The sequence below is a fragment of the Dictyoglomus sp. SSW genome (assembly GCF_055181335.1).
On record NZ_CM143705.1, the window covers coordinates 749,541 to 807,211 of the forward strand.

Here is a 57,671-nt window from a genome sequence, read left to right on the forward strand (position 1 = left end):
TATAGATAATATAAGCATGGTTCTTTCTAATAGTGTGATACAGTTTTTTTCCAGTATTACGACTTTAATTGGCATTATATTTATGATGCTAAGAATAAGTATTCCTATGACAATTGTTAGTTTGATTACCATTCCTTTAACTATTTGGTTAACAAACTTCATATCCCATAGAACTCGTAATTATTTTTATGCTAACCAAACTCTTTTAGGAAAACTTAATGGTTTGATAGAAGAGGATATTTCTGGTTTAAAAGTAATAAAAATATTTAATAGAGAAGAAAAGGAAATTAAAAGGTTTGAGGCTTTAAATGAAGAACTAACTCAAGTGGGAATAAGGGCTCAGGTTTTTTCTGGTTCAATTGGACCACTTATGAATCTTCTTAATAATTTAAGTTTTGCAATAATTGCAGGATTTGGAGGTTATTTTGCTTTTAAAAGGATGATATCTATAGGAGATATTACTATATTTATCAATTATTCAAGACAATTTACAAGACCTATTAATGAACTTGCAAATCAATATAATATGATTCAATCAGCCATAGCCAGTGCAGAAAGAATTTTTGAGGTTCTTGAAGAAGAGGAAGAAAAAGAAGATCCCAATATAATGGAGATAAAAGATATCAAAGGAGAAGTTGAATTTAAAAACGTTTGGTTTTCTTATGTAAAAGGTAATCCTGTTATTAAAAATGTAAGCTTTTATGTTAAAGAAGGGAAAGTGATAGCTCTTGTGGGGCCTACAGGTGCTGGAAAAACTACAATTGCAAGTTTAGTAGCAAGATTTTATGATGTAGATGAAGGACAAATTCTGATAGATGGTATTGATATAAGAAGAATGAAAAGAAAGGATATAAGATCATATCTTGGAATTGTTTTACAAGATACGCTTCTTTTTTCTACATCTATAAAAGAGAATATCAGATATGGAAGATTGGATGCTACTGATGAAGAGGTTATAGAAGCAGCTAAACTTGCCCATGCTCATGATTTTATCATTAAATTACCTCAAGGTTATGATACAATTCTCTCGGAAGATGGGGGAGGCCTAAGCCAAGGACAAAGACAGCTTATAGCTATTGCAAGAGCTATTCTTGCTAATCCTAAGATATTGATCTTGGATGAAGCAACTAGTAATGTAGATACAATGACAGAGAAGTATATTCAGAATGCAATGTTAAACTTAATGAAAGGGAGGACAAGTTTTGTTATAGCCCATAGATTGTCCACTATTAGAAATGCTGATATGATCTTGGTTGTGTATAATGGGGAGATAATTGAAAGAGGTACTCATGAGCAACTTATAAGAAAGAAAGGATTTTATTACAATCTATATATGAGCCAATTTGCGGAAGAGTTAGAGTAAGGGAATATTAAAAGAACGGTTGACAGAATTATTTAATTAACTTTATAATTCTTATTAAAATTTTATTAAAGGGGGAGTTGGTATGAAAAAGTTAAGTTTTATTCTGATTTTATCCTTATTTGTTCTTTTTATTTTAGCATCTTTGACTCTCGGACAACAAACACAAACTGCAGTAGCTAAATATGGCAAACCTAAAATTGATGCCCAAATGGATGAGGTTTGGAAGTCTGCCAATGAGTATGTAACAGATAGATATGTATCAGGTACAAAGGGTAAAGTAGCTTATGCTAAATTTAGAGTATTGTGGGATGAAGATAGTATATATGTTTTGGCAGAAGTTTATGATTCTCTTTTAAATAAAGATAATACTAATCCTTGGGAACAAGATTCTGTAGAGATATTTGTGGACGAAGGAAATGAGAAAGCTTCTTCGTATGATAACAATGATGCTCAGTATAGAGTAAACTTCGATAATTATCAAAGTTTTGGAACTAATGCCTCTAAAGACTATTTTGTAACAGCTACAAGAAAGACTGATTTTGGGTATGTTGTAGAAGCTCAGGTAAAGATGAGAACAAGGAAATTAAGTGAAGGAATGGTAATTGGGTTTGATTTACAAGTAAATGATGCAAATATGTTTGCAAATAGAGTTGGAATAGTTGCATGGAATGAGTGGGATAATGAGGCTTGGAGAAATGCTTCCTATTTTGGAAATTTAAAGCTTGAAAAATAAAATCTTTGGTTAGAGATTTTTAGAAAAGAGCCTACCCGAGTAAAGGGTAGGCTCTTATTATTTTTTAGATGATAGACTAACGCCTGAGATAATGAATATTCCGCCTATAATTTTTAAAAAACTTAAGGTCTCTTTTAAATAAATTACACCCCAAATAGCTCCGAAAAGTGGAATTAAATTTAAGAGATTTACAACTTGACTTACAGAAAGATGTTTTAAACCATAGTTGTAAAGTAGGTAGCCTAATACGGAACAAAAGAATGATAAATAAAAAAGTGATAAGAAAATAGGAAAATTAATTTTTATATGCATTCTTGTAAAGGTTAAAAAAGGAATAAATAAAAGGGTTCCCATAGCATTTGGAAGGTAGTTATTACTTCGTGGGAGTAAAGATGATTAACCTTTTTTATTTCCCAATTGTATATTACCCACATCACCCCTGATAGAAGTACAAGAATATCACCAAATAAATTGTTAAATTTTAAGTTAATTCCAGAATCTCCTATGATCAGTAATACTCCAATTATGGAAAGTACTACACCCCATAATCTATTCATTGGTATTTTTTCTTTTGAGGTGAGAAATTCTACAATTAATCCCAAGGCAGGAAAGGAGCCCACAATAAGGGCTCCTTCTGAAGCGTCGGTATATTTTAAACCAGAGTTTTCAAAGACAAAATATAATGTGACCCCTAACATTCCCGCTATAAATAGAGGTTTTTGATATTTCCAATGCAAAGGAGTTTTTCTAATCTTTGGATAAAAAAGAATAGCAGAAAATATAAAGGCAAGAAAAAATCTTATAAAGGATAGTTCAAAAGGAGAATATTCATTTAGAAGTATTTTGGAAACAGAAAAAGAGATGCTCCAGAAGAGGCAAGATATTATTACAGATACTAAAGCTAACAATTTGTTCATATCTTTTTACCTTTTTATATCTCAAAATTTTTAAATTGAGGAAGATAATCTTTATTAATTTCAAACATCTCTTTTACCATCTGTTTTATTTCAGCTAAGGATAAAACTGCTGATGTAAGGGGATCATAAGCTATTGCATAGAATATCTTTTTAGGATCACCTTCAAGAGATCCTTCTACAGCTAATTCTTCACAAGATGAGTTTATGTAGTTTAAGATAGCAACCTGAGGTGGAAGATTACCTACCTTTATAGAATCGAAACCTCTTTTTGACGCAATAATAGGTACTTCTACACAAGCCCCATAAGGTAAATTATCAATAAGACCAAAATTCCTAATATTACCATTAAATTCGAATATGGTCCCATCGCCTAAAATAGCATTTAATATATATGCAGCATATTCATGCCCTCTTTCAAGGTTGATTGGTTCTTTCTCAATCCACTCTTTAACCTCTTTTCTCCAAGTGTTCTCTCTCTTAAGATATTCTTTTAATATATAACCCCATTCTCCTGGATTCCATCCTGTACCTGGAAGACAATATTTTTCAATAAGGTCTTGTCTTTTTCTAAACCAAGGGTTGTATTCCGAATTGTGCCCTGAAGATTCTGTGACATAATATCCTAATTGTAAAAACATTTCGTTTCTTACAATTTCTTCTTTATAAATTTCAGGTCTTGTTAAAATTGCTTCTCTAATAAGAGGATAGGCATCTTTTCCCTTCCATTCATATTTCAAAAACCAGGCCTGATGATTTATTCCAGCGCAAAAATAAGTAATTTCATTCATAGGTGCTCCTATCCAGCGGGCAAGCATTTCAGCCGTTCCTTGTACGCTATGGCATAGTCCTACGATTTTAATTTTAGAAACTGTTTGTACTGCTCTTATGAGCATTGCCATAGGGTTTGTATAGTTTAAAACTATTGCTTCTGGGCAATGTTTCTCAATGTCTTTAGCAATATCTATCATTACAGGAATAGTTCTTAGAGCCCTAAAAATTCCTGCGGGGCCTCTTGTATCTCCTACATTTATATCTACACCATATTTTTTAGGTATTTCTATATCATGTCTCCAAATTTGTACTCCACCAACGAGAATAGTTATTATGACTGCATCAGCTCCATCTAATGCTTCTTGTCTATTTAATGTGGCAAATACTTTTGCAGGATAATTTCCAGCTTTTACTATTTTTTCTACCATCAATTTTGAATAATTCAATCTTTCCTCGTCTATATCCATTAAAAAAATATGAGCATCTTGAAAAGAAGGAAAGGTAAGGAGATCACGTACTAAATTTCTTGTAAATCCAAGACTTCCAGCCCCAATAAAAGTTATCTTTTTACACATCTTTTTTTATATACCTCCTAAAGAAATTAAAATTAATTTTGTAAGTGTATTTTATTATATCAACAATTAGTTTTTAGGAATTGAAAATTTTTTAATACACCCTTTAAGATATATTGCTATAATAATAATGTATAAAATTTTGGGGAAGGAGGATTAATTGTTCATGAAAAAATGTTTGATATTAATCTTAATAGCCATCCTTGCGATTTTTCTTTCAGGTTGTGTAAAACAGGAGCCACAACCAGATAAAGATTTAACCCAAGATCAACTAAACAATATTTATGCTACTGTAATTAATACTGATTCGGATTACGCCAAGAACATAGATATTTATATGGACATACCAAGTGTTGTTTTTAATCAAGGAAGTTCACTGGTATCACCAATTAGTAGAAGCTTTAATAATCTAATGATTAGCAAATCCATGTCATTAAAAGAAGCTATAAAGACTCCACTCGAGAAAATAACAATTGAGCCTACAAATGAATGGCAAGGGCCAGATGCTAATGGTTGGTATATGTTACAAATTGATACTGGAAGTTACCTAAAAGTAAGATATTATTCTTCAGTAAAGAGACTTGAATATGTATTAGATGGGTATTCTCAATTAAATAATCAAGTGTTGGGAGCGCGTATAGAAGGGTATTTTATTTTTAATAAGGACATAAAAAATGGTATTGATGGTGCTTATCCTGTAAGTTTGAGATCTTCTTATTATTTATATGGTTATACAGATCCAAATAAAGTAAATAAAATTGGACTGACAATGTCTTTAGAAAACGTAGGTGTGGTTAAATTAAGTAATTTTAACAATTTCCCAGTTTTAACCGGAAAGTTTTCTATTTATGCTATATATGTTGACTTTGAAAATAATATAAATATAGATAATAAACTTATGATTTCTGCATCTTCTTCTGTTGTTGGGGATAATACCAATGATCCTATCTTGAAGATTTCAGGAAGTAAAGATAGTGACGGGGATCCTACAACTTACGGATATGATGATCTATATTTAGAACTTCATTTGTCTAATTATTTGCAATAAATATTTTATAATAAACAAAAAATTCATTATTAGGGGATTCCTTTATAGGGGGAATCCCTTAATTTTTTAATATTGATTTAATAAACGCTTGCTGTATTTTTACTCTTGACAAAAAAAGTTAATCATTATATCATTCAATAATGCCTCTATTATTTTTTAGTGATAAAAAAGGAGGAGTAAATATGTTTAGAAAGGTTATTCTTGAGAAAGGCTTAAACTCCCTTGTGAAACCAGGTGAAATGGAATACATAGAATTAGATATATTTAAAGGAGAGAAAGGAGATTCCTATTCTTTTAATTCAAAAGATTATGAAATTGGCCTTATTATATTGACAGGTAAACTTAATGTAACTATAGATGATATAAAATATGATAATTTAGGGGCAAGAAGAAATGTTTTCGATGGAAATGCTTATGCACTTTATATACCTAATAATAAAGAGGTGAAAATTGAAGCTTTGGAAAATATAGAGGTTGCTATCTGCAAAACAAGGGTAAAAACAGATGAAGAGGTAAAATTAATCAAACCTGGGGACGTGATAATTAGAGATGTGGGAGTACATAATTGGAGGAGAGATGTAAAGGATATTATTGATAGGAGAATAAAGGCAAAAAGGTTATTAATTGGAGAGACTATAAATCCTCCAGGTAATTGGTCCAGCTATCCACCTCATAAGCACGATACCAATAATTATCCTGAAGAGGTGAAGATGGAGGAGGTATATTTTTATAAATTAAATCCTCCTAATGGATTTGGGTTGCAAAGGGTTTATACACCTGAAAGGGATATAGATAATGTTTATTTGATAGAAGATAATTCCTTACTCCTAATAAACAGAGGGTATCATCCTGTAGTTTCTGCTCCTGGATACCAACTCTACTATCTCTGGATACTTGCAGGAGACATAAGGGAGTCAATTATTAATGATGATCCTAATCATAAGTGGATTAAAGCGGTAGAGAAAATTATAAGGGAATCTAAAAGGTAAGGGGAGGAATTATTATGGGGCGATATGATATTTTAGAAAGAATGATAGAATGTGGAATAGTGGCGGTAATAAGAACAGATTCTCCCGAAGATTTATTGGATGTGACTAAAGCTTTATATGACGGAGGAGTTATTTCTTTAGAGATTACAATGACAGTCCCTTTAGCTATAGAATATTTGCCAAAAGTGAAGAAGGCTCTTGGCAAAGAAGCCATAGTTGGTATGGGTACAGTATTAGATCCTGAAACTGCAAGAATGGCTATTCTCGCTGGTGCAGATTTCATTGTTTCTCCAGTTTTAAAGAAAGAAATTATAAATTTATGTCATAGGTATGATAAAATAGCTGTTTCTGGAGCTTATACACCTACAGAGATATTAACTGCTTGGGAAGAAGGAGCGGATGTGGTAAAGCTTTTTCCCGCAGATACATTAGGACCTAAATATATAAAAGCTATACATGGACCTATGCCATATATTAGAATATCTCCTACAGGAGGAGTAAGTTTAGAAAATGTGGGAGAATTCATTAAGGCTGGTGCCTGTTTTGTAGGAGTTGGGGGAAATTTGGTAGATAAAAAGGTTATTGCAGAGAAAAAATTCGAAATATTAACAGAGAGAGCAAAAAATTATATAGAGGAAATTAAAAAGGCAAGATCGTAATAAAATTTTAATTTTATAAAAGGTATTTTTTAAGGGCTGGAAGGATATTAAATTATCTTTCCAGCCTTTTTTATAATTAGTTTAATACCCTTATTGACATATGCTATCTAAGTCTGTACTATACATATTAAGTAAAAGTTTCTTGATGAAATTATAACTGGTTTCTTAATAAAGTTTATGAAAAATTAAATAGATAAGGGGGTTTATTCATGAGATTTGGCTATTTTGATAGTGAGAGAAAAGAATATGTTATTACCAGGCCTGATACTCCGAGGGAATGGACTAATTATCTTGGATCTTTAGAATATGGAGCTATTATTACTAATAACGCTCAAGGTTATAGTTTCGTCAAATCAGGGGCAAGCGGAAGAATATTAAGAGGAAGATTCAATGTTCCACCTACCACAGCTCCTGGAAGATATATATATCTTAGGGATATGGAGAATGGAGATTATTGGTCCGCATCTTGGCTTCCTGTAAAAAAAGATTTATCAAAGTATGAATCTATATGTAGACATGGTATTCTTTATACGATTATAACTTCAAAATACGATGGTATAGAAACTGAGACCTTATATTATGTCCCCTTAAATGAACTATATGAAGTATGGGCAATAAAAGTTAGAAATAATAGTGGAAGAAGAAGAAAGATTTCCCTTTTTAGTTATGCAGAATTTACAAATGAACCCAATGAAACGCAAGATTTAGTAAATATGCAATATACCCTTTATATATCTAAAACCTATTATAAAGATAATCTTATAATACAGACAATAAATGAAAATTATTCAGAGATTGGTAGAGTTATACCTCAAGAAGAAGGAATAAGTGGTAGAAGATTTAACAGATTTTTTGGAGTGATTGGAGAGAAAGTTGTTTCTTATGATGGTGACAGAGACATATTTATAGGAAGTTATAGAGATTACTCAAATCCTATTGCAGTGGAAAGAGGAATGTGTAGTAATAGTCTAAATTATGGTAAAAATAGTTGTGCTGGTACTCAAGTTGTTTTGGATTTAGAATCAGGAGAAGAAAGAGAAGTAATATATGTACTTGGTCAAGGAGCAGAAGCTACAGGTAGACAGGTCATGGCAAAATATAAAGAAAAAGGTATAGTTGAAAAGGAGTGGAATGAACTTAAGAATTATTGGCAATCAAAACTTGAAGGCTTTAAAGTTAAGACTCCAGACGAGAACTTCGATACTATGGTTAATATATGGAATGCATATCAATGTTTTATTACTTTCTTCTGGTCAAGAGCTGCCTCTATGATTTATGTGGGGCAAAGGGATGGATACGGATATAGAGATACTGTACAAGATATACAAGGAATAATTCATCTTGAACCACAAGAGGCAAAGAAAAGGTTAAGACTTATGTTAGCGGGACAAACATCTAAAGGGGTAGCTTTGCCTTTAGTATTTTTTGATTATGAGATTAAACCTAATCAAGGCTTATCATTGGATAATCCGTATTATGTAAAGAGAACTGGATACACTGAATATAGATGTGATGACCATTTGTGGCTGTATATTACCATAAGGCAATACATTAAAGAAACTGGAGATTTGGCATTTTTGGATGAAGTAATACCTTATTCTGATTATGGGGAAGATACAGTATATGAACATTTAAGAAAAGGTATTTTATTCTCTCTTAGTAAATTAGGTAAGCACGGATTGACTTTTGGATTAGATGCTGATTGGAATGATACTTTAAGACTTGGGGAAGAAGGAGAGACAGTTTTTGCATCCATGCAATTGTATCTTGCACTAAAGATATTTGCTGAGTTTGCTGAAAGAAAAGGTAAAAAAGAAGATGTAGAATGGGCTGAAAAGGAAGCCCTTAAATTATATGAAAACATACAGAAATATGCTTGGGAAGGAGACAGGTTTGTAAGAGGATTTATAGGAGATGAAGTTATAGGGTCTAAGAATAACAATGAGGCGAGTTTCTGGCTTAATCCACAGGTTTGGGCTGTATTAAGTGGGGTGGCTACAGAAGAACAAGCAAAGATTTCAATGGATAATGTGGAAAAAATACTTAATACTGACTATGGAGCTATGATTATGTATCCACCTGTAAGGACTTGGGGATTTCCTGTATTTAGAATGATTCTCTTCAATCCAGGTATGAAGGAAAATGCAGGAATTTTCTGCCATCCCCAAGGATGGCTTATAAAAGCAGAGACCATTCTTGGTAATGGAGATAGAGCCTTCAAATATTATCAAGAAGTAAATCCAGCCAATATGAATGATAAAGCAGAGATAAGGGAAGCAGAGCCTTATGTCCATTGTCAGTTTGTGGAAGGAAAGGATAGTCCTTATCATGGGAGAGCACATGTTCATTGGTTAACTGGTACTGCCTCCAGCATGATGGTAGCTGCTGTAGAAGGAATACTTGGAATTAAGCCTGATTATGACGGTATAGTGATCGATCCTTGTGTACCATCTCATTGGAAAGAATTTTATATAGAGAAAGTCTTTAGGGGTAAAAAATTGAGGATTAAAGTGGAAAATCCAAATGGGGTACAGAAGGGTGTGAAAGCTATTAACCTCAATGGAAGAGAGGTTGAGGGTAATTTTATTTTAGAAGAAGATTTGAAAGATGATAATGAGATAATAGTAATTATGGGATAAAGGAGGAGAATTAAAAATGAGATTTGGATATTTTGATGATAAAAATAGGGAGTATGTTATAACAACCCCTCAAACTCCGTTTCCTTGGATTAACTATTTGGGGGTTGAGGATTTCTTTTCCATAATTTCAAATACAGCAGGAGGTTATTGTTTCTACAAGGATGCAAGGCTTAGAAGAATATTAAGATTTAGGTACAATAATGTACCTTTGGATAATGGTGGAAGATATTTCTATATTTGGGAAGATGGAGATTTTTGGAATCCATCATGGAAGCCCACGAAGAAGGATTTAGATAAATATGAGTGTAGGCATGGACTATCATATACAAAGATATTGGGGGAGAAGAACGGAATTTCGGCTGAAATACTTTTTTTTGTACCTTTGAGGTTTAATGGTGAGATACATAAATTGACATTAAAAAATAATTCTAATACTAAGAGATATTTAAAGCTATTTTCTTTTGTGGAATGGTGTCTATGGAATGCTTGGGACGATCAAACTAATTTTCAGAGAAATCTTTCTACCGGTGAAGTAGAAGTAGAAGGATCAGTCATATATCACAAGACGGAATATAGGGAGAGAAGAAATCATTTTGCTTTTTATTCTGTAAATGTTCCAATTCAGGGTTTTGATACAGACAGAGATACATTTATAGGTATGTATAATGGTTTTGATGAACCAAGAGCTGTTGTTGAAGGAAGGGCATTTAACTCAGTGGCAGAAGGATGGGCACCTATTGCATCTCATTATATTGAGGTTAATTTAGAACCTGGGGAATCTAAGGATTTTGTATTTATATTAGGTTATGTTGAAAATCCTGATGAGGAAAAATGGGAAAGGCCAGGGGTAATTAACAAGAAAAGAGCTTATGAAATGATAGAAAGATTTAAAGATGTAAAATCTGTTGATAATGCCTTTTTAGAATTAAAAGAGTATTGGGACGAGATATTATCAAAATATCAAATTAATCATGATGATGAAATTCTTTCAAGGATGGTTAATATATGGAATCAGTATCAATGTATGATTACCTTTAATGTGGCAAGAAGCGCATCATATTTTGAATCAGGAATAAGTAGAGGAATAGGTTTTAGAGATTCAAATCAAGATATCTTAGGTTCTGTTCATATGATTCCAAATAGAGTAAGGGAGAGAATTTTGGATCTTGCTTCAACTATGTTTGAAGATGGGAGTTGTTATCATCAATATCAACCATTGACAAAGAGAGGGAACAATGATATAGGAAGTGGTTTTAATGATGATCCTTTGTGGATTATTCTTTCCACAGGAGCTTATATAAAAGAGACTGGGGATTTTAATATATTAAAAGAAATAATTCCTTATAATAATGATGAGAATAGGAAAGGTACACTATTTGAACATATTAAGAAAGCTTATCATCATGTAACAAATAATTTAGGACCACATGGTTTGCCTCTTATAGGAAGAGCAGACTGGAATGATTGTCTTAATCTTAATTGTTTCTCAAAAACCCCTGATGAATCTTTCCAGACTACCTCTAATGTAGAAGGTGGTACTGCAGAGTCAGTATTTATAGCAGGGCTTTTTGTATATGCTACACCAGATTATATAAGAATGTGTAAAGCAATGGGAGAGGAAGAAGAGGCTAAGTGGGCTGAAGAAGCAAGAAAGCAAATGATTGAAGCGATTAACAAGTATGGATGGGATGGAGAATGGTTTTTAAGGGCCTATGATTACTTTGGTAGAAAAGTAGGAAGCAAAGAATGTGAAGAAGGAAAGATATTTATTGAACCTCAAGGTATATGTACTATGGCAGGAATTGGAGTAGAAGATGGGAGAGCTATATCTGCTTTAGATTCTTGTATTAAGTATTTAGATACCCAATATGGTATGGTTTTACAACAGCCAGCTTATTCCAGATATTATATAGAATTGGGCGAGATCTCTTCTTATCCACCAGGATACAAGGAAAATGCAGGAATATTTTGCCATAATAATCCTTGGGTAGGTATAGGAGAGACGGTAATAGGTAGAGGAAAAAGAGCCTTTGAGGTATATAGGAAGATTACACCCGCATATTTTGAGGATGAAAGTGAGATCCATAAAATGGAGCCTTATGTGTATTGTCAAATGGTAGCTGGAAAAGATGCTAAAAGACATGGGGAAGGTAAAAATTCATGGCTTACTGGTACTGCATCTTGGGCTTTTGTGTTAATATCCCAATTTGTATTGGGTATAAGACCGGATTATGATGGTCTCAGAATAGATCCCTGTATCCCTCCTGATTGGAAAGAATTTAGAGTGGTTAGAAAATTCAGGGGTGCTGTGTATGATATAAAGATAGAAAATAGTAAAGGAGTCTCGAAAGGTATTAAAAGAATATTATTGGATGGAAAAGAGATAGAAGGGAATTTATTACCTGTTTTTAATGATGGAAAAATTCATCAGGTAACAGTAGAAATGGGTTAATTGGTCAATAAATAAGATTATTGAATGAAAGGGGAGAAAGTATAATTTTCTCCCCTTTTTATTTTTTATAAAATATATTAAACTAAACTACAAAGAATATCCTTAGGGGGTATTTAACGAATATGGAGATTGTTGAATATAATAATGAACTTCTCAAGATTGAATTTATAACCTCCAAAATAGTGAGATTTCATTTCTCAAAAGATAGAATTTGGAAGAAGAATTATTCTTTTTGCGTTAACCTGGAAAAATTTAAAGAAGTCGACTGTGAACATAGGGAGGACAATAGGGCTCATTATTTTTTAACTTCAGATTTGGATATTAGGATATATAAAAATCCAAGTAAAATACAAATATATGATAGGAAAGGTAATTTAATAATCTCTGATTATATGGATTTGGGTTATGTTAAGAAAGGGAATGGTATATATTCATATAAAGAGATGGGAAGAGAGAAAGCTTTTCTTGGATTTGGAGAAAGGTTGGGGTCGCTTAATAAAAAGGGTAAAAAGATTATAAACTGGAATACAGATGAGCCAAATCATGAATTTGAGAGAGATCCATTGTATCAATCCCATCCCTTTTTTCTTGCATACTCAGATTTGAGTTATGGGCTTTTTTATGATAGTACAGCTTTTAGTTATTTTGATATGGGATTTGAAAGTAAAAATTACTATTATTTTTTTACCGAAGATGATGAATTAGATTATTATTTTATATTCGGCCCTTCACCTAAGGAAGTTATAGAGAATTATACTTATCTTACAGGTAGGTGCTATATGCCCCCTTTATGGTCTTTAGGTTTACACCAATCCAGATGGAGTTATGATTCAGAGGATAAGGTTTATAAAATTGCTGAATTGTTTAGAAAAAAGAATATTCCATGTGATGCTTTATATTTAGATATTGATTATATGGAAGGTTATAGGGTATTTACGGTTAATAGAAAAAGGTTTCCTAATTTTGAAAAGATGATTGAGGATTTAAAAAAATTAGGCTTTAAGGTTGTTATTATTATAGATCCTGGGATAAAGGTAGATAAAAAGTATAAGATTTATATTGAAGGGTTAAAGGATGGACTTTTTTGCAAGAAAAGAACGGGAGAAATTTTTGTAGGGTATGTATGGCCTGGGAAAACAGTATTCCCAGATTTTTTCAAGGAGAAGGTTAGAAAATGGTGGGGCGAAAAACATAAATGGTTTATAGACAACGGTATATATGGTTTTTGGAATGACATGAATGAACCCTCCAATTTTTCTAAATTTGGCTATTACATGATGAAATTATTGTTTCATGTTTTTCATTTTAAAGAACCTCCAGATCCATTTAAGGCTAAAAATTTTGAAGAAAGAATTAAGCAAATAAAAGAAAAGACATTACCTCAAGATGTAGTACATGGTGATGATGAAATTTTTATACATAATAAAGTACATAATGTTTATGGGCTTTTGATGACAAAGTCAACTTTTGAGGGGTTTAGAAAGATTAATAAAGAGGTAAGACCTTTTATATTGAGTAGAGCTGGCTTTTCAGGTATACAGAAATATTCAGCAGTGTGGTGTGGTGACAACAAAAGTACATGGGAGAATCTTTATTCCAGTATAGTAACTCTTCAAAATTTATCGATCTCTGGAGTTCCTTTTGTTGGTGAAGATGTGGGGGGTTTTTGGAGAGATTGTGAGAAAGAGCTTTTTATACGATGGATTCAGCTGGGTGTTTTCTATCCTTTTTTTAGGATACATACTGCTAAGAATACAAGAGATCAAGAACCATGGAGTTTTGGAGAAGAAATAGAAAAAATTACTAAAGAATATATTAATCTTAGGTACCAATTGATTCCCTATATTTATTCTTTGTTTTATGAGGCAAAGGAAAAGGGTATTCCATTAATTAGGAGTTTTATTTTAGAATTCCAAGATGAAGAAGTTTTATCTCATGAGGATGAATTTATGTTTGGTCCATTTATCCTTGTAGCTCCAGTATACCTAAGGGGCAAAAGAGAAAGAGAGGTATATCTTCCTAAGGGTTTTTGGTTTGATTTTTATACTGGAAAAAGGTATAGAGGGGGAAGTATTATAAAAGTTTTTGCTCCTTTAAATAGGATTCCTTTATTCTTAAAAGAGGGAAGTATTATTCCTATGTGGAATGTGCAAAATTATGTGGGAGAAAAGAAACAAGAAAATCTTTATTTAAAAATTACTCAAGGAGAAGGAAAGTTTTTGTATTATGAAGATGATGGAGTCTCATGGAATTATGAAAAGGGAGAGTTCAATTTGATTGAATTTTATACATTTATGAAAGATGGTAATCAATATTTAGGTATAAAATTTTTAAAGAAGGGATATGAGAGTTCTATAAAGAAGATTATTGTTAAAACTTTTAAAAAAGAGTTTAGTTTTGAACTTAAAGAAGGAGAGTTTTTAATCACTTAATTTAGGTGTTTCTTTTCTAATATTTCATAAATATAGGATCTCAATGAGATGAGACGATGAGTATACAAGATGCAAGATGCGAAACATAAGACACTACTTAAATGGATTGTGTACACTGGGCCTACGAACTTGGATAGGTATCCTCCTAAATAACTACCGATAGGCATAGCTCCCATGAAGAACATTACATAGATACTCATAACTCTCCCTCTTATGTGGTTATCAATAATAGATTGGATTAATGTATTACTACAAACACTAATAAGCATAAAACTTAATCCAGTTATGAATAATGATAAAAGGGATAAATATAAATTTCTTGATAAGGAAAAAGCTAAAAGGCCTAAACCTGCTGTACCAAAAGATTGGGCTATAATTTTTTCAATACCCTTTATTTTTTGCCTTCCTGCAAGGAATATAGCGCCAAAAAGCGCTCCTGCACCTATTGAGCTAGTTAGTATTCCAAGAGTTTCAGGGCCTCCATGCAGTATATCTTTTGCAAAGATAGGTAATAATACACTATAGACTGCTGAAAGTAAACTTGATAATGCAATAAATATTAAAATGTGTCTTACTACTAATGTTTTAAAGACATAGTAAAATCCCTCTTTTAGTTCAGAAACGAGATGGGAAGTTCTTGTTGAGGTTATTGGTTTTACTCTCATGAAAAGTAGAGCAATAACAACTGCTAAATAACTAATTGCATTTATCGTAAAGCATATTCCTTCCCCAAGAAATGAAATAAGAAAACCTCCAATGCTTGGCCCTATTAAGCGAGCACTATTAAATAAAAAGGAGTTTAATGCAATAGCATTACTTAGATCCTCTTCTCTTTCCACCATCTCCATAACGAAGGATTGCCTTGTAGGAGCATCAATAGAATTAAAAATACCTAAAATAAGGCTTAATAGAAGAATATGCCAAATTTGAATTTGATTTGTAAGAGTGAGAATAGATAAAATAAAAGCTTGTAACATAAGTAAAAATTGGGTTATTATGAGAATTCTATGTTTACTAAATCTATCTAAAAATACACCTATAATCGGTGATAAAAAGGTATTAGGTATTTGGGATAAAAAAGCAATAGTGCCTAATAAAACTGATGAATTTGTTAATCTATAAACTAACCAACTCAAGGCTGTAGATTGGATCCATGTGCCAATAAGAGAGATTGCTTGACCAGTAAAATATAACTTGTAATTTCTGCTCTTTAATGCTCTAAAAAGATTAGTCTCCATCTATTCTTTTTATTACTTCTATACACATTCTTCCATTATGATAAGGACATTTCCAGGGTTCTGCTATAGGCATAGGAGCTGGAATATAATTTTCATCAAGCTTCCAGAACCATTCACTTTCTGTTCTTTGATCTACCATATAATTTTTAATAAATTCCCAAAGTACTATTACTGCATTTAAAAATTTTTCTTCCCTTGATTTTTGATATGCATTTAAAAAACCAACTAAGGCTTCTGCTTCAACCCACCAAATTCTACTTTTATCTAAGATATTTCTTACTTTCTCATTAATTAAACTACCATTTTCAAAGGCTTCTTCTAACACTTTTTCAGCAATCTCTAAGGTTATTCTACTAATCTCTTCTTTAAGGTTAGTATCATCAATATATTTTAAAGCTTCATCTAATAACCAGGTTGCTTCAATATCATGTCCGTATGAAATGGCATCAATTATAGGAATCAATTTTCTATCAAAAAAAACACCTAAATGTTTTGTCTCTGGGTTAATAATCTTATCTTTATAAATTATTACAAGATTTTCTATATTTTTCTTAAGATTCTCATTAGGCCATGTTGTATAAAGATTAGTATAAGCTTCCAATATATGAAGTAGGGAATTCATGCTTTTTTCAGCTATTACTCCATATTCACTGATAGCTTTATTTTCCTTTGGATTCCAATATTCATCAAACTCTTCTATATAAGCATATTCATCTTTACACTTTTCCTCTATGAGGTTATAAGTTTCCAATGCAATATTAAGAGCTTCATCCTTTTTTGTGGATTTATAAAATTCTGATAATGCGTAGATGCTAAAAGCTTGCCCATATATATGTTTTCTTTTGTCAACAGGATCTCCTTTGTAGTCTACCATCCAATAAAAACCTTTGTTTTTATGGTCCCAAAACTTTTGTATTAAGAAGTTGTAAGCGTGATTCATATAAGGAATAATATCTTCTTCTTTTGTAAGATTGTATACAGCAGAAAAAAACCATAATATTCTTGTAGTTAAAACTAAGCTTTTGTGAGCGTAAGGGTCTTTCTTTAAATCAAAAGAAACATATCCTATGTATCCTCCATTTTCTTTATCCATGAGTTTTGTCCAAAAAGGTATAATTTTCTCTGTAAGGTGTTTCTTTACCTCATTTTTTACTTTTTTTAAATCCATTTTTTTCCTCCTCAGTGAAAGTAAGTTATCTATATAAATTTTATTCACTATTATATATTGTGGGTAATTATTTTCAATAATATAATAACGAAATAATAAATTTTAAATTTTATTTATGAATTTGTGGGAGGTTAAGTATGTATAAGAATTTTTCTCTGGCCATATATTGTACTGCCCCATTTTTAAATAAAGTTTCTTTAAGAGAATTGGAGGAAGATTTTGCTTTTTTTGAAAGATACTTAAAAATAAATAAAGTATATCTGGAAACTCATAGAGGAAAGGATGATGTTCCTATGGAGAAAATTCTTGAAATAAAAGAGTTTTTTGATAAAAAGGGAATTAAAACATCGGGAGGAATCACAACTACGATAGATCTTCCTGGTGATCTGGTTCATGATTTGAGAATTTTTCATACATTTTGTTATTCCAACGAAATATTGAAAAATAGGTTAAGAGAAATTGTAGAGTATACTGCTTCAATTTTTGATGAGGTTATTCTTGATGATTTTTATTTTACAAGTTGTTCTTGTCCTGAATGTATAGAAAGAAAAGGAAAATTATCATGGAAAGAATATAGACTTAACTTAATGGCGGAGATATCTCAAAATTATGTGGTAGGACCAGCTAAGAAAGTAAATCCAAGGGTTAATATGATTATAAAATATCCTAATTGGATAGATTCATATCATCAAAATGGTTATAATCCTGAATCTCAAAAAGATATTTTTGATGAGTTATATACCGGGACAGAGACAAGAGATCCTAAATATACACAACAACATCTTCCTCGTTACTTAAGTTATTATTTAATGAGATGGTTCGAAAATGTGAAGCCTGGGAAAAATAAAGGAGGATGGTTTGATTCTTTTGAATGTAACTTAAATCAGTATATAGAACAAGCGCATCTTACTCTTTTCTCTAAAGCTAAAGAAATTACTCTTTTTGATTTTAGTTCTTTAAGGAGATCAACTTTTATTCCTTCCCTTTCCTTAGAGCTTGAGAAATTGGATGAATATCTTTCAGAGTTAGGAAACCCAATTGGTGTTAAGGTTTATCATCCATTTCATTCTGATGGTGAAAATCATCTCTCTTCTTATTTAGGAATGATTGGGATACCCTTTGATCCTACACCTTATTTTCCAAATGATGCAAATATTTTATTTTTACCTGAAAATTCTGCTGAAGATAAGGAAATTTTAAATAAAATAAAAAGTTTTCTTCTTAGTGGTGGAGATGTGATCATTACATCTGGTTTTTTGAGAAGATTGGGTAGAAATATGGAGGATTTTACATCAATAAAATATACAGATAAAAAAGTATTATTAAGTTTATTTGCTATAGATCCTGCTATGACTGGTTTTAGTAAATATGTATATTCTCGTAAGGAAATTATTTTCCCGATTATTGAGTATCACACTAATTCTTCTTGGCCAATAATTGTAGGAATTAATGGAGAAAATAATTTTCCTATTCTTCTCAGAGATTTTTATGGAAAGGGAAGGATCTATGTTTTAAATATTCCCGATAATTATTCAGATATTTATCTGTTACCCATAGAGGTACTTAATGAAATAAGAAAAATATTTTTGAATAAATTAGGTATTTATTTCAAAGGAGATGAAAAAATAGGAATGTTTTTGTATGATAATGGTTATTGTATTTTAGAGTCCTTTTTATCCTATAGAACTGAGGTAACATTAGTAAATAAGGATAAAGAAATGAAAATCAGATTGGAACCAAATTCTTATAAGGTTATTAGAATTTAATTATGAAAGGAATATATCTTTTGGTTGTTGAGGTAGAAAAAGATATAGAGTGTAGGGTAGGGCGACTTGGAGTTATAAAATTTAATAGGGGCCTTTATATCTATGTAGGATCAGCACAAAATAGTATGGAGAAAAGAATAAAAAGGCATCTTAGTAAAAATAAAAAATTATATTGGCATATTGACTATCTATTGGAATCTCCTTTTGTTAGAGTAAGAGAAGCCTTATATAATGATCATCTTTGTAAAGAATGGGAATGTAAGATTGCATCTTTGATAGATGGAGAGAAAGTTCCTCGCTTTGGATCATCAGACTGTAAATGTGATTCTCATCTTATAAAAGTGGAAGAGAATTTTTTAGATAATATGAAGAAGTATTTTAGAAGATTAAATATAGAATGGAGTGTGAAGAATGGTTGTATTTAATTTATTCATCACTAGTTTTGTAGTAGGATTTTCAGGGGCGTCAGCTCCTGGTCCTATGATGACAATGGTAATTACACAGTGTAGCCTTAAAGGTTGGAAGGACTCTATCAAAATAGTTTTTGGGCATGCTATGTTGGAAGCTGTTCTTATTATACTTCTGCTCTTAGGTTTACAACCTTTTCTTCAAGATCCGACTTTTTTAAAAATTTTTACTTTTTTAGGAAGTATATTTTTGAGTTATATGGGTATATCTCTATTTATATCACTTATTAAAAAAAGTAGTTTAGAGCTAAAGAATTCTGATCCTATAAAAATTCCCCTTCCTTTAGCCGGAGCTCTTGTTTCTTTATCAAATCCTTATTGGCTGATATGGTGGGTTACAGTAGGGGTAACTTTTCTCGGACAAGCAAGGAGTTTTTTTATGTTGGGAATTTTAAGTTTTTATGTGGGCCATATCTTTTCTGATTTTGTATGGTATATTTTTATTGGCTTTGTAGGACAAGGTTTAGCCCTTCCTCTTTGGAATAAATTATACAAGATTATATTGTATTTAGCATCTTTTTCTCTTATTTTCTTTAGTGTCTACTTTTTGAAATATGTAATATTAGGATAAACTGATTATTTTATAGAACGAAAAAGTAGTAAAGCTCCAATAATTATAAGAAGTATGGGGAATAAATATCTTATATATTCTGGAGATTTTGATATTAAGCCTAGTATGATACCAAAAGAGATAAGGATGATTCCTGGATATATAGACCAGTACTTTTCTGCATAGGAGTACTCTTTTTTAGATGAATGAATAAAGAAAATCATTAGAAATCCAAATCCTATAAATGAAATGATATATACAGGGTTGATAGTGTATAGGGATTGTAAAATATTAAATAAAGCTATACTTAATAAGATACATCCTGGAATGAGAAATCCTATATTTCTGTTAAATCTATAATATGAAAACAAAAATATGGCACTAATAATTAAAAGGAAGAGATTTCCTGAAAGAATCCCAAAATTACTTAGGAGCAAAAGGAGACCTATAAATATTAAAAGGATAGCCATAGCTTTTTCTCTCATAAATTTATTCCCCTTTCGATATATAATTAAGGACTTTTTTTAGGTATATTTTAGAATCAGATTCTACATATGTCAAATTAGTTATTTTCTCTGCTTTTATAACCTTATATCTATGAGGATTATTTTTATCCTTTGTGGTCTTTGAAATGAATATAGGTATTATCTCTTTTCTAATGATAAAGGTTTTATTTTTATACTTGTTCAATGTTATATTTAATATTAATCCAAATTTTACTTGAGGTATATTTAGTCCATATTGGTCTGTGAAAAAATTCCCCAATGAATAAAAACACCATTTTCCATTTATCTTCTCGTAAGGTCTTACTGAATGGGGGTGACTTCCTACTATCAAGTCTCCACCCCATGATATTATTTTTTTAGCAAGCGATTTTTGATAGGATTCAAGTTTTTCAGAGTATTCTATGTATCCCCAATGTAGATAAATGATTGTAAAGTCAACTAAATTCTTTATCTTTCTTATATCTTCTTTGATTTTGTCCTCATTTATGAGATTAACCATATATTCTTTGTTTTTAGGTAAACTAAAACCGTTGATGCTAAATGTATATGCAAGAATTCCTACTTTTATGCCGTTTTTAGATAAAACAAGGAAATTTTTACTGTCCTCTTCTGAGGTATATGCACCCACATAATATAATCCTCTCTTTTTTATATTCTCTATTGTAGCTGTTAGTCCTATTTCACCCTTATCAAATATGTGATTTGTTGACAGAATCATAATATTAAATCCACTTTTTTTAAGAAGATCTAAAATTTCTACTGGAGCGTTAAATAGGGGGTAACCTGATACTTGAAATATATTTGAGGCAATAGGAGTATCAATCACAATGGAAGAAAAATCTTTTCTAATATATTCCTCTATTTCTTCAAATATATCAGGAGGAAAATAATATTTCTTGCTTGATGGATCATAATAAGAATTTGATAAATGTTTTTGGAGAAAAAGATCCCCTGCAAAAGCTAAGGATAGATTTTTAAATTCCTCTTCGTAGGTATTGGAAAGGGTAAAGTAAACAATGACAAATAAAAAAAGAAGGATTTTTATTAATCTTTTGTAAATAATTTCTAACCACATGCTTAATATTATACATGATTTTTTTGTAACTTTTTTGGCTTGATTTTTTTATAGATTCTATTAATATAATCCTTTGGAATGAATTAGAGAAAGACTTGATGGAGGAGTTGAAGGTATTATGATGGCAGGATTAAGAAAGGGAGATAAAATAACATTATTAGGGTTTCATGATTTTTTAACTCCAGTAGTTGATTATTGGAAAGAAGAAGGATTTAATGTAGAAATTGAATATAACTATAAAATTAGGGATATAAATTCTAAGATATATCTAATTGTTGATAGTCCTAAGGATCATATTCCATGGCGAATGTTATTAGAAGAGATTAGAAATGTTAAAGGAAAAACTCTTTTTTTAAATTATCCTAAAACAATTAAAAATTCTGATCATCCTATATGGAGACATAAGTGGGATGGAATTATTTCCTTTTTTTGGGAAGAATATTTGCCTAAAAATATATATTTGGTAAAATTTCCTTCTTATCCTGTTTTTAAAAAGAATTTGGAGATCTCAAGAGAAAAGTTGGGATTTCCTCAAGATAAAAGGATAATTCTTGTAATGGGCGATTATTCTTTTGAGAATGTCCTATTTTATCTTTCTTATGTAAAAAGTTTATTAAATCTTTATATTGTTGTTTTAGTTTCTACTTATGAAAGGAAGTTGAAGGTTGAAAAATTTGTTGCTAAAAATAAGCTTAATGTGGATTCTGTTATATTAGGTGGAATATGGGATGATGATTTGCAAATCGTGGGAGCTTCCGAAATGGTTATTATGGATGGAGGAGATGAAGTGGAACCTTTTGAGGTTTATAAACTTATAGGTTGGGGGACACCTCTCGTTATAAAATATAAGATATTTAATAATTTTTTATACAATGAAGCCATAAAATTTGATGGTAAAGAAAGGACAGAAATAAAGGGAATATCAAAAACCGAGCTTTATACAGGTGTTTTGAGGTTTAAAAATAAAGATGATCTTTTTTACAAAATAAAACTATTATTTGAAAATAAAAACCTAAGAGATATAATTCTCGGTACATCAAGAGCATTTGCCTATGCTCATTCTCCTGAACTTGTTGGTAGTCAATTTTTATTTATCTTTAGAGAACTATTAGAACCACCCCAATATAGAGCATCTAAAAAGGCTATTAGATTTCAGAATAATCCATTATTTAGAGCAAGACCAAATGTTTACTTAAACATAAACAGAAAGAAGATAAAATGGGAAAGGTTAGTTTATAATGCTGGAGCTATTAGAATTAATGGAACTATTTATGTGCTTTATAGAGCTTTGGGAGAAGATGGGGTTTCTCGCATTGGATTGTGGTGGTCAAAGGATGGTTATAAAGAAGAAGGAAGACTTGACTATCCTATATTTGGTCCTAAGGAAGAATATGAAATGCCAAAGAAGCCAGAACAGCGTAGAAAATGGCAGAAGAGAACATTTGGAATGATTAGAGAGGTAGGAGGTACTGAAGATCCAAGAATTACTCTCATTGATGATTGGTTATATATGACCTATACAGCTTATGGAGATGTGGTACAGCTTGCTATGGCAAAGATACCTTTAAATACTTTTTTGGATGGGGTAAAGAAATTTAAAAGTTTTGAAGAATGGAATAATGCTTGGGTGAGAAATGGCCCGATATTTAAGTACTTAGAAGATAAAGATGCAGTACTTTATGTTGTAAATGAAAGAAATAGGGAATTTTCAAATGGTAAAAGAGAAGAGGATGATTTTGTAACAATTTTCCCAGAACTTTTGGATAAGAAAGTAGCTCTTATTCATAGAATACCTCCTGATATGCAGATACTTTATACAGATGAGCTTAAAGCTAAAAGTATAAAAGTTGGTAAAACCTTTTTGATGCCTTCTCCTAATACTTGGGATAGTATAAAGATTGGGGCAGGAGCCCCACCTCTAAAGACACGTTTTGGGTGGATTCATATTTATCATGGGGTTGGTAATTGGATGGGAAGAAGAGCCTATGGTTTGGGAGTTGTACTAACATCTCTTGAAGATCCAGAAAAAATTTTATATAGATCATCAGAGCCTATTCTTCAACCTGAAGAACTATATGAAACTACTGGTTGGGTCCCTAATGTGGTATTTACCTGTGGTGTTGTACCAAAGAGCAAAGATTCCAATGAAATTTTAGAATTAGACGATGAACTTTTGATATATTATGGTAGTGCAGATGAAGTTATGGCTCTTGCTGAAATAAAAGTATCTGATCTTATACCCGAAGAAATATTGGCGAAGTTAACTATTTGATTTTATGTGAGTTTTTAATTTGTTCCATATTGTTAGTGCTATGATACCTTTTAATAAGTCATAGGGTATAAAAGGTAATACTCCTGTTAAGATTGCTTTTGTATATGGTATTTTTATAGCAATAGAAAGCCACATGCTTCCTAATAAATAAATTACAAAAATACCAAAGATAAGGGCTAAGATCTCAGAATATCTTTTTAATAAAGAAATGGTTATACCTCCCAATAAGAACCCAAAAAGATATCCTCCTGTAGCTCCAAAAAGGATATTTAGGCCTCCTCTTCCTCCAGCGAATACAGGAATCCCTAAACCTCCTAATATTAGGTAAGAGAAAACAATATAGAAAGTTTCCATAGGTGAAAAGAAAAGACTTATTAAAAACAAAAATAATACTTGTAGAGTAAATGGGACTGAAGTAAAGGGTAGATAAAAACTTAAATAACTTCCCAAGATAAGTAATGCTAAACCTAAGCTCAAAACTGGTATCTTTTTATAATTCAACACCCATCACCTTACCTTTCTTATTTTTGCTACATATTTTAAAAAGAGAAATTTGAGTTATTGTTAAAATTTTCTTAAAACTTAATTAAAAGGCAACCTTTTTTAATATTTCTTCGTATTATATGTAGAGGAGGTGATAAATTTATGGAAAAAAGATTATATAGAAGTAAGAAAAACAGAGTTATACTTGGTGTATGTGGTGGTATAGGAGAATATTTGAATATTGATCCAACAATAATAAGGCTTATTTTTATTTTCTTTTTGATAGCCTTCAATTTTTCCCTTGTTGTAGTATATTTTCTTTCTGCTCTTATAATACCGGAAGAACCTGATATTTCTGAGAAGAATGAACATGATGATATAACACCTTCTGGGCCAATTCAACATCTATAAGAAAGGGGGATTTTAAAAATGAAGAGACTTTATAGAAGCAAAAAAAATAGGGTTTTTCTTGGTGTAAGTGGTGGTATAGGTGAGTATTTGGGTATAGATCCAGTTATTATTAGACTAATTTTTATATTTTCCATCTTAATATTGGGTCCTTTTAGTTTTCTTTTATACCTTCTTTGTGCAATAGTTATACCAGAAGCTCCATGGTATGAAGAAGGATCACAGGAAGATGGAGAATTAGAAAGAAAGGATATATATGCTCATAAAAATGAACTTTTAGGTTGGATTCTTCTTGCTATAGGAGTTTATTTTTTGGGAAAAACTTTTAACTTTTTTACCATATCTTTTAATATTGTTTTGGCTTTAACTCTTATAATCATAGGATTTTTATTGATGTTCAAAAAATAAAAGGAGGAAAAGATTATGAGAAGAGTATCCATATTTGGAATTTTTTTGATATTAATAGGAGTGTTATTGTTATTATCAGAGATAGAAATAATCAGGTTCTATTTAAAAGATTTTCTTAGATTTTGGCCGTTAATATTTATTTTTTGGGGACTTGATTTAATATTAGGAGAAAAGAGATGGTTTGGTTGGGTTTTAGTTTTGATAATTATCGGCTTAGTTATACTAATAATCTTTTTCTCTCCTTATAGTAGTCAATATTTTAGGAACAGAGGCCATAATTTTTATAGAGAATGGAGGTATCCTTTTAGAGAGAATTTAAAATCTATTAGTTTAAGTATTTCTGTTGGTAACAGAAATGTATTGTTAAGAGGTTTTGAGAAAGATAATAAAGGAGATCTGATATATATAAATTCTAATACAGGTTTTAAGATTAATAAAGTAAAAGATGAAGAAATAAATGGTAGTTTGAGTTTATGTCTTAATTTTGAAGATTTTGATAGAGAGATTCCTTTTTTTGGAAGAATAGGTAAATTAGATGAAGTAGACATAGAAATCAATTCTAATACTAATATAGATCTTGTATTTAATTCAGGCGTTGGAAATAGCACCTTAGATATGAGAAATTTTAAGTTAAATAATTTGGAAGTGAAAGGTGGAGTAGGCAATATAAAAATTTTTTTACCCAAGAGATCCTGTTATGTAGAAGTAGAAGGTGGAGTAGGTAATATAAGTGTATATATTCCAAAAGGTAGTGTTTTAGATCTTACAACAGAAGCTGGAATTGGAAAGGTAACAGTGGATAAGAATATAGAACAAGGAAAAGAAAGCAGTAAAGAAATAATACATTTAAGGGTTAAAGCTGGTGTAGGTAATGTAAAGATTATTTCAGAGGAAAAAGATATTATCTGACATTATCCGGCGGATTTTCTCCATATAAAAGTAGCTGGTATAATTTTGGGTTCGTAATCGTTAGGATTATCAAGAATATGTAAGAAGAGTCTTGCTGATTCTTGACCCATCTCTTCAATTTCCTGTCTTACAGAAGCAAGAGGTGGATCTATTCTTGCATCTATATATAGATCGTCAAAACCAATTACGGATATATCATCTGGTACTTCCCAATTTTCTTCTATAGCAGCATTTATAGCTCCTATTGCCATGTAGTCGCTACAAGCTAACACAGCACTGGGTGGATTTTCAAGTTTTAAAAGTTTCTTCATAGCTTTGTAGCCACCGTCAATAGTTAAGCTTTCTTCAACTATTAATTTTGGATCAGGTTTAACTCCATATCTTTTTAATGCTAAAATATAGCCTTCATATCTTTCTTGTATAAAGCTATGAGTGTTATTTCCTTTAAGAAGGGCTATACGTTTATGACCTTTTTCTAAGAAATAAATAGTGGCATCATATGCTCCTTTTACGTTATCAGTATCTACATATGGATATTTTTTAAGTTTTGATGAAACTTTGCCAACACTTACAAAAGGTATATTGTCATTATATAACATTTCAGGAAAAGGATCGTCTTTTTTCACGTTTGCTAATATATAGCCATCTACTACACCCTGTTTATATAAAGATATATATTTTTCTGGAATATAGGGTGTTTCAAGCATTGATAACATAATATTATATTCATTTCTATCTAATATTTCTGTTATTCCTTTAATCAAAGGAGGAAAGAAGGCGTCTGAAAGAATAAACCCTCTTTCATATGGGATAATGAGAGAAACAATTTGAGTTCTCGCTTTTGATAATTTTTGAGCAAAAGCACTGGGATGGTAGTCATATTCTTGAATAATTTTTAATACTTTTTTTCTTGTTTTTTCACTAACATTAGGACTTCCATTAATAACCCTTGAAACAGTTGCTACTGATACGTTTGCAAGTTTTGCTATGTCTCTTATGTTTATCTTTACTTTTTTCAATTATTTTTCACCCCTTTTTATTTTTTTGTATGATATTATACAAACTTTACAATAATTATAGCAAATTGAAAATAATAAGTTTTTTTCAGATAGAAATCTTTAAAGTAATGTAATTTTCTTAATTTTTTCTTAAAATTCTATTGACAAAAAAAATTAGTTTAAGATAAAATTATTTTGAAAATATTCACAGCGAGCTAAGGAGGTGATATTTAAGCAAAAACAAATTCTCAAAACGTTTTTCTTTAATGAACCTTTAATCTTTTTGGGGGAGGAGTGATTAGATGCGTAACAAAAAAGGTTTAATTATCTTGTTAGTTTTGATTTCTGTTCTTCTTCTTTCTGGAGTGGTAAGTGGACAAAAAGAAAAAGTCGTTAGCTTGCCTTATTGGGATACACCAGGATTAATTCCTTACTATTGGCAAGCCCAACATATATTAGCTCAAGGTACAATATTTGAAGGTCTATTTGGATATGCACCAGATCCTAAGGGACTTGGTGGAGTAAAGGTAGTACCTGTTATTGCTCAAAGCTATAAGGTTTCAAAAGATTATAAAGTATGGACTTTTAAATTAAGAAAAGATAAGAGATGGTCTAACGGAGATCCAGTAACAGCAAAAGATTTTGAGTGGTCTTTCAGATATTATGCAAGTCCAAAGATTCAAGATTTACCTGCGTGGGCAGGACCACTTCAGTTTTTTGAGAATTTCTGGGCAGTAAAAAGTGGTGCGGAAGATCCAAGTAAACTTGGAGTAAAAGCTCTTGATGATTACACCTTAGAAATTAGACTTGATGTACCAAGATACGATATGAAAGAATGGCTCTGCGTAGCACAGGGAGTACCAATTCACAGGAAGTCTGTAGAGGCAGATCCACAGAATTGGTGGAGACCCGGGAAAATAGTAGTAAATGGACCATATATACCAGTATCATGGACACCTGGTAAAGATATGGTATTAGTCAAAAATCCAAAATATGTAGGTGAAACTGGTAATGTAGATAAGATTGTGCTTAAGTTCGGAGGACTTGGACTTCAACAATACATGGCAGGAGAGCTTGATGCAGCAATGATAGGAAACGTTGCAGAATATAGGTTTGTCATGGCAGATCCAAAACTTTCCAAGGAATTTCATGAGGATGTAATGGATTGTTTCTGGAATGGTTATCAATGGTCTCGTGGATTTGATCCTGTAATGGACAATCTTAAATTAAGACAAGCTCTCGCAATGGCAATAGATAGAGAAAAACTCTGTAAAGATGTACTTGGTGGTAGGGCATTGCCTCTTGCCAAGTATTGGCCAGATGGTAACCCAATAGGAGACAAAATGAAGGCAATTCCATTTGATGTAAAGAAGGCACAACAACTACTTGCTGAAGCAGGATATCCAGGAGGAAAAGGACTTAAGACTCTTGTATTCTACATAACTGGTGGCGGAGATCCTGTTGTAGAATTTATAGTAGATCAATGGAAAAAGAATCTTGGTATAAATGTTATAATAGAAAACGTAGAGTCTGGACTTTATTGGAACTCTTATGTATGGCCATCATTCTCACCAGATGCTAAGGCAGGATTTACTGTAATAGGTGCCCCAATGAACAACTTGGAAATTGGAGCTCTCTTTAAGAACTCTGATCATACAATATGGTTCTATGACTTCCCAACTTCTGCAAGGAAGAGATATCATGAGCTTAACCAAGAAAATGATGCTTGGTTAAGAAAAGATGGGGGTTTAACACAGGCAGATTGGGCACCACTTCTTGAGAAGAGGAAGACATTATATGAAACTTGGAAGAAGATCGTAGATAGTGAACCTGAAAAACTTTGGAAAGAAGATATTGCAAGAAAACCAACCTGGTTTGAGCGTTTTGATGAATTATATGAAAAATGGAAGGCAGCAAAGACAAAGGAAGAGAAGACAAATTATTGGAGACTTGCTGGAAGAGAAATTACAGGGCAAGAAATATTCCAAAACTGGTATCTTAACCTTTCCAAGGAAAGTAAGCAAGCATATAGATGGAGATTTAGAGCTATAAATAGACCATTTAGTGAAGCAGTTAAGATTGCCCATTATGCATTACAGGGTATGCAAGATAGATACTACATGGTGCCAGTTTATCTTGCAAAGGCTCAATGGGTAAAGAATCCAAAACTTGAAGGTTTGATGCTCTATAAGTTCTCTTGGGGTCCTGGATTCTTCAATTTCAAATATCTAAATCTCAAGGATTAAAAATAGATTAAGTTTTTGATAGAATAGGGGGAGGGATAATTGCCCTCCCCTTTTTTAAATTGTTATTAAAAGGAGGTAAAGTATGGGGCTTATAAAGTATATAATACGTAGGCTTTTTACTATTTTTGTCTCAATTGTTGTGGTAATTATTATCACATATATTCTTATGTGGCTTGCACCTGGTGATTTTTTCAATATTGCTCAGTTCCAGGCAAGCGCAGGTAAAGTTGCAACATTAACTCCTGAGCAATTGCAAGTTTTAATAAAAGGGTTTGAAGAAAAATATGGTTTAAATGTACCTTTGTGGAAACAGATTTGGAATTATTTGAAAGATGCATTTAGATTTAAGTTTGGTCCTTCTTTTTCAAATCCTAATGAGCCTATTGAGGTTCAGATTGCACGAAGATTCCCAGTTACTTTTACTCTTGCTATCTTATCTATGGCTCTTGCAGTACTTGTTGGAATACCTCTTGGAATTATTGCTGCTCTTAAAAGAAATACATGGATAGATTATGTTTCTATGTTCTTCTCTATGCTTGGAAGTATCATTCCAGCTTATTTGATTGGAGTTATTATGGTACTTGTTTTTAGTGTTTGGTTAAGATGGCTTCCTTCATCGGGATGGGAATCTCCAAAACAAATGATTATGCCCGTTATAGCTGTCGGTTTAGGTCCTATGGCAGTAATTGCAAGATTTATGAGATCAAGTCTTTTAGATGTTCTTAATCAGGATTATATAAGAACTGCTTATGCAAAAGGCGGACCTGATAGAGCAGTTATTATGAGACATGCTTTAAGAAACTCTTTGATTCCAATTGTTACTATTATTGGACCTCAACTTGCTTTTTTGTTTACAGGTACTGTATGGATTGAAAACCTATTTAGGGTGCCTGGACTTGGTCAGCTCTTTGTTAATGCTGCATCTATGAGAGATTATCCATTATTGGTAACATCTACTTTTATCCTTTCTCTTTCTGTAATGTCAATGAACTTGTTGGTTGATATTATATATGCATTTCTTGATCCAAGAATTAAATATGAATAAAAGGCTCAAAGGAAAAAGGAGGTTTTTACTAAATGGAAGTTGCAATAAATAGAAAGGTTAAAAGATCAAGCTATTGGAGTTCTGCTTGGAGAAGATTTAAAAGAAATAAAATGGCAGTTGCTGGATTAATCTATATTATCATAATAATAATTGTCTCCATATTTACCCCATGGATTGCTCCCTATCCTTATGATGAACCCCACTATGCTCATACTTTTGAAAAGCCGAGTGCCAAATTTTGGTGGGGTACTGATGACCTTGGAAGAGATATGTTTAGTAGAAATTTATATGCTATGAGAAATGCTCTGTTAGTGGGTTTTGGTTCCCAAATAGTGGTACTTATTATTGGAGTAATAATAGGCTCTATCGCAGGATATAGAGGTGGAATGATAGATACACTCCTTATGAGAATAACAGATATAATGTATGCGTTTCCTACTTTCCTTTTTAACGTTATTTTAGTTACTGTTATGGGTAGAGGTCTTTTTACAATTCTTGTTGCTGTTGGACTTACAGGATGGGCAGGAATGGCTCGTTTAATAAGAGGTATGGTTATGTATCTAAAACATGCAGAATTTGTTGAAGCGGCAAGAGCTTTAGGAGCTAAAGAATCGTATATTATTAGAAAATATATACTTCCCAATATGTTAGGACCAATTATTGTAAGTTTAGCCTTTGGTATACCAAATGGAATATGGATTGAAGCAGGTCTTGCTTTAATTGGAATGGGAGTAAGACCACCAATGCCTTCTTGGGGTAATATGATTGGAGCTGGAATTGGTTATATAATGGGATTTCCTCATATGGTGATCTTCCCAGTACTTACTTTTGCTCTTACTCTTCTTGCCTTTACATATGTAGGTGATGGTTTAAGAGATGCATTAAATCCAAGGAGTGAGGTATAAAGCCATGGCAGAACTATTAAGAGTTAATAATTTAAAGACCTATTTTGATAGATATGATGGTGTTGTAAAAGCGGTTGATGGTATAAGTTATAAGGTAAATTATGGGGAGACTCTTGCGATTGTGGGCGAAAGTGGATCTGGAAAAACTGTTTCGGTTCTTTCTCTTTTAAGGCTTATTAAAAGAAATGGAAGAATAGTAGATGGAGAAGCTATTTTTGATGGTAAGGATTTATTGAAACTAAATAAAGAAGAACTGAGACAAGTAAGGGGTAAAGATATTTCTATTGTTTTCCAAGATCCAATGACCAGTTTGAACCCCATAATGAGAGTAGGTATCCAGATAATGGAACCTATTTTGTGGCATAAAGTAATGTCTGATAAGGAAGCAAGGGATAGAGCTATCGAACTTTTAAGGCTTGTAGGAATTCCTGAATATAAGACGAGAGTTTGGGATTATCCATTCCAATTTTCAGGTGGGATGAGACAAAGGGTTATGATTGCAATAGCTCTTGCATGTAATCCTAAGCTTGTTATAGCTGATGAGCCTACTACAGCTTTGGATGTTACAGTAAGAGCCCAAATATTGAATCTTCTTTCTGACATGAAGGAAGAATTTAAAACTAGTGTAATATTTATTACTCACGATATTACACTGGCTATGAATTTTGCTGATACAATAATGGTTATGTATGCAGGAAAGATATCAGAGTATGCATCTACTGAGAAGTTTATTAGAAATCCATTACATCCATATTCTCAAGGTTTAATTTCATCTACTCTTGATATAAATGCAAAAGAGGGTTCATTAAGACCTATTCCTGGAAACCCACCAAGCCTTGTGAATCCCCCATCTGGCTGTAGGTTCCATCCAAGGTGTCCATATGCTCAAGATATATGTGGAGAAGTAGAGCCAGAATATAAGGAAGTAGAAGATGGACATTATGTGGCATGTCATTTAGTGAAGGGAGGAAAATTCAATGCCTGAACTTTTAGTTGTTAAAAATTTAAAAAAGTATTTTCCTGTTAAAAAGAAGTTTTTGAGAGCAGTAGATAATGTATCTTTTTCTTTAGAACAAGGAGAAACGTTAGGTCTCGTGGGAGAAAGTGGTTCTGGAAAATCTACCTTAGGTAGATCTATACTTAGACTGATTGAACCAGATGCTGGAGAGATAATTTTTGATGGGGCTGATTTGAGGAAGCTTAAGGGGGAAGAGTTAAGGCAAAAGAGGAGATTTATGCAGATAATTTTTCAGGACCCATTAGCTTCATTAAATCCTATGATGACAGTCGGACAAAACATAGAAGATCCTTTAATAATTCACAATATAGGAACAAGAGAAGAAAGAAGAAGAGCGGTAGAAGAGCTTCTTGAAATAGTAGGTTTAGGTAGAGAGGTAATAGATGCTTTTCCTTATGAATTTTCTGGGGGTCAACAGCAAAGAGTAGGAATAGCAAGAGCTCTTGCTTTAAATCCTAAATTTATTGTTGCAGACGAGCCTGTTTCTTCATTGGATGTATCTATACAAGCTCAAATTGTTTCCCTACTTTATGAACTAAAAAGAAGATTTAAGATATCTTACCTTTTCATATCCCACGACTTGGCAGTGGTAAGATACCTATCTGATAAAGTTGCTGTTATGTACCTTGGTACTATAGTAGAAATGGCTCCAAAGGAAGAATTATATACAAATCCATTGCATCCATATACAAGAGCTCTTCTTGCTTCTGTACCTAAGATGCCGAGAGATGGGGAAAGGCAAAGAAGATTTTCAGCATTAAAGGGAGAAGTACCTTCTCCTATAGACTTGCCTCAAGGTTGTAGATTCCAAAGCAGATGTGAGTATGTGATGGAAACATGTAGAAAACAAGAACCTGCCTTAAGGGAGGTTTCTCCAGGACATTTTGTGGCATGTCATTTAGTATAGGTGTTTAAGGGGTGAGAGGGGTTCAATTGTGAGAGATTTCATATTGTTTTTGATTTTGTCAATAATATTAATTATTTGTGGGTGTATGAAAGAAAGTAGTGTAAGGAATAGTATAGGATCTTATGAGTCAAGATATAAAGACAATAGACCTTTGAATATATTAGGGATAGATATCTCTAAAATGGAATTAGGAAGGTATAATTTATTTGAAGTGTCTATTTTTCTACAGGGTTCATACTTGAATCCTTTTGACCCCCAAGAAATAGATGTAGAAGGAATTTTTGAAGATCAGTATGGTAATCAATATAGGGTTCCAGGATTTTTCTATCAAGAATATAAAAGAGAACTAAAAAATGATTACGAATATTTGGTTCCTGTGGGGGATCCATATTTCAAAATAAGATTTTCTCCAATAAATATAGGCTCATATAAATTTTTTATAAAAGTTAAAGATAAAACAGGAAGAGAAGTCTCATCAGATAAATATACTATATATGTAAAGGAATCTGAAAAACCCGGGTATATAAGGGTTAGCGAAAAGAATTGGCGATATTTTAAGTTTGATAATGGGAGACAATTTTTACCTATTGGGGCGAACATTTGTTGGGCAACATCTAAGGGTACTTATGATTACGATGTATGGCTTCCTAAATGTGCTGAAAATGGTGGAAATTATTTTAGAGTTTGGCTTGGACCTTCATGGGCTACTTTTGCTTTGGAAAGGGAATCTGTTAAAGAATATGATCTTGAAAATGCGTGGAAACTTGATTATGTATTAAATTTAGCGGAAAAATTAAATATGTACATAATGTTTTGTTTTGACAGTTACAATGAACTTAGATATCAGAAGGAAGGAGCATATCCATATTGGGAACATACACCCCATTATGAAAAAAATGGAGGACCCTTGAAAGAACCCAAAGATTTTTGGACTAATAATGAGATGATTAAATATTATAAAAATAAGTTAAGATATATTGTGGCAAGATATGGTTATAGCACTAATGTTTTTGCTTGGGAATTTTGGAATGAGGTAGATATTATTTCTCCAACTGCTTTTGTTATAGGAGAGGTTAAAAAGTGGCATGAAGATATGGCTAAATATCTTAATAGTATTGATCCCTGGAAACATCTAATAACTACAAGTTTTGCTTTCTCTCCTGGAAAACCTGAGATTGACAGTATCTCTGGATTAAACTTTGTACAAACTCATATTTATAAAAGCAATAGATATATTGATGCCCTATTATCTCTTATAGCTTATAAAGAAAAATATAGAAAACCTCATCTTGTGGGAGAATTTGGGTTGGATGCTGGTGGAAATGATCTTTGGGTAGATCCTAATGGGTATGTTATACATAATGCTATTTGGACTACCATTTTGTCTGGTGCTTCTGGTACTGCAATGTCTTGGTGGTGGGATAATCACATTCATCCTAATAATCTTTATTTTCATTATAGGGCTTTAGCGGATTTTGTTAAGGATATAAATTTTTTAGAGGAAAAATTTGAAAGGTTAACAAATTATAAATTTAACGTCTATAATAGAGAGATTAAGGTTATAGGACTTCAAGGTAAGAAATATATACTTTTATGGCTTTATAATGCTAAAGAGGCCTATCAATATAAAAAAGATATTCCTAATATGGATAGTTCGAAATTCTTAGGCAGTATTGAATTATTAATAAAACCCCCAATTAAAGTAATCTACTATGACACATATAGAGGTGAAAAGATTAAGGAATTAGATTTAGATAAAAATGTAATTCCTATTATTGAGTTTGAAAGAGATTTGGCAATAAAAATAGAATTATTAGGGGAAGGAGAGTGATTATTGATGAAGAAGATATTACTTTTTTCCTTAATCTTCCTATTTGTTCTCTCTTTTTCTTTTAAGGAAGTCCATTCTCAAGCCAAATTACCCATTAGAAGAGGAGTTAATCTTACTGGTCTTGAGGCCCCTTTTGAAGGTTCATGGGGGGTATATGTAAAGGATGAGTATTTTGATTTAGTAAAAAAAGCGGGTTTTGACCATGTGAGAATTCCAGTTAGATGGAATGGTCATGCATTATATGAACCCCCATATACTATAAGGGATTACATATTTAATAGAGTGGATCAAGTGATTGATCTTGCTTTTAAGAATAGCTTGTATGTAATAATAAATATCCATAATTATGATGAAATAATGCAAAATCCTGAAAAACACAAAGATAGGTTTCTTGCGTTATGGGATCAGATAGCAGAGCATTATAAAAATTATCCAGATACATTATGGTTTGAGCTTTTAAACGAGCCAAATACAAATCTTACACCTCAGATTTGGAACGAATATTTGGCTGAAGCAATAAAGATAATTAGAAAGACAAATCCAACGAGGAAGATTGTAGTAGATACAGCAAATTGGGCAAATTATAGCACTATCTCTTTTTTAAAACTTCCTGAAGACAAAAATCTTGTAGTAAGTTTTCATTACTATAATCCTTTCAATTTTACCCATCAAGGAGCAGATTGGGTACAGCCTCAGCTTCCAATAGGTGTTAGATGGACTGGTTCAGATCAAGAAAAGAAAATGATAGAGAGGGAACTTGATTTTACTGTTGACTGGGCAAAAAGAAATGGGAATGTACCATTGTGGATGGGAGAGTTTGGGGCATATTTTAGGGCGGATATGGAATCAAGGGTGAGATGGACGGATTTTGTAGCAAGATCTGCAGAAAAGAGAGGAATAGCTTGGGCATATTGGGATTTTGCATCGGCAGGTTTTGGAGTATATGATGGGTTAAATAAAATGTGGAGAATACATCTTTTAAAAGTGTTAATCCCAGAAACAAAAATAAGATGATCGATGTTTTTAAAAAATAAAATGTGTTTGTTAAGGAGGTAAATTTATAATGAATATTCCGATTAGGCGTGGTATAAATTTTGGAGATGCCTTAGAAGCGCCTTTTGAAGGTGCATGGGGTGGGCATGTTATTAAAGACGAATATTTTAAGTTAGTAAAAGAAGTAGGTTTTGACCATGTGAGGATTCCAATAAAATGGAGTATATATTCAAAAAGGGAATCTCCCTATGATATAGAAAAAAAGATTTTTGATAGAGTGGATCATCTTATAGAGCAAGCTTTTAATAATGGGCTTTATATAGTTATAAATATCCATCATTATGATGAAATAATGCAAGATCCACTGAAAGAAAAGGATAGATTTCTAGCTATATGGAGGCAAATATCAGAGCACTATAAAGATTATCCTCATAATTTATATTTTGAATTATTGAATGAACCTACTTATAATTTGCTTAGTAATTTATGGAATCAATTTTTAAAGGAAGCTATAGAAATTATTAGGAAGACTAATCCTGATAGAAAAATTGTAGTAGGACCTGATAATTGGAATAGCCTTTATAATCTTGATAAGTTGATTATTCCTGAAAATGATAAAAATATTATAGTAACTTTTCATTATTATAATCCTTTTAATTTTACACATCAAGGAGCAGGATGGGTAAAAATAGATTTACCGGTGGGAGTTAGATGGTTAGGTACAGATGAAGAAAAGCAGATGATAGAAAAGGAACTTGATATAGCGGTTAATTGGGCTAAAGAACATGGAAATATACCTCTTTATATGGGAGAATTTGGAGCATACTCAAAAGCAGATATGGAATCAAGGGTTAGATGGACGGATTTTGTGGCAAGATCTGCAGAAAAGAGAGGAATAGCTTGGGCATATTGGGAATTTTTCTCTGGATTCGGAGTTTATGATCCTGAAAAAGATGAATGGAGAGTTCCTTTATTAAGAGCTTTAATACCAGAATTAAATTTTTAGGAGGTAAATATGGCTAAAAACGTAATTCCAAGATGGAGGGGTTTTAATTTACCCAATTTGTTTTCATATTATCATTATAAAGATTTTGAAGAAGAAGATTTTAAATGGATATCTGACTGGGGATTTGATTTTGTAAGAATTCCTCTAAATTATAGATTCTGGATAAAAGATGATGATATTTATTATATAAGGGAAGAGTTCTTCGAAAAAATAGATAAGGTAATTTCATGGGGCCAAAAATATCATGTACATATATGTTTAAATTTTCATCGTGGTCCAGGTTACAGTGTTAATCAGGAATTAAAAGAGAAATTTAATTTATGGAAAGATGAGGAGGCTTTAAGTGCTTTTTGTTACCATTGGGGATATTTTGCAAGAAGATACAAAGGTATATCCTCAAAAGATTTGAGTTTTAACTTGATTAATGAACCACCCTATGTATCAGATGATATTATGACAAGAACTGATCATGAGAGGGTAATAAGGAAAACGGTAGATTTTATAAGGAAGATTGATAATGAAAGGCTGATTATTATAGATGGCATCTCTTATGGAAATGAGCCTTTACCTGAGTTAATTGATCTTAATGTTGTACAAAGTTGTAGAGGGTATTTGCCTATGGGACTTACCCATTATAAAGCAAGTTGGGTGGGAGGGGAAAGCTGGCCTGAGCCTAGGTGGCCTGGAGCTTGGCATTACGGAGAATATTGGGATAGGGGTAAGCTTGAAAAACATTATGATAGATGGGTAAGTCTGATGGATAAAGGCATAGGTGTTCATTGTGGAGAGATGGGAGCCTTTAAGTATACACCTCATAAGGTAGTACTTTCTTGGATGAGAGATCTTTTGGAAATATTTAAAGAAAGAGGTATGGGTTATGCTCTTTGGAACTTTAAAGGACCTTTTGGAATTCTTGACTCTGAAAGAGAAGATGTGGAATATGAGGATTGGTATGGACATAAGTTAGATAGGGAGATGTTAAGATTATTACAAGAATTTTAAGATAGTTATTGTTGTATTTTATAAATATTAATGTTATAGCCATCCTTTCCAGATAATAAAAGGATGAAGAATTTTTCATCTTTAGAAAATTTCATATGCTCCAAGAAGTATTCGTTGTTAAGTCTTATTTTTTTCTGAGTACCTGATTTTCTATGAACTAATTGAATTTCTTTTATTAAAGAGAAGGGATTATTGGTAGTAGTATACGCTAAAAACTCTTCATTTGGTGATATACATAGATTATTCCCTAAATATGTGTTTATTACTTCTTTTGTTTTTATATCTATAAGGGTGGAAACCTTTGTTCCTTCAATAATAAGAAATTCATTTTTTTCAGTAAACCTTACACTTCCACCCATAGGATAAGAAAATATTTCTGAAAGATTTTTAAAGTCTATAACTTTAGTCATTTTTTCAAAGGAAATTGCTAATAAATCATCACTTTTTGAAACATCGTAACTTATTATTTTCTCATCTTTAAACAAAGGTATCGTTTTAATATTTTTAAGATCAATTAGGATAAGTCCATAGATATCGTCATTTTTATCGTCCATAGGGTTGTAGGAGTTTGCTAGCATTAAGAAAGTATCCTTAGGAGAGAAATTCAGAGATTCTTCTAAATCATCTTGAGTTGAAAAGAAGATTAATTCTTTTAGGGATGGATAGCTTAATATACGATATTCATAATGATTCTCAGTAGGTATAAATCCAAGAAAGTAAGTTTCAACGAGTTTTTTCTCTAGTATATATTTTCCGGTATTTGAAAAGGAAATATTTTGTATATTTTGCGAAATAGAAAACCAAAAATTGTTATTTATTTTTATGTTACTTTCCAAATTATATGGAAGCTCTGTATATGTATTTTTTTCAAAGTTATAAATTAGAGCGTAGGGTTCATTGTTAACGACAGCTATCGTTTTAGTAGCTATTATTTTAAATTCTTTGATAATTGTGTTAAAGTCTCTTGCATTTTTTGATCTCACTCTTATTTTGTTCTCATTAAGGTTTTTAAGATCTAAAATTGCTAATTGATCCTTTATGTTATATATTAAAAAATTCTCATAAATTAGAAAATAATTTACACTATTTTCTCCAAGAGATATTTCTTTTAGTAAGTAAGGATCAATAAATTGAGAAAAACCAGCAGATATACTAAGAAAAATTATACCTAAACTGATTAGTTTTTTCATATATGATAAGGACTCCTTTTAAAACGATTTAAAAATTTTTCTATTTATTAAAACTATATGTTAGCATAATTTAAACTTTGGAGTTTGTAAAGATGGTAATAAAGTCCCTTTTTCTTTATGAGTTCATTATGACTTCCTTTTTCTACAATCTTACCTTTATGCATTACATAAATAGTATCCACATTTTTTATTGTAGATAATCTATGGGCAATAATTATACTGGTTCTCCCTTTTATGAGATTTTCTATTGCATCTTGGATTAATTTTTCTGTTTCTGTATCTATGTTAGCTGTAGCTTCATCTAAAATTAATATTTTAGGATCAAATACTAATGCTCTTGCAAAGGCTATTAATTGCCTTTGTCCAGAAGATAATGTAGCTCCTCTTTCTTGAACAGGAGTATAGTATCCTTGCGGAAGTTCCCTTATAAAATTATCTGCATTAACCAGTTTTGCTGCTTCTATGACTTTTTCTTCCGGAATATCCTCTTTATTTAATCTTATATTCTGTAAAATATTAGTAGCGAAGAGGTGTACATCCTGAAGGACTATACCAATATGTTTTCTTAATTCTTTTGGATCTATATCTTTTATATTAATATCATCTATAAGAATTTCTCCTTTTTGAATATCATAAAACCTTGTAAGCAGATTTATGATTGAAGTTTTTCCTGCTCCTGTATGACCTACGAAAGCTACCTTTTCGCCCGGTTCTATAGTAAAGGATAAATCTTTTAAAACCCATTCACTATTATAAGCAAACCAAACATTTTTAAATTCTATTTTTCCTTTTATATTTTTTAGAACTGTAATCTTAGGTGTTTCTGTTATATGTTCCGGTTCGTCAAGAAGCAAAAAAATTCTTTCTGCAGAAGCCATAGCATCTTGCATTATATCATATTTTTCTGCTAAGTCTTGAATTGGTTGGAAAAAGCTTCCCAGATAAGATATGAATAAAAATAAAGTTCCAAAACTCATTTGATTTCCCATTATTTGTAGGCCACCAAAGAATATAAGAAAGGCAGAGACAAAACTTCCCAAGGCACTAACTATAGGTCTAAATATGGCATTAACGAAAACGTTTCTTAGAGTTGCTTGTAAAAGTAAGTTATTAATTTCTCTGAATTCTTTTTCATTCTCTTTTTCTCTTGCAAAAAGTTGCGTTACTCTAATACCGCTTATATGTTCTGCTAAATAGGCATTCAATCTTGCAAGTCTAATTCTAAAAGCTCTATAGGCTTCTCTCGCATATTTTTTAAATAGAAAACTTATATAACCTACTATAGGAAGGGATATTAGACATATAATAGCTAATTTCCAATTTAAGCTTAACATTACAATAGAAAGTCCAGTAAGCAAGAATATATCTACTACAAGACTTGTTATTACAGAGTTGTACATCTGTTGAAGGGTTTCAGTATCATTAGTTACTCTTGTTACTAATCTTCCTACAGGATTTCTATCAAAAATTCTCATAGGAAGTTTTAATATATGCTGGAATAGTTCTTTCCTTAGGTCATATATTATTTTTTGAGATGTTAAGTTCAAGATATAGACTTGTATATATGTTAGAAAGAAAATCATGAATATAATAAGAAGATACAATAGAGCTGCTTTTTGTAAATTCGAGATATTTTTCCACCTCAATGAGAATCTGTCCTTAATATCAATCTTTTGCATGTCTTCAAGGGAAATATAATATTTCCCATTTAAAGGTTTGATAAGAGAAGGATATTTTTTAATTAGTGTTTTGGCTAAATTATCTTCAATATAATATACTCTTATCTCTCTATTTTCTACCTTTATAACTTCAAAGGGGTTTATGTTTTTATCTATGGCAGTTTTTATAATATATGGATTTATAAGCTTTAAAATGGTTATGATTATAATAAGAAATAGAGCAAAGAGTAGATAAGAAAAGTAAGGTTTAGCATATTTTAATAATCTTTTCATTATTCTTGAATCATATGCTTTTCCTAATATTTCTTCTTCATAAAACTGATTCATCTATTTCCCTCTCCAACTTAGATTCTAATTGTTGTTGTTCATAAAGCTCAGCATAATATCCACCAAGTCTCATTAATTTATTGTGATCTCCTCTTTCCGTAATCCTTCCATCTTTTAACACTATTATTTCATCTGCCTCTTGAATAACTGATAGCCTTTGGGCTATTACTATAAGACTTTTATCTTTCCTTATTTCCAATAGATTACTTAAAATCTGTTTTTCTGTATTAGCATCTACAGCAGATAAAGCATCATCTAAGATTAAAATAGGGGGATTAATGGCTAAAGCTCTTGCAATTGCGACTCTTTGTTTTTGGCCTCCAGATAATGTAACACCTCTTTCGCCTACTACTGTATATATACCGTCTGGAAAATCTTTTAGATCTTCTTCTAATGCAACGATTTTTATTAGTTCTTTAACCTCGTTATCTGATAGATTAGGATTGCCAAATCTTATATTATTAGCAATAGTATCTGAGAATAAGAAGCTATCTTGGGGTACAAATCCAACGTTTTTTCTGAGAAAATATAAAGAAAGATTTTTAATAGGAATATCATCTATTAGAATCTCTCCTTTTTGTATATCAAAAAGTCTTGATATGAGACTTACTAAGGTGGTTTTCCCTGAACCTACTGGACCTGTGATACCAAGGAATTTTCCAGGTTTTATTTCTATATTTATATCCTCAAGTTGCCAGTTTTTACTTGACGGATATTTAAAGAATACATTCTTAAATATAATTTCTCCATTTAACCTTTCTTTTTTTATTGCATTTTTAGGTTCTCTTATTTCAGGTATTTCATCAAGTACTTCATTTATTCTTTCTAAGGATGCTTTTCCTCTTTGGAAATTGTTTATTACCCATCCTAAGGCATTCATAGGCCATATCAAAAGGCCTAAATAGGAATTGAAGGCTATAAAGTCACCAAGGGTGATATTTCCTTTTATAACTTCCAACCCTCCAAAGAAGAATACAAGAAGCATAGATAGATTAGCTAATAGTTCTATAGTAGGAAACATAAATCCCCATGCTTTAACAAGATTTATATTTTTATTTAATAAATCTCTTGCTTTTACTAAAAAATTCTCTAATTCTTTTTCTTCCTGTACGTAAGCTCTTACAACCCTTATACCTGCTATAGTTTCTTCAGTTTTATCCGTTAGATTAGCAAAGCTTTCTTGTACCAATTTAAATCTTTTGTGAGTTATTTTTCCAAATATGGATATAGTTGATGTAATTATTGGTAAAGGAATAGCTGTGTATAATGTTAGTTTGGGACTTATGCTTATAAGGAAAAAAATAGAAAGAATACCTAAAAAGATTGTATCAAGGAGCATAACGATACCAAAAGCAAACATCTCTCTTACAGCTCCAAGATCGTTGGTAGCAAGAGCCATGAGCTCTCCAGTTTTATGATAGTTAAAGTAGTTTAATGATAAAGTTTGAAGATGGGTAAAGTATTTTTCTCTTATTTGAGCTTCTATATGACGAGAAGTAGCAATAATTTGCATCCTCCAAAGATATCTAAAAAAGGCTGTAAGTATTGCAAAAATAATTAAAGCTAAAAATATTAAAAATAGGTTTCTCAAAGATAATGATCCCTTATTAAGATAATCTACACCCCATCCTAAAAGTTTAGGGGAGATTAGTTGGAAAATATCCGTAAGAAGCAGAAAGAACGCTCCTGAGATATACTTCCATTTATGTTTTAATAATATTTTTTTAATATGCCTAAAAAGAGGCTTGCCTACCATAACAAAAAATAATTTTATATCTAATTGATTTTTTTGTGAAGATGTAAAAATAGGATAGATTAACAAGAAGGAGGGGCCTTATATCCCCTCCTTCTTTATTATTGAGTCATTAAAACCCTAAGGGGGATCAAAGGTAGATCTACATATACGTTTTCTTCTTCATCACTACTTTTCCATTTAGACAATATGTCTTCTTGTTTTATTCCAGGAGGAACAATCATATCTATAATATTTGGATCTCCGTAGAAGTCGTCACCACCACCAAATCTCCATTGTTTTGCTGTTTCTTCAACCTCTCTTACTCTCCAATTTCCTGGTCTTGGATATCCCTCCTGGCCGCACATTATTATAAGTATTTTCCAATTTGGATCTACAGTACCCAAGTATTTTTCTGGTATTGAAATTATTATAGTTCTTTCGGTTGGATCTGCTGTAACTTGTACTACTCCTTTAATTTCCTTTAAGTCTACCTTCCCTTTTTCGTTTAAGACAGGAATTATCAATTCCTGTATCCAGCCTTCAGCCCATATTGCTTTATTCCATCCTTCAGGTATATTAGCTTGCCTTCCAGGTAATGCTTTATAATAGTATGGACCTTCTTTTCCATCGTTAATATAAATGTCAATTGTTTGTACAGAAATCCCTGTAGGTGAACCCCATGGATTTTCAAGATCCCCTCTAATTTTTATCCTGAATACTATATCTTCTTTACTTTTTCCCATTTCAACATGAATTATGTCAAAGACTCCAGATTTAAATACTGGAGCAGTAGGATAAACTATGCTTCCCCAACCGTAGTCATCTCCCTGTGGGTCATCAATGGAGAAATAAACTATGTCTAATTTTGCTTCTGGTACTGTTACATAAATGGGTATATAGTAAGGGACTATATCTTCAGGTTTGTCTGAGCCAAAGATCACATTGATTGCAATTTGATCTCTGCCTTGTAATTTCATGGATTTGAATGGTATTCCTATTTCCACATATTTCTCAGATATTCCTCCTTTTATTTTTGATATTTCTTTCCATTGATTATTGCCTAAGGCTTGATTTAGAGGTACTTCTATTTCTCCAAGATCTTTTATTTGTGATAAATCTATTAATATTTCATAACCTATACCATATCCTAAGCTTTTATCTGAATTTCTTGAATAAACATTTATTTCTTTTAGGTATGGGTTAGAAAAGTAAATAGCTAAATAATAAGGTTTTCTAAGCAGGTTTTTTAGAGTTTCTTTACTTTCAATCAAGAAATAGAGAGCATCGTTATCTAAGCCTAAGTATAACCTTTCTAAGAATTTACCTGGTTTTGCGAATGTACCTGTTCCAATTTTTACATTGTATATAGCGGAATCTTTCCATTCATCTTGAGGATATATTTTTCCATCAATTTTGGGGGTAAATTTTCTTTGTAGACTTTGAATAGGTTTTTCTTCTCCTATCTTTACTATAGGTAAGTGTAAGTCTGGTGGGATTTCTTTTTTAATTAGTTTGTATATGTTTATCAAATGTTTTCTAAATAACTCATCGAAAGCAATATCATTAGTGGAATCCTGATCATCTCCATACCACCAGAACCAATCACTTCCTTCTGCTGCATATAATTCAAACCATGCTTTTTCTAAATCTGATTTTAAATTAACTGGATTTAGTACTGGTGATATTTTCTTTTTTTGTTTGACTGTCTCATATATTAAGTTTGTTCTTGTTTTGTCTAATAGTTCCCATGCTTTGTTTTCTTCATTTTCTCCTATCCAAGTTAGAAAAGTACCATCAATCCAAGATCCAGCATGTAATCTGTTGATTTTAGCTTTAGGTGGGAATTTGTCTAAAAAATCTGATATTCTTACAGTCTCAATATAAGGGTTATCAGATAATAATTTATATAGTGAATTTAAAAACTCTTTTCCGTCATTTTCGTAATATTCCCAACAATTTTCTCCATCCAAGATTACTGTTACCAAGTATGGGTCTTTTGTATCTTTTGTCCTTTCATAAATATTCTCTAAATAATTTACAAAGTCTTTTGCTGCATTAGCTCCTTTCATTCCGCTATAGACAAATCCAATTTTGTCTGATAAATTTTTATCTCTGAATACCATATATAGTTTTTTACCTTGTTCTTCTACAATATATGGTTTATAAAGAACATCTGGATTTGTAACATTACCTTTAGAATCTCTTGTAATAGGAACACCTAAGGATTTTGCTAAAACATCTTCATCACTTGCCATCCATTGAAAGCCATTATTGACTACAGAAAAAATGATCTCTTGACTTACAGAGCCTTCAGAGGGCCATAAACCTTTTGGGCTGTCTTTAAAATATTTCTTATAGTAATTTACTGCCATTTTTAATTGAGCATCTACATCTTCTGGATAGCTGATATTTAAGTCTGGTATCTTTATATCTTGTACTGCTTCTTTGGCAGATTTAATGTTATATAGTAGAGGCATTATAGGATGAAAGAAAGGTGTAGTGGCAACTTCTATCTGTTTGTTTTTTTGCAATTCTGAATATAATCTCATGATCTCTGACATTATTTGGTACTGCTTATTAATTACTATTTTTTTGTCTTCTTCTGAAAAGTCTTTTCCTTTTTGTATTAATCTGGATAAATCTTTATCGTAAGTTTGAAAGTCAGGATCAAACCATGCCAAATTAAACCAAACTTGAAGATCTCTAAAATCTTGAACTGTAAAGTTCTGGATTGCTTTTGAAATGACATTATCATCTATCGACTGTCCTCTTTTATTTAGGAGTTCCCAGTATCTTGGGAATTTTTTTATTATTCTATCCCAGTTTACATCAAAAAATCTTCTTAAAATAAAGTCTTTATCTTCTGGGGTTAGTTCATCAGCTGGTTTCTCTGTTAGAATTAAGTATTTGTCTTTTAATCCTTTATTGGCATAGAGATCTAATTGATATATGAGGGAGGGGACCATATTAAAATTAGCTTTAATCTGAGGATAGTTTTTTAGTATATATGCCATATCATAGTAATCTTTTATTGCATGCATTCTGACCCATGGCATTATATTTAAATTCTCAATTGGATCATAATATAAAGGTTGATGATTGTGCCATATTATAGCTAAATATAAAGGTTTTTCTACTTTTTTTACATTAGAGATATATGGGTTTACTGGTATTTGTGTTATATTTTCCGAGAATCCTATACTGATAAAAAGTATCAAACACAAAAAGATTAAGTAAAGTTTTCTCATATACAATCTCCCTCCTAATTATTTCACGTATATGAAGGGAATTTGTGCATATACATTCTTCTCGTATTTAGCATCACTTTTGTATTTGCTTAATACTTCATATTGATTTATTCCTTCATAATCTAATAAATCAATAATATTGGGATCTCCATAGAAATCATCGCCACCACCAAATCTCCATTGTTGTGGAGAAGATAGTACTTCTCTAATTCTGCATGATACAGGATCTTGTGTTGGAAAACCTTCTTGTCCAAGGATAAAAACTTGGAAGCCCCAGCCTTTCACAAAATCTCCTCCTAAACTCTTTTTAGGTACAGGAATTATAATGGTATTTCCTTCCACACTTACACCCTTTGCAGGGAATATGCAGTATTTATACATTTCAGGTACTGCAGACTTTACAGAAGCCTTTAGTTCGGTAGGCCAACCTTCTACCAATATAGCCATATCCCAAGCACTATTTAGAGTGGTTTGAGCCCTTACTCCTGGTATAAAATCTCTAAAACCTGAATTTTCTTTTCCATCTTTATCAATATAAATATGTATAGTTTGAATGGAAAGGCCAAGAGGGCTTCCCCATGGGTTTTCTATGGGAACTCTAAAAGAAATTTTAAAGTATACATTTTCATTGTCAGCATCAATTACTACTTTTGTTAAATCAAAGCTTCCAGGTTTAAAGACAGCATCTGTTGGGTATACGTATGTTCCAGGTCCTTTATCATCATTTACAGGGTCATTAAAAACTAATGGATATTTTACAGATTCAGCAAAAAGAGTAGAGGAAAGAAGAATTAAGAATACTAAAATAAGATATCTTTTCATTTTTATACCTCCTTTATAGGTGGGGAGTTTAACTCCCCACCTTTTTGTTTTCTCTTTTAGAAATCAAAGGAAATTTTAGCTCCAATTTGTTTTACAAAATCACTGGTTGCTCCTTCTTCTGATGGAGCGTTTCCAAAATATAATGTTGCATTGTTAAAACTTAAGCTTACATAATATGTAGTATGGGTTTCTGTATCTCCTATCTTTTTATATTGATAAATACCTGTTAAGGTTACATCTTTAGATAATTTATAACTTGGTTTAATATATATCCAGGTAGTATTGGAATTAAGATCAGATGATAGTGCACCATAGAAAGTAAGGTCTGTAAGAGGAGTAATGGTTGTGTTTCCATATATTGATAATTTACTATTTAAAGGATAGTAAACTTTTCCATAAACAGTAAGTATAGAAGAAGGAGTGACTGTTACTTCACCTGTTATGCTGGTGGAATTTGTATTGTTAACAGTGCTATTTACAAGGGTACCTTTTAAGGAAATTTGTTTTGTAGGATTATAAGTAACAATACCCGTTAATTTTGTTGTTTTTTCTGTTATATCCTCTCTACTTGTTAACTCAACTATAGGTTCAATGGAAAGATTTGAAAGGGGTGTAAAAAATGCTCCAAGTTTTAGATAGGTACCTGCTGATTTGCTTGTTCCTGGAATTAATTGGGTTTGATCTGTTTTGAACCAATCAAATTGATTAATATATCCAAAATCCACTTTTTTAGCTGTTCCATATACTCTTATCATAGAATTAATTTGAGAAGAAAAGTCAGCAAAGAAGACAAAACCACCTTCTGAATCAGTAGGGTTAGGTCCCCATACACATTTTCCATATATTCCTTCAGCTTTAAGATCTACAGGTCCGATTTTTCCAGTAACATCAACACCAAACAGACTCTTTCCTTTATTAGCTTCTCCCCAATTTGTTCCCATTGCTGTGAAACCAATAAGAAGGGGAGCAAAGCTTCTTTTTAATCTTAAATAAGAAATTTGATCAGAAGAATTGATACCAGCTAAGATATTTGTATTAAAAAGTTTTCCTATTAATTCAAATCCATTCCCCCATATCCAGGAAGATCCAGGTAGATCTCCAGGTTTATTTAAAAGTAGGGGATCATCAAAGGGAGTTGCGTCTTCCTTATAATAAACTCTAAGATTTAGCAAAGAACTTTTTGCAGTTAAATGGGCTTTTTGTACTTCAATTATTCCTGGATCAAATAAATTACTGAAATTTGGATACATTTTGAGTTCAAAATAGCTTTCGAGAAAACTCGATGGTTCTGCTTTTACTTTAAAGTATGTATTCCAATAATCAAGGTTTACAGGACCGAAGGTATTAGAATAATTTCCATTTGAGTCTTTAAGAAATTCGCTATGGACTCCTATTTCGCTATATCCATAGAAGGTGACTTCTTGAGCATAAGAAAACGAATATATAAATAACACAACAAGTAATCCAAACAATAAAAACCTTTTCATAGTTCTATTCCCCCTTCTTGTTTTAATATTTAAAATCATTGATGGAAAAGTTTGGAATATTATTTATTGTAATTTTCTAATCACCTCCTTATAACACGTGTTAATTATCTTAAAAAAAATAAACTTTACACGTGTTAATAACGAAAATAGTATATTAAAATAATGTTAAATTTGTCAAGATATCTTTAAAGAAGTTTTAAATCATTGGAAAATAAGGATTATATTAGATTGTTATAACTTTTAATCTTAATTCTACTGCTTTTTTGGATACAAGAAATATCTTGGCTATCTTCTCTAACGGGAGATATAAATAATTCTCTAACATAAATATGGGCATTAAAAGAGATGCAGCAAATAAATCTGCTTCTTGTTCTTTTCTTATATATTCTTTATCAAATTTATAAATGGTGGATGATTGATCATGTAGGAAATAATGTCCTAACTCATGAGCTAAGGAAAATCTTTGTCTTACTATTGGATCTGATGAATTTATTAATATTTCTTTATTGTAAATTATTCCAGATATTTTATGAGTTGGGACTTTGGTGAATGTTATATTAAAACCTAAACCATAAGCAATTACGTCAGGTTTTACAGGTGGCTTCTTTATAAAGAAATAACTTAAAATCTCTTTAGTCAGATCCTCGTACATTTTTCCTACTCTCTAATGACTTTATTAACTGAATTATCATTTTTCTTTCTTCTTCATCCAATGAGGTGTTAGCTCTGAGAAAAGTTTCTAAGGTTTCTTCAGTTTCACCTGAAAATAGATAAGAAGTAGGCACATTAAAAGCTTTTGCTATTTTTTCTAAAGCTTTTAATGATGGATTTTTTAAGCCTCGTTCTACTAAGGATATATAAGATAGAGAGAGACCTGTTTTTTGAGCCAAGTCTTCTAATTTGAAATTTTTCTTTTTTCTTAATTCTCTAATCCTCTTCCCCACATTCATGATAATATTTTAAGCATAATTTTTAATCTTGTTAATAGTAATAAAAGGGGAGGAAATATACCTCTATTCCTCCCCATTATTTTATAATTTTATAGAATCCTCTGATTCTACAAAGATTTTAAATAATCTTACAGCATTTTCTACATCTCTTATATCTATCATTTCGTGAGGAGAGTGGACATATCTTGTTGGAATAGATAGTGTTCCTGCTATAATTCCTGCTCTTGTTCTTTGAAGGACAGCAGCATTTGTACCCCCTCTTAGGAGTATTTCAATTTGGTAAGGTATTTGATTTTTTTCTGCTAAACACCTTAATTTTTCTACAATTCTTCTATCACTTATGGATGCACTATCTTTTATCTTTATTGCAGGGCCTTTGCCAAGTTCTAAAGATATTCTTTTTAATCCTTTTGGGGTATCAGAATGAGCTGTTACATCTACAGCTATGGCTACATCTGGTTGTATATCAAAAGCTACGACACTTGCACCTACAAGGCCGACTTCTTCTTGTACTGAAAAACTTCCATACAAATCATAAATGGGAGTTGATCTCCTAAATACTTCAATAATAATAGCACAACCAACTCGATCATCCATAGCTTTTGAAACTACACGATTTCCAAGGTCTCTAAAAGATGAAGAATAAACTCCAAAAGTGCCAGGAGGAACCAAACTTTCAGCTTCCTCTTTACTATTTGCTCCAATATCTACAAATATCTTATCAAAATCAAGGTTTTTAATATTTTTAGCCATCTCCTCTGAAGTTTCTCCTTCTACTCCTACAAATCCTTCAATCTCTGGAAATAAAATACTGCTTCCCAAGAGGTTATAAGGAGATACACCCCCTATAGGCTCGATTCTTATAAATCCCTTGTCATCTATATAAGTAGCTAAAACCCCTATTTCATCCATATGAGCATCTAAAAGAATTTTTCCTTCTTTTTTACCCTTTTTCCATACAATAAGATTTCCTAATTTGTCTATTTTATATCCATCTATATATCCTTGTAATTCTTCTAATATGGTCTGTTTTATCTTTTCTTCCCTTCCACTGGGAGAAGGGGTGGTAGTAAGTTTTTTAATTAGCTCTTTCATTAATTTACCTCCTTTGTAATGATAATGGATAAGAGTTTAAAAGTATTTTGATAATCTTGAAGGTTTGCCACACACATTGGGGAATGAATATAACGGGATGGAATGGAAATGACTAAAGAGGGAGTACCAGTGGTTATGGCAATTCTTGCAGCGTCAGTACCCCCTGCGGTTCTTCTTTTTATTTGATAAGGAATATTATTTTCTTGAGCTACTTTAATGGCAAAATTAAAAAGTTTTTCATCATTTACATATCCTCTATGTGCTGGTGTAATCACGGGTCCTTTGCCAAGTTCGCTTGATCTTCTTGCCTCAGGAAATTCTGGATTATCACCTGATGTAGTAGTTTCGATAACTATGGCATAATCTGGGTCTATCTGATTTGCAGCTACCCCTGATCCTCTTAATCCTGTCTCTTCTTGAATAACAAAGGTGAAATATGTATTATAAAAGGGTTCTATATTGGCCTCTATGAGATCTATAAGTATGGAACATCCTCCTCTATCATCCAATGCTTTTCCAGATATCCAATCTTTATGTAGCATAGCATTGGGGGCAAAACTAACGAAATCACCAATTTTTACTTTGTTTTCTGCCTCTTGTTTTTTGGAAACTCCAATATCAACTTTTATATTTTCAAAAGAGGAAATGCCTTCATAACCTGTCATTAGATGGACCGGTTTTGAACCAATAATTCCAGGTACTTTTTTCTCTCCAATTACCACTTTTTTACCAAGAACCACTCTCGGATCTATGGATCCAAGGGGAATAATACTAATTTTTCCGTCTTCCTCTATATTACTTACGATAAATCCTACCTCATCCATATGAGCTGTTAACATTAGCTTTTTATTATTTTTCCCCTCTTTGAATGCTATTAAGTTTCCTAATTTATCCTCTTTTATATCATCTACTTTATCTTTTATTTTTTCCTTTATAAAATTTCTTATCTCTTGTTCAAAACCAGAAACCCCGCAAAGGTTGGAGAGTTCTTTTAAAAGCATAGTTATTCACCTCCAGTAGCTATGAAATAACTTAGAAGTCTTGCCGTTTCTTCTATATCTTTTATATTTACTACTTCATATGGTGTATGCATGTATCTTAAGGGTATAGAGATTAGTAGAGTTGGAATACCTTCCCTTGTTATTTGGATTCTGTCTGTATCAGTATGACTGTGTTCTCCATTTGGTTCTATTTGGTAGTTTACTGATATTTTTTCAGCGATATTTTTGATTTTTTCAAAATATTTATAATCAACCATGGTTCCAATATCTAATACTGGACCTTTACCTGTTTCAATTTTGGGATAACCTGGTCTATATATATCCCCATGAGTTACATCTAATACTATAGCAAGATCAGGATTTATGTGATATGCAGAAGTAGAAGCTCCTGAAGTTCCATCTTCTTCTCTTACAGAAAAGACAAAATATACCTCATTTTCTACTACATATTGATTTAAAAGATATAAAGTATAAAGTAAAGTAGTACAACTTGCTCTATTGTCTAAGGCTTTTCCCGTTACATACTTTTCATTTAATTCAAAAGCCTCTGATGAAAAAGTAGCTAAATCTCCTATAGATACATATTCTGAATTTTCTACCACATCCATGAATAAGTCATCAAAAGTTAAAACTCTTTGTCTCATCTCTTCCGTTTGTAAATGAGGTTCTAACATTCCTACCACACCATAAGCTATACCTTTTTTTGTATGTATTCTCAGCCTTTGAGAAATTACAATCTTAGGATCTACTCCACCAAAGGTGTGAAATCTGAAATAATTACCTAATTCTTTCTTAGTAATTACAAAACCTATTTCATCGGTGTGAGCAAAAAGGGCTATTTTTTTGCCTTTTCCTTCCCTTTTTACGATAAGATTTCCCTGATTATCAACATAGTTGGTAGTATTTGGGATTTTTTCTGCTTCGGTTTTTATATACTCTATTACTTTATATTCATAACCTGAAGGACCATCCAGATTTGATAGGTTCTTTAGTATAGTTTTTATATCCACTCTTAAGCCTCCTTTCACTTTTTATAGTTCACTAATTGATTATACAAGTTTATGATAAACTTTAATAGCTATTTATTTTTGGGGGTGGTTTTATACTATGGACAAGAAAGAAAGAGTAAAGGAATTGATTAATAGACTTAAAGGAGTTTATGAGCCTAAAATAGCTCTAAAATTTTCTAATCCATGGGAACTTTTAGTTGCAACAATTCTTTCGGCCCAAACAACTGATGAGAGAGTTAATATGGTTACCGAAAATTTATTTAAAAAATATAAATCTCCTGAAGATTATTTAAAAGTACCTCAAGAGGAGTTGGAACAAGATATAAAATCCATAAATTACTATAGAAACAAGGCTAAATTTATAAAAAGTTGTGCCCAAATTATAGTAGAGGAATATGGTGGAAAAGTTCCCGATACTATGGAGGAATTATTAAAGCTCCCTGGTGTGGCGAGAAAAACTGCTAATGTGGTTCTTTCAGCAGGTTATGGCAAAAATGAAGGAATTGTGATAGATACACATGTGGCAAGACTTTCTAAAAGATTAGATCTTAGTAAAGAGAAAAATAGAGATAAAATGGAACAAGACTTGATGAAGATTGTACCAAGAGATGAATGGGCTAATTTTTCTTATCTTTTAATACATCATGGAAGAAACATATGTAAAGCTAAAACTCCAAAATGTGAAGAATGTATCTTAAAAGATATATGTCCTTCAGCATTTAAAGAAATATAAGGGGAAGGGTTAATCCCTTCCCCTTATTATTTTTGGGCTAACGCCTCATGTACTTTCTTAAGGAGTTCTCTTATGGGTAATTGTTGAGGACATTTTGTTTCACATACACCGCATTCTTGACAATTGCTTGCTCTTTCTTCTTCTCTCATGGAATAATTATATTCCCAACGGGGAGCACCCCAATCATCATATCTGATACCTTCATTATATAGGAAAAAGTTTCTTGGAATATTTACCCCATATGGACATGGCATACAGTAACCACATTGAGTACAATCAATAGCTTTCCTCCCAAGAAATGCAAGTCTTAGTTTTTCTACAAATTCTAACTCTTCTTGGGATAGAATACCAACTTCAGCCTTATCTGCAATTTCAATATTCTCTTTAACTTGCTCTAAGGTGCTCATACCAGAAAGTACAGTAGATATTTCTTTATGATTCCATAGCCATAGGAGAGCCCATTCCACAGGGCTTCTTTTAATTTTGTAGCTATTGATTAAATCCATGACGTCCTTAGGAGGTCTTGCTAATCTGCCTCCTCTTAGAGGTTCCATTACGACCACATTTATCCCTTTATTATAGGCATATAAAAGTCCTTCTCTTCCTGCTTGATAATCTACATCCATATAGTTATATTGAATTTGGCAAAAATCCCAATCGTAAGCATCAATAATCTTTTTAAATGTGTCTAAGTCATCATGGAAAGAAAAGCCAAAAAATCTTATTAGATTTTTTTCTTTCATCCTTTCTCCCCATTCAAGAACACCAAGGTTGTACACTTTTTGCCAGCTTTCTCTATTTAGTGCATGTAGCAAGTAAAAATCTATATGATCTGTGTCTAATTTTTTCAGTTGTTCATTAAGGAGTCGATCCATATCTTCTTTTTTGTTAACAAACCAAACAGGTAGTTTTGTGGCAAGATATGTTTTATCTCTATAACCGTCTTTTAAGGCTTTTCCAACTAATATCTCGCTCTGTCCACCATGATAACCATATGCGGTATCCACATAATTTACCCCATGATCTATGGCATATCTAATCAATTCTATAGCTTTTGGCTCGTCTATTTGAGAATCACTACCTAAAGTGGGAAGTCTCATAGCGCCAAAGCCTAATGAGGAAACAGTTACATCAATTTTATTCATCTTTCTGTACCTCATCTTTTACCCTCCTTTAATTATGGATTTTTTTATTAGTTTTAAGGGGGAAGAAAAAATAAAATTAATTTACTTTTTAAAAATTTTACCACATAGATTTTATATTGTAAAATAAAAATTAAATTGTCTATTTTCGGGAGGTTTTAATATGCTTGCTGCTGTTTGGAAAAAGGGGAAAATCAATTTAATAGATAAACCAGAACCTTTAGTTAATGATGATGAGATATTAATTAAGGTGCTTGCATCAGGAATATGTGGTACTGATTTACATATTTTTGCTGGTAAAGGCTATGCGAAGGACGATATTGTAAGAGGACATGAATTTGCTGGAAGAGTAGTTAAAGTAGGGAGAAATGTGTTAGGCATAAAAGAGGGTGATTTGGTGGCTGTTGATCCTAATATTGCTTGTGGGCATTGTTATTTCTGCAGAAGAGGAGAAATACATCTATGTGAAAATTTGAGGGCTATAGGAGTTGATATGGATGGGGGGTTTGCTGAGTATTGTAAGGTTCCATTTAAACAGGCATATTCTTTCTCAGAAAAGGTTTCTCCTATAGAAGGAGCTATGATGGAACCAGTTGCATGTGCTTTACATGGAATTGAAAGAATAGGTATTCATTTGGGAGATACAGTTCTTATAGTTGGAGCAGGAGCTTTGGGTTTGATACTTCTTCAGTTATCATATTTTTATGGTGCAAGTTCGGTTATTGTAGTTGAGATAGACGAAGGGAAAAGAAAAATAGCTAAGGAACTTGGAGCGTCTTATGTTTTAAGTCCATCTGATGAAGTTTCTTCTTTTATTAAAGAGTTAACGAATGGTAGAGGAGTGGATGTGGGTATTGAAGCTGTGGGAAAGAAAGAAACTGTATCGTTGACAATTAATAATGTAAGAAGAGGTGGAAAAGTACTCATTTTTGGTGTTTCTCCAAAGGAAGATTTGATAAGTATTTCTCCTTTTGACGTTTATTATCGAGAGTTGACTATTATGGGATCTTTTGTTAATCCTTTTACAAATAGTAGGGCATTACGCTTAATAGAAGATGGAAGAATAAATGTTTCAAAAGTAGTTTCTCATAAGTTTCCTTTATCTGAAATTCATAAAGCAATAGAAGTAGGATTGAGTGGTAAAAGTTTAAGAGTAATGATAACTTATGAGGAGTAGGGATCATGATCTTTGATTTAATATGTGCTATTACAATTTTGGGCTTGGCTATTAAGGGCTTAAAAGATATATTTTCTAATAAAATAGTGCTTTTAATTTCTTTGGTTATAGCATTTTATTTTTCCTCTTTTCTTACTCCTCTTTATATGAAATATATTAAAATCCCTATTCATCTTCCTGCTAACATTGTAAGTTTTATTTTGACCTTTGTATTCAGTTATTTTCTTTTAGTGTTACCCAATTTCCTTTTAAGGGTTGTGTTAGGCGGCGGAATTATAATTATTGTTTATGCATTGTTAATAAATTTTTTGCCAAATGATTACAAAATTCTTATTCTGAAGGATTCTCTTGTTTATTCTTTTCTTGATCCTGTAGTTAAATTTATCTTAAATTTATTCCATTTCTTTAAATTTCTCAAGATTGTTAAATGAGAATCCTTGCTATCTCAGATCTTCATTTAGATTATATTAGACTTAGAAATGGCTTAAATCTACAGGAAGAGAGAGAAATTTTAAGAAAAATTAGGGATTATCTATTAACTGATAATCCAAATATTTTGATTATTGGAGGAGATATATCTTCTAAGATATGGGAAGTGGAGCTATTTTTTGAAGAATTTTCTTATACTAACATTAATATTGTTTTTGTTCCTGGAAATCATGATGTATGGAAAGAAGGGAAAATAACCAGTACCGATAAATATTACTACATACTGCCTAATATTTGTGAGGATTTTGGGATTCATTTTCTTCCCAGAAATCCTTTTATTACTGGTAAATGGGCATTTTTGGGTACCTTAGGTTGGTATGATTACACTTTGGGTAATAGTGACTATCCAAAGGAAGATTATGATAAAGGAGTATTTAGGGGTTTAAAATGGAGGGAAACGTTTTGGAAATTAATAAATTTTACTAATATCAATGGAAATTGTCTGAGTAATATAGAGATTTGTAAGCTATTTATTGAGGAGTTAGAAAAAGATTTTTATAAGGTTGAAAATTTTAATAAGATAGTTATAACTCATATGCTTCCTTTTAAGGAATTAGTAATGATAAAAAATTTCTTTTCTGCTTATTTAGGAAGTGAAAAATTGGGGGAAGTTATTTTAAAAAATAAGGCTGATTTTGTAATATGTGGACATGAGCATAACCCGCAATCTTTAACCATATATAATATTAAGATTGAAAAGCCAACTTTTGGATACTTAGACTCTTTAAGAAATTTAAAAGATCGACTTGATAAAGCTAAAAAGCTAATTGAGATTTGACTATACAATAACGGGTTTTGTGTGGTAATGATTTATAGCCTTATATATAGCTCCATAGATTACTGTTTTTGGATATAGAGCAGAAGGTATAATTTTTACTGGAATTGGTAAGTAATATTCTATTACAGGTTGCATTTTGGAAAGTAATATGTTTAAAAATTTTCCTACAATTCCGCCTACAATTATAACTTCTGGATCTAATATACTTACAATGTTTACCACCGCTTTTGCTAAGTATTCGCTTACCTTGTTAATAAGCTCAGTAATTTCATATACCTTATTATAATCTTCAAATATTTTTTCTATTAGGTTATATTTAGGATCTATAGATTTTGCCTTTTCTATTATTCTTATTCCTGAAACTACCCATTCTAAGGCTCCCAAAGGTGTATATTCTAATCCTGGATATTCATCATGTCGGTTGCCTAAAACCATATATGCAATTTCTCCTGCAAATTTATTTGCTCCTTCATATAATTTTTCATCTATCATGATACCTGCACCAATTCCTGTACTTAAATTCATATATACAATATTTTTGTGGCCTTTTCCTGCTCCCTTCCAAAATTCTCCCATTACAGCCATATTTACATCGTTTTCCAGTATTATAAAGGTATTAGGAAATCCTGTTTCTATGAGAGATTTTAGAGGTGTATGATTCCATTCTGGAAGGTTTGGGGCAAAAATGAGTTTTCCTTCCTCAATTATACCTGCTATTCCTATGGAAATGACTTTTATGTGTTCAGAGTTTATTTTATTTTCGTAAACAAAGGTCTTCATTATCTCTACAAGTTTTTCGGGTTGCATCATATTTTTTTCTCTAAGTTCATTTAAGGATAATACTTTTTCATAAAGAATTTCTCCACAAAGATCTGATATTGCAAATCTCATTATAGATCCTTCAATGTCTCCTGCTAAGAAATATCCATATTTAGCATTATATTTTAATAAAATACCTTTTCTACCTTTACTACTTTTTCCTTTACCTACTTCATATACTAATCCTTCTTTTATGAGCTCTCTTATGTGAGT

General features: G+C 31.7%; 50 protein-coding genes (2 of these 50 cut by a window edge). 28 read left to right on the forward strand and 22 right to left on the reverse strand.

The genetic code is table 11. The features are described 5' to 3' along the window. Both ACY3JM_RS03520 and ACY3JM_RS03525 read left to right on the forward strand, forming a co-directional pair. Nucleotides 1–1,363 carry the 3' portion of an ABC transporter ATP-binding protein gene (locus tag ACY3JM_RS03520; RefSeq protein WP_463111734.1) on the forward strand. 452 nt of this gene lie to the left of the window's left edge, so only the last 1,363 of its 1,815 coding nucleotides appear in the window; its start codon lies beyond the left edge, outside the window; its stop codon occupies nt 1,361–1,363. Between the two features lie 82 nt (nt 1,364–1,445). Next, a complete protein-coding gene (locus ACY3JM_RS03525; protein WP_463082562.1) occupies nt 1,446–2,096 on the forward strand; it encodes a sugar-binding protein in 651 nt (216 codons plus the stop codon). A gap of 57 nt (nt 2,097–2,153) precedes the next feature. Here ACY3JM_RS03525 and ACY3JM_RS03530 read toward each other — a convergent pair whose 3' ends face one another. Genes ACY3JM_RS03530 through melA form a run of 3 tightly spaced genes read right to left on the reverse strand, consistent with a single transcriptional unit; the run spans nt 2,154 to nt 4,359 of the window. Next, nucleotides 2,154–2,450 carry an EamA family transporter gene (locus tag ACY3JM_RS03530; protein WP_463111735.1) on the reverse strand — a complete coding sequence of 99 codons (297 nt, stop codon included), beginning with the start codon at nt 2,448–2,450 and terminating at the stop codon, nt 2,154–2,156. After that, a complete protein-coding gene (locus tag ACY3JM_RS03535; RefSeq protein ID WP_463111736.1) occupies nt 2,420–3,013 on the reverse strand; it encodes a DMT family transporter in 594 nt (197 codons plus the stop codon). Before ACY3JM_RS03535 ends, ACY3JM_RS03530 begins: the two co-directional genes overlap by 31 nt. 14 nt (nt 3,014–3,027) lie before the next feature. After that, a complete protein-coding gene (gene melA, locus ACY3JM_RS03540; protein WP_463082560.1) occupies nt 3,028–4,359 on the reverse strand; it encodes an alpha-galactosidase in 1,332 nt (443 codons plus the stop codon). A gap of 163 nt (nt 4,360–4,522) precedes the next feature. Between melA and ACY3JM_RS03545 the strand changes: the two genes are divergently transcribed. From ACY3JM_RS03545 to ACY3JM_RS03570, 6 genes are all read left to right on the forward strand, one after another. Beyond that, nucleotides 4,523–5,404, forward strand: a complete 882-nt coding sequence (locus ACY3JM_RS03545) for a lipoprotein (RefSeq protein WP_463082559.1) — start codon at nt 4,523–4,525, stop codon at nt 5,402–5,404. 182 nt (nt 5,405–5,586) lie between these two features. Continuing rightward, nucleotides 5,587–6,393: a 5-deoxy-glucuronate isomerase gene (gene iolB / locus ACY3JM_RS03550; protein WP_463082558.1), complete on the forward strand. Its 807-nt coding sequence runs from the start codon at nt 5,587–5,589 to the stop codon at nt 6,391–6,393. Nucleotides 6,394–6,407: 14 nt separating this feature from the next. Continuing rightward, nucleotides 6,408–7,052 (forward strand): bifunctional 4-hydroxy-2-oxoglutarate aldolase/2-dehydro-3-deoxy-phosphogluconate aldolase, encoded by a 645-nt coding sequence (locus ACY3JM_RS03555; RefSeq protein WP_463082557.1) that lies wholly within the window; start codon nt 6,408–6,410, stop codon nt 7,050–7,052. A gap of 209 nt (nt 7,053–7,261) precedes the next feature. After that, nucleotides 7,262–9,691, forward strand: coding sequence for a GH36-type glycosyl hydrolase domain-containing protein (locus ACY3JM_RS03560; protein ID WP_463082556.1), 2,430 nt, complete (start codon nt 7,262–7,264; stop codon nt 9,689–9,691). A 16-nt stretch (nt 9,692–9,707) separates the two neighbouring features. Continuing rightward, nucleotides 9,708–12,143, forward strand: coding sequence for a GH36-type glycosyl hydrolase domain-containing protein (locus ACY3JM_RS03565; RefSeq protein WP_463082555.1), 2,436 nt, complete (start codon nt 9,708–9,710; stop codon nt 12,141–12,143). 122 nt (nt 12,144–12,265) lie between these two features. Next, nucleotides 12,266–14,575 carry a glycoside hydrolase family 31 protein gene (locus tag ACY3JM_RS03570; RefSeq protein WP_463082554.1) on the forward strand — a complete coding sequence of 770 codons (2,310 nt, stop codon included), beginning with the start codon at nt 12,266–12,268 and terminating at the stop codon, nt 14,573–14,575. On the opposite strand, the gene ACY3JM_RS03575 is transcribed toward ACY3JM_RS03570, so the two are convergent. Then, nucleotides 14,572–15,813, reverse strand: a complete 1,242-nt coding sequence (locus ACY3JM_RS03575; protein WP_463111737.1) for an MFS transporter — start codon at nt 15,811–15,813, stop codon at nt 14,572–14,574. The genes ACY3JM_RS03570 and ACY3JM_RS03575 overlap by 4 nt on opposite strands. Beyond that, on the reverse strand, nt 15,803–16,981 hold the full coding sequence (locus tag ACY3JM_RS03580; RefSeq protein WP_463082552.1) for an AGE family epimerase/isomerase: 1,179 nt from the start codon (nt 16,979–16,981) through the stop codon (nt 15,803–15,805). The genes ACY3JM_RS03575 and ACY3JM_RS03580 overlap by 11 nt, the downstream gene beginning before the upstream one ends. A 137-nt stretch (nt 16,982–17,118) precedes the next feature. Here ACY3JM_RS03580 and ACY3JM_RS03585 point away from each other — a divergent pair, with 137 nt between their 5' ends. Genes ACY3JM_RS03585 through ACY3JM_RS03595 form a run of 3 tightly spaced genes read left to right on the forward strand, consistent with a single transcriptional unit; the run spans nt 17,119 to nt 19,785 of the window. Beyond that, the gene (locus ACY3JM_RS03585) at nt 17,119–18,747 is read left to right on the forward strand and encodes a permease (RefSeq protein ID WP_463082551.1); all 1,629 of its coding nucleotides are present in this window, start codon (nt 17,119–17,121) and stop codon (nt 18,745–18,747) included. Nucleotides 18,748–18,749: 2 nt separating this feature from the next. Further along, nucleotides 18,750–19,172 (forward strand): GIY-YIG nuclease family protein, encoded by a 423-nt coding sequence (locus ACY3JM_RS03590; RefSeq protein WP_463082550.1) that lies wholly within the window; start codon nt 18,750–18,752, stop codon nt 19,170–19,172. Further along, on the forward strand, nt 19,159–19,785 hold the full coding sequence (locus tag ACY3JM_RS03595; protein WP_463082549.1) for a LysE family transporter: 627 nt from the start codon (nt 19,159–19,161) through the stop codon (nt 19,783–19,785). The genes ACY3JM_RS03590 and ACY3JM_RS03595 overlap by 14 nt, the downstream gene beginning before the upstream one ends. Before the next feature lie 5 nt (nt 19,786–19,790). On the opposite strand, the gene ACY3JM_RS03600 is transcribed toward ACY3JM_RS03595, so the two are convergent. Beyond that, entirely contained in the window at nt 19,791–20,249 is a 459-nt protein-coding gene (locus ACY3JM_RS03600) for a hypothetical protein (protein ID WP_463082548.1), read from the reverse strand. A 4-nt stretch (nt 20,250–20,253) separates the two neighbouring features. Continuing rightward, a complete protein-coding gene (locus ACY3JM_RS03605; protein ID WP_463082547.1) occupies nt 20,254–21,345 on the reverse strand; it encodes a CapA family protein in 1,092 nt (363 codons plus the stop codon). Nucleotides 21,346–21,463: 118 nt separating this feature from the next. Between ACY3JM_RS03605 and ACY3JM_RS03610 the strand changes: the two genes are divergently transcribed. Then, the gene (locus ACY3JM_RS03610; RefSeq protein WP_463082546.1) at nt 21,464–23,617 is read left to right on the forward strand and encodes a glycoside hydrolase family 130 protein; all 2,154 of its coding nucleotides are present in this window, start codon (nt 21,464–21,466) and stop codon (nt 23,615–23,617) included. On the opposite strand, the gene ACY3JM_RS03615 is transcribed toward ACY3JM_RS03610, so the two are convergent. Further along, entirely contained in the window at nt 23,606–24,118 is a 513-nt protein-coding gene (locus ACY3JM_RS03615; protein ID WP_463111738.1) for a biotin transporter BioY, read from the reverse strand. The two genes, ACY3JM_RS03610 and ACY3JM_RS03615, sit on opposite strands and share 12 nt — an antisense overlap. Before the next feature lie 144 nt (nt 24,119–24,262). On the opposite strand from ACY3JM_RS03615, the gene ACY3JM_RS03620 reads away from it, so the two are divergent. Genes ACY3JM_RS03620 through ACY3JM_RS03630 form a run of 3 tightly spaced genes read left to right on the forward strand, consistent with a single transcriptional unit; the run spans nt 24,263 to nt 25,825 of the window. After that, complete coding sequence (locus ACY3JM_RS03620; protein ID WP_463082544.1) at nt 24,263–24,511, forward strand: PspC domain-containing protein; 249 nt, start codon at nt 24,263–24,265, stop codon at nt 24,509–24,511. Nucleotides 24,512–24,529: 18 nt separating this feature from the next. Further along, the gene (locus ACY3JM_RS03625; protein WP_463082543.1) at nt 24,530–24,916 is read left to right on the forward strand and encodes a PspC domain-containing protein; all 387 of its coding nucleotides are present in this window, start codon (nt 24,530–24,532) and stop codon (nt 24,914–24,916) included. 15 nt (nt 24,917–24,931) lie between these two features. Beyond that, nucleotides 24,932–25,825, forward strand: coding sequence for a LiaF transmembrane domain-containing protein (locus ACY3JM_RS03630; RefSeq protein WP_463082542.1), 894 nt, complete (start codon nt 24,932–24,934; stop codon nt 25,823–25,825). Nucleotides 25,826–25,827: 2 nt separating this feature from the next. On the opposite strand, the gene ACY3JM_RS03635 is transcribed toward ACY3JM_RS03630, so the two are convergent. After that, nucleotides 25,828–26,844: a LacI family DNA-binding transcriptional regulator gene (locus tag ACY3JM_RS03635; RefSeq protein WP_463082541.1), complete on the reverse strand. Its 1,017-nt coding sequence runs from the start codon at nt 26,842–26,844 to the stop codon at nt 25,828–25,830. A 281-nt stretch (nt 26,845–27,125) separates the two neighbouring features. Between ACY3JM_RS03635 and ACY3JM_RS03640 the strand changes: the two genes are divergently transcribed. From ACY3JM_RS03640 to ACY3JM_RS03680, 9 genes are all read left to right on the forward strand, one after another. Further along, the gene (locus tag ACY3JM_RS03640) at nt 27,126–29,069 is read left to right on the forward strand and encodes a peptide ABC transporter substrate-binding protein (RefSeq protein WP_463082540.1); all 1,944 of its coding nucleotides are present in this window, start codon (nt 27,126–27,128) and stop codon (nt 29,067–29,069) included. 82 nt (nt 29,070–29,151) lie between these two features. Further along, nucleotides 29,152–30,114, forward strand: coding sequence for an ABC transporter permease (locus ACY3JM_RS03645; RefSeq protein WP_463082539.1), 963 nt, complete (start codon nt 29,152–29,154; stop codon nt 30,112–30,114). A gap of 32 nt (nt 30,115–30,146) precedes the next feature. After that, nucleotides 30,147–31,019: an ABC transporter permease gene (locus ACY3JM_RS03650; RefSeq protein ID WP_463082538.1), complete on the forward strand. Its 873-nt coding sequence runs from the start codon at nt 30,147–30,149 to the stop codon at nt 31,017–31,019. Between the two features lie 4 nt (nt 31,020–31,023). After that, nucleotides 31,024–32,004 (forward strand): ABC transporter ATP-binding protein, encoded by a 981-nt coding sequence (locus ACY3JM_RS03655; protein ID WP_463082537.1) that lies wholly within the window; start codon nt 31,024–31,026, stop codon nt 32,002–32,004. Beyond that, nucleotides 31,997–32,944 (forward strand): ABC transporter ATP-binding protein, encoded by a 948-nt coding sequence (locus tag ACY3JM_RS03660; protein ID WP_463082536.1) that lies wholly within the window; start codon nt 31,997–31,999, stop codon nt 32,942–32,944. The genes ACY3JM_RS03655 and ACY3JM_RS03660 overlap by 8 nt, the downstream gene beginning before the upstream one ends. A 28-nt stretch (nt 32,945–32,972) precedes the next feature. Further along, on the forward strand, nt 32,973–34,775 hold the full coding sequence (locus ACY3JM_RS03665) for a hypothetical protein (protein ID WP_463082535.1): 1,803 nt from the start codon (nt 32,973–32,975) through the stop codon (nt 34,773–34,775). A 6-nt stretch (nt 34,776–34,781) separates the two neighbouring features. After that, nucleotides 34,782–35,789, forward strand: coding sequence for a glycoside hydrolase family 5 protein (locus ACY3JM_RS03670; RefSeq protein ID WP_463082534.1), 1,008 nt, complete (start codon nt 34,782–34,784; stop codon nt 35,787–35,789). Between the two features lie 49 nt (nt 35,790–35,838). After that, nucleotides 35,839–36,774: a glycoside hydrolase family 5 protein gene (locus ACY3JM_RS03675; RefSeq protein WP_463082533.1), complete on the forward strand. Its 936-nt coding sequence runs from the start codon at nt 35,839–35,841 to the stop codon at nt 36,772–36,774. Nucleotides 36,775–36,783: 9 nt separating this feature from the next. Beyond that, complete coding sequence (locus ACY3JM_RS03680; RefSeq protein ID WP_463082532.1) at nt 36,784–37,776, forward strand: glycoside hydrolase family 5 protein; 993 nt, start codon at nt 36,784–36,786, stop codon at nt 37,774–37,776. Nucleotides 37,777–37,781: 5 nt separating this feature from the next. Here the strand turns inward: ACY3JM_RS03680 and ACY3JM_RS03685 are convergent, their stop codons facing one another. The 11 genes from ACY3JM_RS03685 to ACY3JM_RS03735 all read right to left on the reverse strand — a co-directional run bounded on the left by ACY3JM_RS03685 (nt 37,782) and on the right by ACY3JM_RS03735 (nt 52,320). Continuing rightward, the gene (locus tag ACY3JM_RS03685; RefSeq protein ID WP_463111739.1) at nt 37,782–38,966 is read right to left on the reverse strand and encodes a hypothetical protein; all 1,185 of its coding nucleotides are present in this window, start codon (nt 38,964–38,966) and stop codon (nt 37,782–37,784) included. A gap of 53 nt (nt 38,967–39,019) precedes the next feature. Continuing rightward, nucleotides 39,020–40,972 (reverse strand): ABC transporter ATP-binding protein, encoded by a 1,953-nt coding sequence (locus ACY3JM_RS03690; RefSeq protein WP_463082530.1) that lies wholly within the window; start codon nt 40,970–40,972, stop codon nt 39,020–39,022. Continuing rightward, nucleotides 40,956–42,728: an ABC transporter ATP-binding protein gene (locus tag ACY3JM_RS03695; RefSeq protein ID WP_463082529.1), complete on the reverse strand. Its 1,773-nt coding sequence runs from the start codon at nt 42,726–42,728 to the stop codon at nt 40,956–40,958. The genes ACY3JM_RS03690 and ACY3JM_RS03695 overlap by 17 nt, the downstream gene beginning before the upstream one ends. A gap of 98 nt (nt 42,729–42,826) precedes the next feature. Then, the gene (locus ACY3JM_RS03700) at nt 42,827–45,955 is read right to left on the reverse strand and encodes a glucodextranase DOMON-like domain-containing protein (protein WP_463111740.1); all 3,129 of its coding nucleotides are present in this window, start codon (nt 45,953–45,955) and stop codon (nt 42,827–42,829) included. Between the two features lie 18 nt (nt 45,956–45,973). Then, a complete protein-coding gene (locus ACY3JM_RS03705; RefSeq protein WP_463082527.1) occupies nt 45,974–46,777 on the reverse strand; it encodes a glucodextranase DOMON-like domain-containing protein in 804 nt (267 codons plus the stop codon). 56 nt (nt 46,778–46,833) lie between these two features. Continuing rightward, nucleotides 46,834–48,264 carry a hypothetical protein gene (locus ACY3JM_RS03710; RefSeq protein WP_463082526.1) on the reverse strand — a complete coding sequence of 477 codons (1,431 nt, stop codon included), beginning with the start codon at nt 48,262–48,264 and terminating at the stop codon, nt 46,834–46,836. A gap of 223 nt (nt 48,265–48,487) precedes the next feature. Further along, entirely contained in the window at nt 48,488–48,916 is a 429-nt protein-coding gene (locus tag ACY3JM_RS03715) for an ImmA/IrrE family metallo-endopeptidase (protein WP_463082525.1), read from the reverse strand. Continuing rightward, nucleotides 48,897–49,214 carry a helix-turn-helix domain-containing protein gene (locus ACY3JM_RS03720; RefSeq protein WP_463082524.1) on the reverse strand — a complete coding sequence of 106 codons (318 nt, stop codon included), beginning with the start codon at nt 49,212–49,214 and terminating at the stop codon, nt 48,897–48,899. Before ACY3JM_RS03720 ends, ACY3JM_RS03715 begins: the two co-directional genes overlap by 20 nt. Nucleotides 49,215–49,295: 81 nt before the next feature. Further along, entirely contained in the window at nt 49,296–50,309 is a 1,014-nt protein-coding gene (locus ACY3JM_RS03725; protein ID WP_463082523.1) for a M42 family metallopeptidase, read from the reverse strand. Further along, entirely contained in the window at nt 50,309–51,310 is a 1,002-nt protein-coding gene (locus tag ACY3JM_RS03730) for a M42 family metallopeptidase (protein WP_463082522.1), read from the reverse strand. The genes ACY3JM_RS03725 and ACY3JM_RS03730 overlap by 1 nt, the downstream gene beginning before the upstream one ends. Nucleotides 51,311–51,312: 2 nt before the next feature. Next, entirely contained in the window at nt 51,313–52,320 is a 1,008-nt protein-coding gene (locus tag ACY3JM_RS03735; protein WP_463082521.1) for a M28 family peptidase, read from the reverse strand. Between the two features lie 97 nt (nt 52,321–52,417). Between ACY3JM_RS03735 and nth the strand changes: the two genes are divergently transcribed. Continuing rightward, nucleotides 52,418–53,053: an endonuclease III gene (gene nth, locus ACY3JM_RS03740; RefSeq protein ID WP_463082520.1), complete on the forward strand. Its 636-nt coding sequence runs from the start codon at nt 52,418–52,420 to the stop codon at nt 53,051–53,053. A gap of 26 nt (nt 53,054–53,079) precedes the next feature. Here nth and ACY3JM_RS03745 read toward each other — a convergent pair whose 3' ends face one another. Further along, nucleotides 53,080–54,213 (reverse strand): aldo/keto reductase, encoded by a 1,134-nt coding sequence (locus ACY3JM_RS03745; RefSeq protein WP_463082519.1) that lies wholly within the window; start codon nt 54,211–54,213, stop codon nt 53,080–53,082. A gap of 145 nt (nt 54,214–54,358) precedes the next feature. Here ACY3JM_RS03745 and ACY3JM_RS03750 point away from each other — a divergent pair, with 145 nt between their 5' ends. The 3 genes from ACY3JM_RS03750 to ACY3JM_RS03760 are packed head-to-tail and all read left to right on the forward strand — an operon-like array spanning nt 54,359 to nt 56,639. Further along, on the forward strand, nt 54,359–55,372 hold the full coding sequence (locus tag ACY3JM_RS03750) for a zinc-dependent alcohol dehydrogenase family protein (protein WP_463082518.1): 1,014 nt from the start codon (nt 54,359–54,361) through the stop codon (nt 55,370–55,372). A gap of 5 nt (nt 55,373–55,377) precedes the next feature. Then, nucleotides 55,378–55,803 carry a hypothetical protein gene (locus tag ACY3JM_RS03755; protein ID WP_463082517.1) on the forward strand — a complete coding sequence of 142 codons (426 nt, stop codon included), beginning with the start codon at nt 55,378–55,380 and terminating at the stop codon, nt 55,801–55,803. Beyond that, on the forward strand, nt 55,800–56,639 hold the full coding sequence (locus ACY3JM_RS03760) for a metallophosphoesterase (protein ID WP_463082516.1): 840 nt from the start codon (nt 55,800–55,802) through the stop codon (nt 56,637–56,639). Before ACY3JM_RS03755 ends, ACY3JM_RS03760 begins: the two co-directional genes overlap by 4 nt. Here the strand turns inward: ACY3JM_RS03760 and ACY3JM_RS03765 are convergent, their stop codons facing one another. Further along, nucleotides 56,640–57,671: the 3' portion of an ROK family protein gene (locus ACY3JM_RS03765; protein WP_463111741.1), read on the reverse strand. Its footprint extends 147 nt past the window's final position; 1,032 of the gene's 1,179 nt are visible here — the last part of the coding sequence; its start codon lies beyond the right edge, outside the window; its stop codon occupies nt 56,640–56,642.

Coding starts and splice junctions, on each gene's coding strand:
- ACY3JM_RS03560 (WP_463082556.1), top strand. CDS start 7,262: ATGAGATTTGGCTATTTTGATAGTGAGAGAAAAGAATATGTTATTACC.
- ACY3JM_RS03660 (WP_463082536.1), top strand. CDS start 31,997: ATGCCTGAACTTTTAGTTGTTAAAAATTTAAAAAAGTATTTTCCTGTT.
- ACY3JM_RS03595 (WP_463082549.1), top strand. CDS start 19,159: ATGGTTGTATTTAATTTATTCATCACTAGTTTTGTAGTAGGATTTTCA.
- ACY3JM_RS03685 (WP_463111739.1), bottom strand. CDS start 38,966: ATGAAAAAACTAATCAGTTTAGGTATAATTTTTCTTAGTATATCTGCT.
- melA (WP_463082560.1), bottom strand. CDS start 4,359: ATGTGTAAAAAGATAACTTTTATTGGGGCTGGAAGTCTTGGATTTACA.
- ACY3JM_RS03535 (WP_463111736.1), bottom strand. CDS start 3,013: ATGAACAAATTGTTAGCTTTAGTATCTGTAATAATATCTTGCCTCTTC.
- ACY3JM_RS03670 (WP_463082534.1), top strand. CDS start 34,782: ATGAAGAAGATATTACTTTTTTCCTTAATCTTCCTATTTGTTCTCTCT.
- ACY3JM_RS03705 (WP_463082527.1), bottom strand. CDS start 46,777: ATGAAAAGATATCTTATTTTAGTATTCTTAATTCTTCTTTCCTCTACT.
- iolB (WP_463082558.1), top strand. CDS start 5,587: ATGTTTAGAAAGGTTATTCTTGAGAAAGGCTTAAACTCCCTTGTGAAA.
- ACY3JM_RS03630 (WP_463082542.1), top strand. CDS start 24,932: ATGAGAAGAGTATCCATATTTGGAATTTTTTTGATATTAATAGGAGTG.
- nth (WP_463082520.1), top strand. CDS start 52,418: ATGGACAAGAAAGAAAGAGTAAAGGAATTGATTAATAGACTTAAAGGA.
- ACY3JM_RS03620 (WP_463082544.1), top strand. CDS start 24,263: ATGGAAAAAAGATTATATAGAAGTAAGAAAAACAGAGTTATACTTGGT.
- ACY3JM_RS03720 (WP_463082524.1), bottom strand. CDS start 49,214: ATGAATGTGGGGAAGAGGATTAGAGAATTAAGAAAAAAGAAAAATTTC.
- ACY3JM_RS03605 (WP_463082547.1), bottom strand. CDS start 21,345: ATGTGGTTAGAAATTATTTACAAAAGATTAATAAAAATCCTTCTTTTT.
- ACY3JM_RS03585 (WP_463082551.1), top strand. CDS start 17,119: ATGTATAAGAATTTTTCTCTGGCCATATATTGTACTGCCCCATTTTTA.
- ACY3JM_RS03750 (WP_463082518.1), top strand. CDS start 54,359: ATGCTTGCTGCTGTTTGGAAAAAGGGGAAAATCAATTTAATAGATAAA.
- ACY3JM_RS03555 (WP_463082557.1), top strand. CDS start 6,408: ATGGGGCGATATGATATTTTAGAAAGAATGATAGAATGTGGAATAGTG.
- ACY3JM_RS03710 (WP_463082526.1), bottom strand. CDS start 48,264: ATGAAAAGGTTTTTATTGTTTGGATTACTTGTTGTGTTATTTATATAT.
- ACY3JM_RS03525 (WP_463082562.1), top strand. CDS start 1,446: ATGAAAAAGTTAAGTTTTATTCTGATTTTATCCTTATTTGTTCTTTTT.
- ACY3JM_RS03655 (WP_463082537.1), top strand. CDS start 31,024: ATGGCAGAACTATTAAGAGTTAATAATTTAAAGACCTATTTTGATAGA.
- ACY3JM_RS03570 (WP_463082554.1), top strand. CDS start 12,266: ATGGAGATTGTTGAATATAATAATGAACTTCTCAAGATTGAATTTATA.
- ACY3JM_RS03730 (WP_463082522.1), bottom strand. CDS start 51,310: ATGCTTTTAAAAGAACTCTCCAACCTTTGCGGGGTTTCTGGTTTTGAA.
- ACY3JM_RS03695 (WP_463082529.1), bottom strand. CDS start 42,728: ATGGTAGGCAAGCCTCTTTTTAGGCATATTAAAAAAATATTATTAAAA.
- ACY3JM_RS03725 (WP_463082523.1), bottom strand. CDS start 50,309: ATGAAAGAGCTAATTAAAAAACTTACTACCACCCCTTCTCCCAGTGGA.
- ACY3JM_RS03715 (WP_463082525.1), bottom strand. CDS start 48,916: ATGTACGAGGATCTGACTAAAGAGATTTTAAGTTATTTCTTTATAAAG.
- ACY3JM_RS03645 (WP_463082539.1), top strand. CDS start 29,152: ATGGGGCTTATAAAGTATATAATACGTAGGCTTTTTACTATTTTTGTC.
- ACY3JM_RS03745 (WP_463082519.1), bottom strand. CDS start 54,213: ATGAGGTACAGAAAGATGAATAAAATTGATGTAACTGTTTCCTCATTA.
- ACY3JM_RS03600 (WP_463082548.1), bottom strand. CDS start 20,249: ATGAGAGAAAAAGCTATGGCTATCCTTTTAATATTTATAGGTCTCCTT.
- ACY3JM_RS03545 (WP_463082559.1), top strand. CDS start 4,523: ATGAAAAAATGTTTGATATTAATCTTAATAGCCATCCTTGCGATTTTT.
- ACY3JM_RS03590 (WP_463082550.1), top strand. CDS start 18,750: ATGAAAGGAATATATCTTTTGGTTGTTGAGGTAGAAAAAGATATAGAG.
- ACY3JM_RS03625 (WP_463082543.1), top strand. CDS start 24,530: ATGAAGAGACTTTATAGAAGCAAAAAAAATAGGGTTTTTCTTGGTGTA.
- ACY3JM_RS03690 (WP_463082530.1), bottom strand. CDS start 40,972: ATGAATCAGTTTTATGAAGAAGAAATATTAGGAAAAGCATATGATTCA.
- ACY3JM_RS03760 (WP_463082516.1), top strand. CDS start 55,800: ATGAGAATCCTTGCTATCTCAGATCTTCATTTAGATTATATTAGACTT.
- ACY3JM_RS03675 (WP_463082533.1), top strand. CDS start 35,839: ATGAATATTCCGATTAGGCGTGGTATAAATTTTGGAGATGCCTTAGAA.
- ACY3JM_RS03640 (WP_463082540.1), top strand. CDS start 27,126: ATGCGTAACAAAAAAGGTTTAATTATCTTGTTAGTTTTGATTTCTGTT.
- ACY3JM_RS03530 (WP_463111735.1), bottom strand. CDS start 2,450: ATGGGAACCCTTTTATTTATTCCTTTTTTAACCTTTACAAGAATGCAT.
- ACY3JM_RS03580 (WP_463082552.1), bottom strand. CDS start 16,981: ATGGATTTAAAAAAAGTAAAAAATGAGGTAAAGAAACACCTTACAGAG.
- ACY3JM_RS03755 (WP_463082517.1), top strand. CDS start 55,378: ATGATCTTTGATTTAATATGTGCTATTACAATTTTGGGCTTGGCTATT.
- ACY3JM_RS03680 (WP_463082532.1), top strand. CDS start 36,784: ATGGCTAAAAACGTAATTCCAAGATGGAGGGGTTTTAATTTACCCAAT.
- ACY3JM_RS03610 (WP_463082546.1), top strand. CDS start 21,464: ATGATGGCAGGATTAAGAAAGGGAGATAAAATAACATTATTAGGGTTT.
- ACY3JM_RS03575 (WP_463111737.1), bottom strand. CDS start 15,813: ATGGAGACTAATCTTTTTAGAGCATTAAAGAGCAGAAATTACAAGTTA.
- ACY3JM_RS03700 (WP_463111740.1), bottom strand. CDS start 45,955: ATGAGAAAACTTTACTTAATCTTTTTGTGTTTGATACTTTTTATCAGT.
- ACY3JM_RS03650 (WP_463082538.1), top strand. CDS start 30,147: ATGGAAGTTGCAATAAATAGAAAGGTTAAAAGATCAAGCTATTGGAGT.
- ACY3JM_RS03565 (WP_463082555.1), top strand. CDS start 9,708: ATGAGATTTGGATATTTTGATGATAAAAATAGGGAGTATGTTATAACA.